Source organism: Micromonospora lupini (assembly GCF_026342015.1).
GTDB classification, from domain to species: domain Bacteria; phylum Actinomycetota; class Actinomycetes; order Mycobacteriales; family Micromonosporaceae; genus Micromonospora; species Micromonospora lupini_B.
This window is the reverse complement of record NZ_JAPENL010000003.1, coordinates 623,202-680,872: the sequence shown is the minus strand read 5'-3', so window position 1 is coordinate 680,872 and position 57,671 is coordinate 623,202. Positions and strand designations below refer to the sequence as shown.

Annotated in this window: 46 protein-coding genes (2 of these 46 cut by a window edge); 29 read left to right on the top strand and 17 right to left on the bottom strand. The window is 70.6% G+C overall.

All coding sequences use genetic code 11. The annotated features are described in order from the left end of the window. On the top strand, positions 1-907 hold the 3' portion of the coding sequence (locus OOJ91_RS31100) for a hypothetical protein (protein ID WP_266250637.1). 8 nt of this gene lie to the left of the window's left edge; only the last 907 of its 915 coding nucleotides appear in the window; its start codon lies beyond the left edge, outside the window; its stop codon occupies positions 905-907. 157 nt (positions 908-1,064) lie between these two features. Here the strand turns inward: OOJ91_RS31100 and OOJ91_RS31095 are convergent, their stop codons facing one another. The 4 genes from OOJ91_RS31095 to OOJ91_RS31080 all read right to left on the bottom strand — a co-directional run bounded on the left by OOJ91_RS31095 (position 1,065) and on the right by OOJ91_RS31080 (position 4,973). Continuing rightward, a complete protein-coding gene (locus tag OOJ91_RS31095) occupies positions 1,065-1,787 on the bottom strand; it encodes a zf-HC2 domain-containing protein (protein ID WP_266250635.1) in 723 nt (240 codons plus the stop codon). Then, positions 1,784-2,332: a sigma-70 family RNA polymerase sigma factor gene (locus OOJ91_RS31090; protein ID WP_266250633.1), complete on the bottom strand. Its 549-nt coding sequence runs from the start codon at positions 2,330-2,332 to the stop codon at positions 1,784-1,786. The genes OOJ91_RS31095 and OOJ91_RS31090 overlap by 4 nt, the downstream gene beginning before the upstream one ends. A 221-nt stretch (positions 2,333-2,553) precedes the next feature. Continuing rightward, on the bottom strand, positions 2,554-3,126 hold the full coding sequence (locus OOJ91_RS31085; protein ID WP_266250631.1) for a type VII secretion system-associated protein: 573 nt from the start codon (positions 3,124-3,126) through the stop codon (positions 2,554-2,556). Continuing rightward, complete coding sequence (locus OOJ91_RS31080) at positions 3,123-4,973, bottom strand: putative T7SS-secreted protein (RefSeq protein WP_266250629.1); 1,851 nt, start codon at positions 4,971-4,973, stop codon at positions 3,123-3,125. The genes OOJ91_RS31085 and OOJ91_RS31080 overlap by 4 nt, the downstream gene beginning before the upstream one ends. 199 nt (positions 4,974-5,172) lie before the next feature. Between OOJ91_RS31080 and OOJ91_RS31075 the strand changes: the two genes are divergently transcribed. Both OOJ91_RS31075 and OOJ91_RS31070 read left to right on the top strand, forming a co-directional pair. Beyond that, the gene (locus tag OOJ91_RS31075; protein ID WP_266250628.1) at positions 5,173-5,478 is read left to right on the top strand and encodes a hypothetical protein; all 306 of its coding nucleotides are present in this window, start codon (positions 5,173-5,175) and stop codon (positions 5,476-5,478) included. Then, the gene (locus OOJ91_RS31070) at positions 5,475-6,146 is read left to right on the top strand and encodes a hypothetical protein (protein WP_266250626.1); all 672 of its coding nucleotides are present in this window, start codon (positions 5,475-5,477) and stop codon (positions 6,144-6,146) included. Before OOJ91_RS31075 ends, OOJ91_RS31070 begins: the two co-directional genes overlap by 4 nt. A gap of 72 nt (positions 6,147-6,218) precedes the next feature. On the opposite strand, the gene OOJ91_RS31065 is transcribed toward OOJ91_RS31070, so the two are convergent. Beyond that, the gene (locus OOJ91_RS31065) at positions 6,219-10,616 is read right to left on the bottom strand and encodes an FtsK/SpoIIIE domain-containing protein (protein ID WP_266250624.1); all 4,398 of its coding nucleotides are present in this window, start codon (positions 10,614-10,616) and stop codon (positions 6,219-6,221) included. Between the two features lie 86 nt (positions 10,617-10,702). Then, entirely contained in the window at positions 10,703-10,999 is a 297-nt protein-coding gene (locus tag OOJ91_RS31060; protein WP_007457407.1) for a WXG100 family type VII secretion target, read from the bottom strand. Between the two features lie 229 nt (positions 11,000-11,228). Between OOJ91_RS31060 and OOJ91_RS31055 the strand changes: the two genes are divergently transcribed. From OOJ91_RS31055 to OOJ91_RS31045, 3 genes are all read left to right on the top strand, one after another. Then, positions 11,229-11,909, top strand: coding sequence for a hypothetical protein (locus tag OOJ91_RS31055; protein ID WP_266250620.1), 681 nt, complete (start codon positions 11,229-11,231; stop codon positions 11,907-11,909). Positions 11,910-11,925: 16 nt separating this feature from the next. After that, positions 11,926-12,378: a DUF4333 domain-containing protein gene (locus OOJ91_RS31050; RefSeq protein WP_266250618.1), complete on the top strand. Its 453-nt coding sequence runs from the start codon at positions 11,926-11,928 to the stop codon at positions 12,376-12,378. A gap of 180 nt (positions 12,379-12,558) precedes the next feature. Further along, the gene (locus tag OOJ91_RS31045) at positions 12,559-13,074 is read left to right on the top strand and encodes an RNA polymerase sigma factor (RefSeq protein WP_266250616.1); all 516 of its coding nucleotides are present in this window, start codon (positions 12,559-12,561) and stop codon (positions 13,072-13,074) included. A 17-nt stretch (positions 13,075-13,091) separates the two neighbouring features. Here the strand turns inward: OOJ91_RS31045 and OOJ91_RS31040 are convergent, their stop codons facing one another. Both OOJ91_RS31040 and OOJ91_RS31035 read right to left on the bottom strand, forming a co-directional pair. Then, positions 13,092-15,155: an amylo-alpha-1,6-glucosidase gene (locus OOJ91_RS31040; RefSeq protein WP_266251506.1), complete on the bottom strand. Its 2,064-nt coding sequence runs from the start codon at positions 15,153-15,155 to the stop codon at positions 13,092-13,094. Positions 15,156-15,333: 178 nt separating this feature from the next. Beyond that, complete coding sequence (locus OOJ91_RS31035) at positions 15,334-16,596, bottom strand: MFS transporter (protein WP_266250614.1); 1,263 nt, start codon at positions 16,594-16,596, stop codon at positions 15,334-15,336. A gap of 245 nt (positions 16,597-16,841) precedes the next feature. Here OOJ91_RS31035 and OOJ91_RS31030 point away from each other — a divergent pair, with 245 nt between their 5' ends. From OOJ91_RS31030 to OOJ91_RS30990, 9 genes are all read left to right on the top strand, one after another. Then, positions 16,842-19,826, top strand: a complete 2,985-nt coding sequence (locus tag OOJ91_RS31030) for an AfsR/SARP family transcriptional regulator (RefSeq protein ID WP_266250612.1) — start codon at positions 16,842-16,844, stop codon at positions 19,824-19,826. 490 nt (positions 19,827-20,316) lie between these two features. Beyond that, positions 20,317-21,648, top strand: coding sequence for a cellulose binding domain-containing protein (locus OOJ91_RS31025; RefSeq protein ID WP_266250610.1), 1,332 nt, complete (start codon positions 20,317-20,319; stop codon positions 21,646-21,648). A gap of 561 nt (positions 21,649-22,209) precedes the next feature. After that, on the top strand, positions 22,210-23,751 hold the full coding sequence (locus OOJ91_RS31020; RefSeq protein WP_266250608.1) for a non-reducing end alpha-L-arabinofuranosidase family hydrolase: 1,542 nt from the start codon (positions 22,210-22,212) through the stop codon (positions 23,749-23,751). A gap of 135 nt (positions 23,752-23,886) precedes the next feature. Beyond that, complete coding sequence (locus OOJ91_RS31015) at positions 23,887-24,246, top strand: VOC family protein (RefSeq protein ID WP_266250606.1); 360 nt, start codon at positions 23,887-23,889, stop codon at positions 24,244-24,246. 204 nt (positions 24,247-24,450) lie between these two features. Beyond that, positions 24,451-26,271, top strand: coding sequence for an ABC transporter ATP-binding protein (locus OOJ91_RS31010; protein ID WP_266250604.1), 1,821 nt, complete (start codon positions 24,451-24,453; stop codon positions 26,269-26,271). 5 nt (positions 26,272-26,276) lie between these two features. Beyond that, positions 26,277-28,049: an ABC transporter ATP-binding protein gene (locus OOJ91_RS31005; protein WP_266251505.1), complete on the top strand. Its 1,773-nt coding sequence runs from the start codon at positions 26,277-26,279 to the stop codon at positions 28,047-28,049. A 23-nt stretch (positions 28,050-28,072) separates the two neighbouring features. Next, positions 28,073-29,308, top strand: a complete 1,236-nt coding sequence (locus OOJ91_RS31000; RefSeq protein ID WP_266250602.1) for a glycosyltransferase — start codon at positions 28,073-28,075, stop codon at positions 29,306-29,308. Between the two features lie 48 nt (positions 29,309-29,356). Beyond that, positions 29,357-30,634 (top strand): glycosyltransferase, encoded by a 1,278-nt coding sequence (locus OOJ91_RS30995; RefSeq protein WP_266250600.1) that lies wholly within the window; start codon positions 29,357-29,359, stop codon positions 30,632-30,634. Continuing rightward, positions 30,631-31,452 carry a PIG-L deacetylase family protein gene (locus tag OOJ91_RS30990; protein ID WP_266250597.1) on the top strand — a complete coding sequence of 274 codons (822 nt, stop codon included), beginning with the start codon at positions 30,631-30,633 and terminating at the stop codon, positions 31,450-31,452. Before OOJ91_RS30995 ends, OOJ91_RS30990 begins: the two co-directional genes overlap by 4 nt. Here the strand turns inward: OOJ91_RS30990 and OOJ91_RS30985 are convergent. The 3 genes from OOJ91_RS30985 to OOJ91_RS30975 all read right to left on the bottom strand — a co-directional run bounded on the left by OOJ91_RS30985 (position 31,415) and on the right by OOJ91_RS30975 (position 33,925). Then, positions 31,415-32,590, bottom strand: coding sequence for an RNA polymerase sigma factor (locus OOJ91_RS30985; protein ID WP_439117157.1), 1,176 nt, complete (start codon positions 32,588-32,590; stop codon positions 31,415-31,417). The two genes, OOJ91_RS30990 and OOJ91_RS30985, sit on opposite strands and share 38 nt — an antisense overlap. A 73-nt stretch (positions 32,591-32,663) precedes the next feature. Then, positions 32,664-33,020 carry a YciI family protein gene (locus OOJ91_RS30980; RefSeq protein ID WP_266250591.1) on the bottom strand — a complete coding sequence of 119 codons (357 nt, stop codon included), beginning with the start codon at positions 33,018-33,020 and terminating at the stop codon, positions 32,664-32,666. Between the two features lie 146 nt (positions 33,021-33,166). Further along, the gene (locus OOJ91_RS30975) at positions 33,167-33,925 is read right to left on the bottom strand and encodes an LLM class F420-dependent oxidoreductase (protein ID WP_266250588.1); all 759 of its coding nucleotides are present in this window, start codon (positions 33,923-33,925) and stop codon (positions 33,167-33,169) included. Between the two features lie 235 nt (positions 33,926-34,160). Here OOJ91_RS30975 and OOJ91_RS30970 point away from each other — a divergent pair, with 235 nt between their 5' ends. Beyond that, positions 34,161-35,399, top strand: a complete 1,239-nt coding sequence (locus OOJ91_RS30970; RefSeq protein ID WP_266250586.1) for a cytochrome P450 family protein — start codon at positions 34,161-34,163, stop codon at positions 35,397-35,399. Between the two features lie 121 nt (positions 35,400-35,520). Here the strand turns inward: OOJ91_RS30970 and OOJ91_RS30965 are convergent, their stop codons facing one another. After that, a complete protein-coding gene (locus OOJ91_RS30965) occupies positions 35,521-36,261 on the bottom strand; it encodes an SDR family NAD(P)-dependent oxidoreductase (RefSeq protein ID WP_266250584.1) in 741 nt (246 codons plus the stop codon). Positions 36,262-36,509: 248 nt separating this feature from the next. On the opposite strand from OOJ91_RS30965, the gene OOJ91_RS30960 reads away from it, so the two are divergent. Together OOJ91_RS30960 and OOJ91_RS30955 are read left to right on the top strand one after the other, a co-directional pair. Continuing rightward, a complete protein-coding gene (locus OOJ91_RS30960) occupies positions 36,510-37,691 on the top strand; it encodes an acyl-CoA dehydrogenase (RefSeq protein WP_266250583.1) in 1,182 nt (393 codons plus the stop codon). A gap of 214 nt (positions 37,692-37,905) precedes the next feature. Beyond that, positions 37,906-38,328, top strand: coding sequence for an SgcJ/EcaC family oxidoreductase (locus tag OOJ91_RS30955; protein WP_266250582.1), 423 nt, complete (start codon positions 37,906-37,908; stop codon positions 38,326-38,328). Positions 38,329-38,897: 569 nt separating this feature from the next. Here OOJ91_RS30955 and OOJ91_RS30950 read toward each other — a convergent pair. Further along, entirely contained in the window at positions 38,898-39,563 is a 666-nt protein-coding gene (locus OOJ91_RS30950; protein WP_266250579.1) for a MerR family transcriptional regulator, read from the bottom strand. Between the two features lie 914 nt (positions 39,564-40,477). On the opposite strand from OOJ91_RS30950, the gene OOJ91_RS30945 reads away from it, so the two are divergent. The 4 genes from OOJ91_RS30945 to OOJ91_RS30930 all read left to right on the top strand — a co-directional run bounded on the left by OOJ91_RS30945 (position 40,478) and on the right by OOJ91_RS30930 (position 43,662). Next, entirely contained in the window at positions 40,478-41,275 is a 798-nt protein-coding gene (locus tag OOJ91_RS30945) for a helix-turn-helix domain-containing protein (RefSeq protein ID WP_266251504.1), read from the top strand. A gap of 129 nt (positions 41,276-41,404) precedes the next feature. Further along, positions 41,405-42,460, top strand: coding sequence for a carboxymuconolactone decarboxylase family protein (locus tag OOJ91_RS30940; RefSeq protein ID WP_266250576.1), 1,056 nt, complete (start codon positions 41,405-41,407; stop codon positions 42,458-42,460). A 108-nt stretch (positions 42,461-42,568) separates the two neighbouring features. Continuing rightward, positions 42,569-43,126, top strand: a complete 558-nt coding sequence (locus OOJ91_RS30935) for a hypothetical protein (RefSeq protein ID WP_266250575.1) — start codon at positions 42,569-42,571, stop codon at positions 43,124-43,126. A 2-nt stretch (positions 43,127-43,128) separates the two neighbouring features. Next, entirely contained in the window at positions 43,129-43,662 is a 534-nt protein-coding gene (locus OOJ91_RS30930) for a copper resistance CopC family protein (protein ID WP_266250573.1), read from the top strand. Between the two features lie 67 nt (positions 43,663-43,729). On the opposite strand, the gene OOJ91_RS30925 is transcribed toward OOJ91_RS30930, so the two are convergent. Beyond that, positions 43,730-44,890, bottom strand: a complete 1,161-nt coding sequence (locus tag OOJ91_RS30925) for an epoxide hydrolase family protein (protein WP_266250570.1) — start codon at positions 44,888-44,890, stop codon at positions 43,730-43,732. A gap of 219 nt (positions 44,891-45,109) precedes the next feature. Here OOJ91_RS30925 and OOJ91_RS30920 point away from each other — a divergent pair, with 219 nt between their 5' ends. From OOJ91_RS30920 to OOJ91_RS30900, 5 genes are all read left to right on the top strand, one after another. Further along, positions 45,110-46,435 carry an FAD-dependent oxidoreductase gene (locus OOJ91_RS30920; RefSeq protein WP_266250567.1) on the top strand — a complete coding sequence of 442 codons (1,326 nt, stop codon included), beginning with the start codon at positions 45,110-45,112 and terminating at the stop codon, positions 46,433-46,435. 32 nt (positions 46,436-46,467) lie between these two features. Continuing rightward, the gene (locus OOJ91_RS30915) at positions 46,468-47,904 is read left to right on the top strand and encodes an MFS transporter (RefSeq protein WP_266250565.1); all 1,437 of its coding nucleotides are present in this window, start codon (positions 46,468-46,470) and stop codon (positions 47,902-47,904) included. A 39-nt stretch (positions 47,905-47,943) separates the two neighbouring features. Further along, positions 47,944-48,753: a TIGR03084 family metal-binding protein gene (locus OOJ91_RS30910; protein ID WP_266250563.1), complete on the top strand. Its 810-nt coding sequence runs from the start codon at positions 47,944-47,946 to the stop codon at positions 48,751-48,753. A 279-nt stretch (positions 48,754-49,032) separates the two neighbouring features. Next, complete coding sequence (locus OOJ91_RS30905) at positions 49,033-50,016, top strand: DUF1702 family protein (protein WP_266250561.1); 984 nt, start codon at positions 49,033-49,035, stop codon at positions 50,014-50,016. Positions 50,017-50,057: 41 nt separating this feature from the next. Next, positions 50,058-50,507 (top strand): SCP2 sterol-binding domain-containing protein, encoded by a 450-nt coding sequence (locus OOJ91_RS30900; RefSeq protein WP_266250559.1) that lies wholly within the window; start codon positions 50,058-50,060, stop codon positions 50,505-50,507. A gap of 57 nt (positions 50,508-50,564) precedes the next feature. Here OOJ91_RS30900 and OOJ91_RS30895 read toward each other — a convergent pair whose 3' ends face one another. Genes OOJ91_RS30895 through OOJ91_RS30885 form a run of 3 tightly spaced genes read right to left on the bottom strand, consistent with a single transcriptional unit; the run spans position 50,565 to position 53,757 of the window. After that, entirely contained in the window at positions 50,565-51,557 is a 993-nt protein-coding gene (locus OOJ91_RS30895; protein WP_266250557.1) for a carboxymuconolactone decarboxylase family protein, read from the bottom strand. After that, a complete protein-coding gene (locus tag OOJ91_RS30890) occupies positions 51,554-53,191 on the bottom strand; it encodes a GMC family oxidoreductase N-terminal domain-containing protein (protein WP_266250555.1) in 1,638 nt (545 codons plus the stop codon). Before OOJ91_RS30890 ends, OOJ91_RS30895 begins: the two co-directional genes overlap by 4 nt. Then, positions 53,188-53,757 carry a DUF5987 family protein gene (locus tag OOJ91_RS30885; RefSeq protein WP_439117144.1) on the bottom strand — a complete coding sequence of 190 codons (570 nt, stop codon included), beginning with the start codon at positions 53,755-53,757 and terminating at the stop codon, positions 53,188-53,190. Before OOJ91_RS30885 ends, OOJ91_RS30890 begins: the two co-directional genes overlap by 4 nt. 285 nt (positions 53,758-54,042) lie before the next feature. On the opposite strand from OOJ91_RS30885, the gene OOJ91_RS30880 reads away from it, so the two are divergent. Both OOJ91_RS30880 and OOJ91_RS30875 read left to right on the top strand, forming a co-directional pair. After that, complete coding sequence (locus OOJ91_RS30880; protein ID WP_266250554.1) at positions 54,043-55,026, top strand: DUF1702 family protein; 984 nt, start codon at positions 54,043-54,045, stop codon at positions 55,024-55,026. Then, positions 55,023-57,671: the 5' portion of a type I polyketide synthase gene (locus tag OOJ91_RS30875; protein ID WP_266250552.1), read on the top strand. It continues 3,135 nt past the right edge of the window; the window shows 2,649 of its 5,784 coding nt (coding positions 1-2,649); it begins with the start codon at positions 55,023-55,025; the stop codon falls past the right edge of the window. The genes OOJ91_RS30880 and OOJ91_RS30875 overlap by 4 nt, the downstream gene beginning before the upstream one ends.

Genomic DNA, 57,671 nt, shown 5'->3' with positions numbered 1-57,671 from the left:
CAACCACGTGACTCCCCTCATCGCCGTGCTGGCCGTCGGCGCGACCCTTACGGCGTGCGGCTCGAACCAGGTGCCGCCAGGTCCGGCTCGGGCCGCTGACCTGAGCGGCAGCCCGGCCGCGTCGCCGACGGGCGGGGCCGGCGTCGCCCTCCTGCCCGGCACCGCGAAGTCCAACAACGCGGCGGCCGGCACCGGCGACTGGGCGACGCCAAACGGCGGGGTCGCCACCGCGGAGACGCGCGAATCCGCAGAGCGGTGGGTCCAGGTGACGGCGGGCAAGGCGGGCAAGCTCGACCCGGTCGTGGTCAACGGCGCCGGGCTGACCCTTTACCGCTTCGACAAGGACAGCAACAAGCCGCCGGTCTCGAACTGTGACGGCGACTGCGCCGCCACCTGGCCGCCGGTCACCGTCGCTCCCGCCGGCAAGGTCTTCGTCGCGGGAGTCAAGGCCGCGGACGTCGGCACGATCCCGCGCCCGGACGGCAGCCGGCAGGTCACCATCGGCGGCTGGCCGGTCTACCGGTTCGCCAAGGACACCAAGCCGGGTGACACGAACGGTCAGGGTGTCGGCACCACCTGGTTCGGCGTGACCCCGGCCGGCGGGAAGGCCGGCGCGTCCGGTGGCGAGCAGCCCGCGTCGGACGCCTCGCCGGCGCCGCCGGCCACGAGCGCGGTCTTGTTCGACGACCCCAACTTCGGTGACGGCGCCGGCTCGCAGGGCGTCGCCGGCGCCGGCTGCCGCAACCTGAGCCGGCCGGGCGTCTCCTCCTCCGTGGCGGCACCCGGCTCGCTGAAGCTCTGGGCCGGCCCGGACTGCACCGGCCGCTCGAAAGTGATCAACGGGGATGTCGCCGACCTGGGGACTGTCGGCTTCGACAACGCGGTCGTCTCGGTGCGCCTGGGCTGACCCCGGACGGTACGAACCTCGCGCCGGCTCGGCCACTGGCTGAGCCGGCGCTCGGCTGTCCGCTCGCCGCCCAGCCGAACGAGAACGCGGCCCGGGGGCCGCGTTCGTCGGCGTTCGGCTGTCCCGCTCGCCGGTCGGGCCGGCGTCGCGGGCCTCCCTAGAGCTTCGCGCTGACGTACGCCACGCCGTCGGTGGTCTCCACCCGGACACTGTCGATCTCGGCCACGTCGAGCAGGGCGCTGCCGTCGAGGGTGACGCCCTCGGCGGCCCCCCGCTCCGACACCTCCCAGCCGCCCGCCAGCACCGTGCCGCCGTCCCTGCCGACGACGAGGAGGCGGCAGCGACGGCCCTGCGGGATGCCGGAGACCGTGGCGCGGACGCGTACCCAGCCGGTGGCCGGCTGCACGGCCACGGCCAGGCGGGCACCGGTGACCGGGTCGGAGGCGCTCGCGGAACGGGCCGGACGGTCGGCCGCGACGCTCGGGGACGCCGGCTCGGGCTGCGCGGTCGCGTCCTTAGCGGGGTCGTTCGCGGGACCGAGGACGACACCGCCGAGGACGGCGGAGGCGACCACCGCCGCCGCCACGCCTGTCAGCGCGTGTCGGCGGCGTCGCTGGTCGGCGGCCTCGCCGCGGATCTGTCGCAGGGTGCGCTGCCACAGGAGATCGCCGTCTTCCGGCGGGCCGTCGAGCAGCATCACGTCGGGTACGTTCTCGATCGCGTCCGCCCACGTCCGCAGCGACTCGACCTCGGCCCGGCACTTGGCACAACCCGCGAGGTGCTCCTCGGCTCGGCGGGTTGCCTCCGGGTCGAGTGCCCCCAGCAGGTAGCCGCCGATGTCGAGCTGGTCGGCGTGCGGCGATGAGCTGTCGGATGTCATGAGGCAGGCCGTTCCACCCCGGCGGGACGCTCGGCGAGATCGCGGAGTGCCCGGAGTGCGTAGTAGGAGCGTGACTTCACGGTGCCAGGTGGGATTCCGAGTGCCTGGGCGGCTTCCGCGACTGTACTCCCGCGCTGGTACACCTGCTCAAGCACCTGACGGTGTTCCGAGGACAGGCGACTGAGCGCGTCCGTCACCACGATCGAGTTCACCACCTGGTCGGCGTGGTCACGTTCGACAGCCGTCTCGGTCGGGCTCTCCGGCACCTCGGGTGGCCGCGCGTTCCGGGCGCGTACGGTGTCGGTCACGATGTTGCGGACGACTGTCAACAGCCAGCCGCGCACCGAGCCCTTTCCGTTGACCAGGCTGTCGGGGTGACGCCACGCGCGCACCAGCGCCTCCTGGACGACGTCCTCCGCAGCCGCGCGGTCGCGGGTCAACTGTGTCGCGTAAGCGAGCATCGCGCGTCCGTGCTCCTCGAATATGGACCGGACCAGTGCCTCGCCCGCCACCTCGCGCCGACGAACAGGTCCCGATCCCGCCATAACTACCACCCTTTGCTGACCCTTGCGTCGCCGGCGTTGTCGCCGACTGCCCACGGGTTCTCAGGATGCACGCGCCGTTCTCCGCGCTTGTTGATCTACAGAGGATTTGTCTGTTGACCCACGTCGAGGCCGAATCGAGACGTTGACGGCTGCCACTGCGCGCTCTACGGCCGGTCGCCGCTGGGCTCGGACGACACGTCCGAGCCCAGCGCAGGGCAGCGCTACCGGGTCGACGGCCACGCTTCGCCGCCCTGCGGGTCGCCCTCGACGACGACCTCCCGCAGCGCGTCGGCGAACAGGCGCATGGCACGGTCACCGCCCGGATTCAGCAGCACGTCGACGCCGTCCGGAAGCAGCGTCAGCAACTCGTCCAGGTCGACCTGCCGCCAGCCGGCCGCATCCACCCGGGCCTGGTCCGCAGCGCCGCTGGTGACGAGCACACAGGGGGCGTCGTCGGGCGCCGCCGCCACGATGACGTCACCCGCGCTGTCCAGCGCGACGTCCACAAGGCTGTCCCGCAGCGCCAGCAGCACCGCGTCGACACCCGCGCGACCGGTGGCGACAAGCCTCGCCGTGGCGTCCACCGGACTCGTGGGCGCCTCCGGATCCTCCGGCCGATACAGGGGGTTGGGCGTGAACCGGCCGACGGCGCCGTCCGGCTCCACCAGCCAGCCACCGACGATGGCCTCCACCGGTGGCACCTGCGCCGCGTCCTCGTCGGCGGGCTCGGTCCACCCCGCGTCCGTCAACAGCATCCAGTTCCGCTGGCGTACGCCCTCGTCCTGCTCGCTCATGAACTCGCCCCCTCGGTGCTCGGAATGATGCGCTTGAACTTGCCGCCGTTCTCCACCGCCAACGTCGCGATGTCTCGGCCCGCGTCGGTCAACAGCCCGTCCACGTCCACGCCCTCGGTGGTCACCACCGTCTCGTTCGCCGCGAAGATCCGTCGCTGGCTACCGAGGTCGCGCATGGCGTTGGCGAAGTCCTGCCCCCCGGTGCCCGCGGTGTTGCCGAAGTTGCAGGAGATCAGGGCGATCGACTTCCCGGGATCCGAGGCGGAGTTGGAGGCCCGGAAGATCTCGTTGTGATGCACGACCTTCGCGAACTGCCCGCCCGGAACGTGCAGCACCGTGCCGTTCTTCAGCCGCACCGCGGCGCCGTCCGGGTTGCCGTGCGCGATGACCAGGGTCGGGTCGCTCTTGAGCCGCGCCCAGGGCGCGAGTTGGAACTCGTTGCCCGCGAAGCCGGGCTCCGTCCCGGGCAGGCGTCGGATCGCCTTGGTCCCGGGTTCGGCGATCGTCCCGCCGATGTTCCGGCCGAAGGCGAGGTTGGCGTCGGTCCGGGCCCAACTGGTGAAGCTCTCGTTGTCGGTGGCCCTGCTCGGGAAGAGCACACCGATCTGCCTGCCGTTGTTGTCCACAAGCGGGGTGGATTCGACGTCCGAGGCGTGGAACGTCTTCAGGTGGCCCTTGCTGTTCTGGCCGAGGATGACTGTCGGATCGTTCGCCTGCTTCTTCCGGGCGTTCTTGAGATCCCGGGCGAACCGCATGTCGAACAGCTTCTGGTCGACCCTGTTGAACACGCCCTTGATGGTCTTGCCGATGCCGACCTCGGTGACCTTCGCGTCGATCCCCCGCCCGACCGGGGCGTTGCCAACGACGTCCGCCACGCCCCGGCCTCCGGCACCTCCGGCGACCTCCTTGGTGCTGTTCTTGATGCCTGTCGCGACACTGCCCGGCAGGACCTTGCCCAGCTTGCTGGCGATCTTGATGACCCGGCTGACGAGTCGACCACCGGGGACCAGGCCGAGCGCCAGCCCGCCGGCGGCGAGCGCGATCTCGGCCGGGTCACCGCCGAGCGCGGCCGAGGCGAGGTCGATGGCGCCGGACAGGAAGCCGATCGCCGAACCCAGGGGCGGGAAGATGAAGGACGCGACCACCGAGAGGACATCGAGGATCGTGGTGATCCACTCGATCACCGTGCTTCGCAGGAAGTCGACGAACGCCTGGAACGCCTCGGCGATCTTGTCCCAGAGGGATCGTTGTGGCGCATCCTTCGCCAACTGGCGCAGCGACTCCGCGGCGGTCCGCGCGGCCTGGTCGCGCAGGGCGGTCGCCTGGCCGAGCAACGCCTTCGCCCCGTCCAACGCCTGTTGGGCGTCGGACGCCCGGCTCCGGGCGGCGTCGGCGTCGTCGGTGACCTGGTCCTTCGCGTCCGGGGTGGTCGCGGTGTCGGCGCTCAGCGCGACGAGAGCGGACACCGCGGAGGCGACCGCCGCCTGGGCGGCGCTCTGGTCCCCGGCCGCCTGCCGCGCCTGGTCGAGGGCGCGCAGCGACATCGTCTGCGCCTCCTCCAACGACGGCAGATAGCGGACGTACGCGTCGGCCGCCGCGGCGTAGGAGTTCGCCATCCCGTCCAGTCGGCCCGGCAGCTTGCCGATCAGATCCCGGAAGGCGTCCATCGCCCTGCCCTGGCCGACGTCGATCTGACTTCCGGACGCGAGCAGGTCGTGCGCCTCCTGGGTGGTTCTGGCCAGCTCCTGGTATGCCCTTGTGATCTCCTCGAAGGACTCGGGATCACCCGGCACGGGATCTGAGTCGAGCTGCAACACGGACCACTCGGCGTCGCCCGGACGCGTCATGACGAACCTCCCCATCGCATCGTCAGGCCGGCGCCCGAGCCATCCGCCGGGAGCCGACTCGCACACGTAGCTCGCCGGAGATCGGTTCACCCGCTGAACCGCACCGGCCGCCGATCCGTGTACGGCGAAGGTGCCGTGACGGTGTGGAGGGTGCGGAGATGAGCGAACGGAATGGCAGGCCGGCGGGGGAGTGGGCGCGATGAGCGTGATCCACGTTCCCGGCGCGGAGCTGGAGCGCGTACACGAGTTGCTGCGGCGCACGAAGGAGCTGATGGACGGCACGGCGGTCCGGTCGATGGGCTCGGTTGTCGACACGCTCGGGCAGCGCAATCTGGAGGATGCCGCCCACCAGTTCGAGAAGCGCTGGGGCGACGGCCGGCACGTCGTGGCCAAGGACCTCGAAGGGGTACGCGACGCCGCGAAGGCCGTCGCCGACGCCTTCCGGGAGACCGACACGCAGACGGTGAACGCGTTGACGGCGCCGGCCGAGGGGGCGGCGCCGTGAGCGCGACGGACACGCATGCTCCCGCTCCGACCCCGACCGGTTTCGAGCTGCGTACGCCGCAGGCGTGGGTCGACTTCTCGACTGCCGACGAGGCCAGTGAGAACCGGCTGGGCGACGAGGCACGGGGGCACGCCCTGGCCGGCGGCTTCACCGCGGATCAGGCGGGCCGGTACGCCGAGCAGGTGCGCCGGTCGGTACGCCAGGCCCGGCGCTCCGGCGCGGTCCACGCGGCGGGCGTCTTCCAGCTGTACGAGGACGGCCCGCTGACCGCGACGGTGCTGGTCGCGGTGGCGGCGCCGCCGGCCAACGGCGACATCCTCGGCGCGCTGACGGCGGTGGGGCAGCCCGCCCGGGCCGACGGGACCTGGCGGCGGGTGACCACGGCGGAGATCCCCGGGATCGGCACTGTGGGCCGGGTGTACGGCATCCAGAACGTCGCCCAGGACGGCGCGACGATGCGGTGCGCGGTGATGCACACGGTCGTGCCGATGCCCGGCTCGGCGGACGTCGTGGTGGTCACCGGTTCGAGCCCGAACCTCGCGGAGGCCGAGGAGATCTTCGAACTCTTCGGCACGATCACCGAGACGCTGACGTTCACCTGGGACGACGATCGTCCGGCGCTGACCGCCCGGCCGGAATCCACGGGGGAGACCGCCGACGACGCGTGATCCCGCGAGACAGGTCAGGGGGACACCGCGATCCGGTGTCCCCCTGACCGTTTCCGCTACGGCTCGCCTACCTCACCCCTCCGCCGCCGCAGCCTGGGGCTCGGCCCCACCGGGCGTCACCAACGCCCGCAGCGCTGCCGGATCGGTCCGGGGCACCTGCACCAGGCGGACGGTGCCGTCGCCCAGGTGCAGCAACGCCCGGCCCAGGCGTCCCACGCCGAGCTGGCCGCGCGTCAGTTTTGCGCCGATGAGCTCTCCGTCGCCGAGGCCCTGGGGACTGAGCAACGCGCCCTGCCGGTTGCGTCGGGCGTCGACGTGCCAGCCGCCGAAACCGCCGGACAGGCCGTCGATGGTGCCGGCCATGATGAGTCCGAGGCCCCGTTCCGTGCCGGCCCGCGCGATCTCCCCGAGGTCGCTTCCCGCATCGCACTTGAGCAGCAGCTCGGCGTCGTCCAGCACGACGACTGCCGGTCCGTTCCTGCCCGCGAGCGCCGTCGTCAGTCCGGCGGAGGTGAGGTTCTCGCTCGCGACGAGGTCGAGCACCCCCGGCAGACCGGCCAGCTCGCGCAGGGGTGATCTGCGGGGCGCCGCCACGACCACGGGCGTCCCCCTGCGCAGCAGGTCCGCGACCATCGTCAGCAGCGCGGTGCTCCGACCCGAGCGCGGCGGCCCGGCCAGCACCAGGCTCGGAATGATCGTCAGATCCGGCCCGAGTGCGGTCAGTTCGTCGCCGCCGACGCCCAGCATCGTCCACAGTGGCTCGACGGGTCGGGCGAGCGCCTCGGTGTCCGCCAGGGTCAGCTCATCCGGCAGCACGTCGATCCGGAACGGGCGACTGGAGGCCGCGAGGTCCGCGTCGCGCTGCCGGGCCGCCTCGGCGATCTCGACGAGTACGCGCGCCTGACCCTGACCGGACACGTCGTCGCCGAGCAGCGCGATCTGCGCCTCGGCGCCGTCGGAGGCCCGGATCGCGCGGCCCGCCTCGATCTCGTCCGGCAGTTGCCGGTGGTTGATGCCGACCATGCTGTAGTCACCGCGTTCGGTCAGCCGCAGCACCAGCTTGTCGTCGGTGGTCGACGAGATCCGGCTGGAGAACATCGCCCGGTCACCCGCGAGCACCACGTGGATGCCCGCCCCGGCGCCCTCGCGCAGCAGCGTCAGCAGACCGGCCATGATCGTGCCGTTGTCGTAGTCGGCGAAGGTCTTGTCGAAGACCTCGAACCGGTCCAGCAACAGCAGGAGGTGGGGCGGTCGCTCACCCGCGGCCACACCGGCCCGGTACTCCACCATGCTCGCCGAGCCACTGGCGGCGAGAAGTTGCTGCCGCCGGCCCAGCTCCGCGACGAGGCGGGCGAACAGCCGGCCGAGCCGTTCCGCCTCGGTGCGCTGCACCACGGCACCGCAGTGCGGCAGGCCACCGAGGGCGAGCAACGCGCCGTTGCCGCAGTCCACCCCGTAGAGGTGGACGTCCGCCGTCGAGTGGACGCGGGCGAGCGCCCCGCCGATGGTCCGCAGCGTCTGCGATCGCCCGCTACGCGAGGAGCCGATGATGTGCAGGTGCCCGAGCGTCCCGAGGTCCAGCGCCAACGGCACCTGGTCCTGCTGGGCAGGAAGATCCACAAGCCCGTACGCCACCGCCGGGAGGTGGTAGCCGCTGGCGCGGGCCGGCGGCAGCGCGTCCACGGACAGCTTCGCCGGCAGCGCGGGCAGCCAGGGGCTGTGCTGCGCAGGGATGGCGAGCCGTTCACTGGCGTCGCGGATCGCCGCCACGAGCACCGCGAGGTCGGTCAGTTCGGCCGACGGCTCGGCCTCTCCGCTGCGACGGCGCGGCGCCGGGCGGCCGAGATCCGGCCAGGAGAGCGGCGCCAGCCACGGTGCGGGCCGGGCGGTGGTGCGCGCGCCGGGGCGGAACCCGCCGACCCGTCCCGCCTGGAACGGCACCAGCGACGACTGGGCGAGACGGACGAAGGCCCGGCCCGGCGTCGACTTCGAGATCGAGGCCGCGTCCGGGGCGTTCAACACGTCCTGGCTCTCGCTGCTGTCGGTGACCCGCAGGGCGATGCGCAGGTTGGTGTTGGCCCGGATCTCCGGCGAGACCACGCCGCCCGGCCGCTGGGTCGCGAGCACCAGGTGGATGCCGAGCGACCGGCCCCGCTGCGCGATGTTGACCAGACCGGTCACGAAGTCGGGCAGATCACGCACCATCGACGCGAACTCGTCGATCACGATGAGCAGCCGCGGCATCGGGACACGGGACGGCTCACGGCGCAGCAACTCGACGTAGTCGTCGATGTCCTTCGCCCCGGCCTCGGCGAGGATGTGCTCGCGTCGCCGCAGCTCCGCCGAGAGGGACGTCAGCGCCCGGCTCACCAGGTGGGTGTCCAGGTCGGTGACCATGCCGACCGTGTGCGGCAGGAGGACGCAGTCCTTGAAGGCGCTACCGCCCTTGTAGTCGACAAGCACGAACGTCATCGCGTCCGGCCGGTTGGCCACGGCGAGCGAGGCGACCAGAGTCTGCAGCAGCTCCGACTTGCCGGAGCCGGTGGTGCCGGCGACGAGGCCGTGCGGCCCGTCCCGCTTCAGGTCGAGGGCGAACGGCCCGTCCAGCGACACCCCCAGCACGGCCTCGGTGGTCCGACCTCCGGACGTCCACCGGGCGGTCACCGCGTCCGGCTCCGGCGGCTCCATTCCGAGTACGTCGAGCAGCCGGCTCGCGCCCGGGAGGGCGCTCTCCTCGTCGGCGCCACCGATGTCCCGCAACGGAGCGAGCGCCCGCGCCACCCGGCTCAGCCACTCCGGCGAGACGACGTCCGGGTGGATGTCGTCGATCGGGGCGGCGAGGGTCTGGGTCACCAGCAGCGATCCGTCGGGCTGCTGGGCGATGACCGCCTGGCACTCCTCGGGCAGCAGCCGCTCCTCGGCGTCCACGCAGATGGCGTACACGCCGACCGACGGTCCCTCCCGCAGGATCTGCGTGACACCGGGCAGGGATCGCAGCTTCCGTGCCCCGTCGAGCACCACGAGGATGTCGCGAAACGCCCCGTCGGCCCGCTCGCCGGAGCGGGCCGAGATGATCGTCACCAGCTCGCCGACCCGGCGGGCCAGTGTCTGGGTGTCGGTGCCGACGGTGGCGAGGGTGTCCTGGCCGTCGCGGGGGCGCAGGTGGGGCAGCCAGCGGGCCCAGGCCCAGCCCTGCTCGTCGTCGGCGCCGCAGAGCAGGTAGATCTGCAGGTCCTCAGGGCTGTGCAGGGCGCTGGCCTGGGTCGTCATCCAGCGGGCCGTCGTCCGCGCGATGACGCCACCGGCCACCCCCACGACGCCGTGCTTGCGTACCGGCACGGTCGCCGGCACGTCGAGGGCGCTCCACCGGACCTCGCGCCGGTTCTCTTCCTGGCTCAGGTCCCGCAGCACCACCTCGGACGGCAGGTCCGCGCTGCCGACCCGCAGTTCGAGGAAGTCGGGGTCGGTGCGGCGTCGCTCCCAGAGCCGCCGTTGCGGCCCGACTGCGATCAGCGCCATCGCCGCCGGATCGGGGAAGTTGTCCCGGCGGGCCAGTCGTTCGGTGGTCAGCGCCTCCTGCGCCTCGCCGCTGATGCGCGCCTTCTTCTTCTCGTACTCGGCGAGCCGCGAGCGGTACGTGGCCCGGCCCTGCCGGCGGGCGCCGATCTGGCCCGCGATCAGCACCAGCGGCGACAGAATGGCGAACAGCAGCGTGAGTGGGTTGCGGGTGATGACGAACGCGGCACCGGAGAGCACGACAGGCGCCAGCACGGTGATCAACGTGAGCGGTCGCCGCTCCGGCGGCGCAGGCGGCCCGGGAAGGGTGAACTGGGTGGTCCGCGCCGCGGGCAGCAGCCGTGGCGGTCGGTTGTAGTCGAGGCCTGTGCGGTCCTCCGAGATCTGGAGCGCGGCCTCCTCCCGGACCGGGCGACGTAGCTCCAGCAGGGACGAACCCGCGGCGAGTTGCGCGCCGGGCGACCAGACCCGCTCGTCGTCGACCTCCACCCGGTCGAGCAGCAACCCGGGCTCGACCGGGTGCAGCAAGCACTCGCCGTCCTCGTCCACCCGGAGCCGCGCGAGCGCGGGAGCGAGCGGGTCGTCGTTGAGGCGTACGTGGTCGTCGTCGGCGACGCCGATGGCGTGCTCGCCCACGTCGAGCGGGAACAGGCTGCCGGCGCCCAGGCCGCTGACGACCCGGATCTCCAGTGGGCCCGGCGGCCGTGGGGGCGACACGGGTGCCGGGCGGTCCAGTTCGAGCACGCTGCCCTGCCACAGCGGCGCGTCGGCGAGGGTGAGCCCGGGATCCAGCGGAGCGCCGGCGACGAAGAGCGTCGGCGGTCGGCCGCCGGGTTCCGGGCGTCGCTCCGCCAGCACCTCGGCGAGCTCGGCGACTGTGGAGTCGAGGGCGGCCTCGACCTGGTAGTCGGTGGCGGGGGTGGACTGGTCCGTCACGGTGAGCAACAGGCGCACGGGTATCTCCTGGTCGGATGATCCGTCGGGAACACGGCTGGGGCCGCGTGGTGAGTGCGCACCACGCGGCCCCGACCATTCGTTCGTCAGCGGCTGAGGCTGGCGGCGGTCTGCGTGTCGGTCTCGGAGAAGGCGTCACTGACCTGCGTGAGGTACTGGCTGATGCCCTCCATGCCGTGCAGGGTCTGGTCGACGCTGCCCTTGTACTCCTCGAAGTACGGCCCGAACTGCTGCTGCGCGCCCGGGGTGTTGTAGCCACCCTGGATCAGAGTGTCGATCTTGCTCTTGGCCTGGGTCATCCCGTCCAGCAGCGTCTGCATGTTCTGCTGCAGCCAGCTCGCCGACTCCTGGATGTCCTCGCTGACGATGTGGTACGTGGCCATGTCGCCCTTCCTTCCCCTGGTCGGTGGCCCGGCGAGCCGTTCCCCTCGTGGACCGTCTTGCGCCGATGCCGCCACCCACACGGATGCGCGCGCCATCCGGTTCAGGGCGCGGTGGATTCGGTCGCGGGCCCGCTGCGGTGGCGGCGGTGAACCGTTTCGCTGGGTCGTCCGTGTGGGTGCCGGACCTGTGCAGCAGCCCGGTCCGCACCGAGCACGAGGTGGAGCGAACATGGTGGAGAGAGCGCGGATCGCGATAGCGGCGATCGGCCTGGTGGCGTTGGCGGCGTGCGGGGACACCACGGGCGCGGGCGCCACCGCGACAGCACCGTCCCCGGGGCCCACGCCGGCGACATCGGCCTCCGCGAGCAGCGACCCGACCCCGCAGGTGATCGAGGTCAGCCCCGTTCCGGCGCCGACGGTGGCGAAGACGCAACGGCGGGTCCAGATCTTCAGCGGGCCGCCCGACGTTCCCGTTCCGAGTGCTCCGGACCGCGGCCGCGGTGTCTCGGTGGTGCAGTTGCGGGCCACGAACCAGGCCGACATCGGGACGTACGTCGCGGACGGCCGGGGCATGACGCTCTACCGGTTCGACAAGGACTCGGCGAAGCCGTCGAAGGCGACCTGCGCGGGCGACTGCGCCAAGACCTGGCCCCCGGTGCTCATCTCGTCGCCCGGCCAGATCTACCCGGACGGCGTCGACCCGCAACTCGTCGGGTACCTCGAGCGGCCCGACGGCACCTGCCAGGTGACCATCGGGGGCTGGCCGGTCTACCGGTTCGCCAAGGACACCGCGCCCGGCGACATCCGGGGCCAGGGAGTCGGTGGTACCTGGTTCGCGGTCACCCCGACAGGTGACCGCACCAAGCCGCTACCCGAGGTGGTCACCGTGCCGACCCCCACCACCCGCTGAGCCGAAGGAGCCGACGATGAACCCAGACGGCACGCCCGACAGTTCCGCGCTCGTCGGCGCCGGCGGGGCGGCCCTGCTGGTGCCCCGCTGGACGCCGGCGCCTCCGCCACAGTGGGGGCCGGCCACGGCCGGGTCGACGGCGAGCCGATGGCGGCGTCCCTCCCGGAAACTCGTGGTCGCCATCGCGGTCCCGGTCGTCCTCCTGATCACCGCGGGGACGGTCCTGGCCGTGACCCGGCCCGACCTCCCGCAACGGAAGGTCCTCGACACCACAGTCCTGCAACGGCAGGTGCTCACAGTGCTTCGGGACGACTACCGGCTCGCTGCGGACACCGTTGCCTGTCCCGTCGACCAGCCCGTCATCGACGGACACCGGTTCACCTGCACGGCCGAGGTCGACGGGACGACTGTCACGACCTGGGTGACGGTCCGGGCGAGCGGGCAACTCGACATCGCACGCCCGAGGTAGTCCGCCGGGGGACTCCGCGTACGCCCGGGGCCTGGCGCGTGCCGGTAAGAGTTCGTCACGAGGCTGGTAAGTGGCGGGCCGTAGCGTCAGGACTCGGGCCGATCGCCAGTGCCGATCCCGAACGGTGTCGGTGGCGGGGCCACTCGCCCACCCCCTCTCGCGGAGGACCAGGCACCAGCAATGACGACCGCCGACCACACCTGTGCGGCGACCGGTAGGCGTCCCGCACTTGACCAGTTGATGTCCGAGCACGCCGGACCGCTGCTCACCTTCGTCCGGACGCTCGTGACGGATCACCACCTCGCCGAGGACATCGTGCAGGAGACCTTCATCCAGGCGTGGCAGAGCGGCAACCGCCTGCCCTTCGGCACGATTGCGATTCGTGACTGGTTGATGACGGCGGCGCGTGGCCTGGCCGTCACGTCACTGCGGGAGGTCGCCGTCGGGCGGGAGACGACCGAGCCGGAGGTCGACGTCGCCCAGCCGGATCACGCGGACGCCGCCGTCGCCACGGCCGAGGCGATCACGCTGCTGCGGCGGCTGCCCGACGAGCATCGGGCCGTGCTCCTGCACACCTACCTGGCGGGACGGACGACGTACCAGACGGCGCGGGTGCTCGGGGTCCCGGTCCGTACCGTCCGGTCCCGGCACCACGACGCGCTGTCCACCCTGCGGACGAGCGGCGCAAGACCCTGACCCGTGCCGTCCGCGGCTCAGGCCGAGGAGCGCAGGCGCGAGCCGGAGGCGTCGAGGGTTCGCCGGGCGCCGTGCACGGTGACGCCGGTGAGCCGGATGCTCCCCAACGACTCGGGGAGGTGCGGATCGGTGCGGAGATCGCCGCCTCGGACGTCGAGGCCGAGCATCGCCCGCAGCAGCAACAGCGGGGCGCCGCTGGCCCAGGCCTGGGGATTGCAGGCGGTGGGGTACGGCACGGGCCGGCGTCCGAGCGAGCGGTCGTACCCGGAGAACGCCTCGGGCAGCCGGTAGTCGAAGTGGGCTGCCGCTTCGAGCATCGCCATCGCGATGCGGTTGGCCGCGTCCCGGTGGCCGTACCGGGCGAGCCCGGCGGCGATTATCGAATTGTCGTGCGGCCACACGGTGCCGAGGTGGTAGCCGATGGGGTTGTACCCGACGTCCTCGGTGGACAGCGTCCGGACACCCCAGCCGGAGAACATGGCGTCGGACATCAACTGCCGCGCCACCACCGCCGCACGCTCCGGCGGGACGATTCCGCTCCACAACAGGTGGCCCATGTTCGAGGTCATCGAATCGATGGGTCGTTTGTGGGCGTCGAGGCCGATCGCGTAGTAACCGCCGCGCGTCGGCAGCCAGTAGTCACTGTTGAACCGCTCGCGCAGATCGGCGGCTTCGCCACGCAGGCGTCGGGCCAACGCGGCGTCGGCCCACGGCCCGTCGGCGAGTTCCGCGGCGCGGAGCTTGGCGTCGTAGGTGTAGCCCTGGATCTCGCAGGTGGCGACCGGCAGGTCGGGGAGCGTGCTGTCGGCGAACTGCACACCGTCCGGTGAGTCGCGCCAACACTGGCTGCGCATGCCGCCCGGGGAGCGCGTGGCGTACTCGACGTAACCGTCGCCGTCGCGGTCCCCGAATTCGTCGATCCACCGGAGAGCGGCCTCGGCGTTGGGCCGCAACTGCCGCACCAACGCGTCGTCGCCCGTCCACCGCCAGTACTCCGAGAGCAGGATGAGCCACAGCTGGGTGGTGTCGGCCGAGCCGAAGCAGGGACCGTACGGCACGACGCCGAGCTGAGTCAGCTCACCGGAGCGGAACTCGTGCAGGATCTTCCCAGGCTCCTCGTCGCTGAAGTCGTCCACGGCGTCGCCCTGGTGCGCGGCGAGCGTCACCAGCGCACCCCGCGCCACGTCCGGTCCACAGCTGATGCTCTGGTAGGCGGTGACGAGCGTGTCCCGCCCGAACACGGTCAGGAACCAGGGCATGCCGGCGGCCAGCAGGACGACCTTCTGGCCGTTGATCTCCTTGACGATGTGCATCGACATCAGGTCGGTGGCGGACTTGTGATAGACGTTGCGCAACAGTTCCGAATCCGCGCTGAGGTCCGGCTTGTTCGCCGCCCACCGCGACGTCACGTCGTCGCCGCCGGTGTCGTGTGCCTCGCCGAAGGTGCGGCTGGCCGGTTGGTAGTCCGCACCCTGACAGTTCAGCAGCACGCGCAGCTCGCAGCCCCAGGTGTCACCTCGCCCCAGGTGCACGTCCCAGATGAGCCCGTCGCCCTCGACCTGGTCGGCAGGCGGGTTGGCCTCGACCGTCGTGCCGGCCGACCAGTGCGAGTTCTGGTAGGAGAAGCGCAGGGCCGAGCCGTCCGACAGGTGGGTTCGCCGGATGTCTGCAAGCCTGCTCCGCCCCGCCTTCTTGATCTCGAAGAGGTCGGCGAAGTCCACACCGACGTCCAACCGCAGGCGTACGCGGACGGGTTCGGTGCCGAAGTACTGCACGGCGATCCGCTCGTACATGCCGTCTCCGACGAACCGCTCCCGGCGCACGCCGATACTGTTCGCCCGCAGGCCCCGCACCTCCGGATTGGCGAGGAAGAACGCCGCGGAGTAGGCGTCGACAGTGCCGGAGCTGAGCACGAGCGGGGCAAGCCCGTCGAGAGTCAACTGCCAACGGCTGAGATAGCGGGTGTCGTCGTGCACCAAGCCGGCGATGGAATCCGCCGGAACATCACCGACCGAATTGGACAACATGAAGGTCCGGCTCTCGAATATGCCGATGGAGTCCGAACCCAGTTCCGGGGGCATGTCGCGGTTGGCGCCGCCGTGAGCCTGATTCTGCTGTTGCGTCGGCCGAGAATTCATGGCACCCGCACCTCCCCCGTTTGGCAGGGGCGGCCCCGCCGTGCACGCTCGCAGTCTAGGACTCGAAAAGACGACCTCGCTGCGATATCGAAGGCTGTGCCGGCGGCGACGCGGGCACCGATCAGGCCGGTGCGTGTGCGGGCGTGACACCTGCCTTCTTCCGGCCCACGGTGGTGAGGAAGAGAACCAGGCCCGCGGTGGTGAGAACGAATCCCGCCCACACCGTGGAGAGGGTTCCCCAGCCGGCGCCGAGGGCGACGGCGCCGCCGATCGCGCCGAGCGAATTGGCGAGGTTGAGGGCGGCCAGGTTGAGGGCGCCCATGAGGGTGGGCGCCTCGGGCGCGAATTCGGTCAGTCGTACCTGAATGGTGGGAATGGCGAACATCATTGTCGCTCCGACGCCGAACAGCGCGGGCAGGAGGATCAGGATGTCGGCGCCGAAAAGGCCGATGGCCACCAGCAGCACCAGGACGTAGCCGAAGCCGTAGATCAGCGGGCGGTTGCCGTGGCGATCGGCGGCCCGGCCGCCGAAGGAGTTGCCGAACGCCATGCCGAGCCCGAAGACGGCGAGGGCGACGGGGATGAGCGACGGGCTCTCCCGCGCCGCGTCGGTGACGAACGGCCCGATGAAGGTGTAGACGGCGAAGATGCTGGAGATGCCGAGCGCCGCGACCGCGACCATGAGCCAGACGTCGAGTCGTCGGAGCGCGCCGAGCTCGTGTGCGACGGAGCCGCCGTGCAGGTCGTCGGTGCGGGGCAGCCACGCCAAAAGCGCCGCGCCGGCCAGCAGGCCCAGACCGATCACCGTCCAGTAGGTGGCACGCCACCCGGCGTGCTGTCCGACGAGGGTGCCGAGCGGTGACCCGAGGATGGTGGCCACGGTCAGGCCGCCCATCACCGTCGCGAAGGCCCGCCCACCCTTGCCGGGGCCGTAGACGTAGGCGGCCACGACCGCTCCGGCGCCGAAATAGGCGCCCTGCACGCTTCCGGTGATGAAGCGGAAGACGACGAGGGTCGCGATGTTCGGGGCCAGGGCCGAGAGGACGTTGCCGACCAGGAAGAGCGCGATCAGGCCCAGCAGGAGGGTACGGCGGTTGGCCCGGGCCGCGAGGAGCGTGATCGCCGGCGAACCGATCATGACCCCGAACGCGTACGCGCTGATCGCGTAGGTGGCGACCGGGATGGACGTCCCCAGGTCCGCGGCGAAGAGTTGGATGATCCCGTTGCTGCCGAACTCGCCGGTACCGATGGCGAACGTGCCCAGGGCCAGTGCGAACAGCGTCGGCCCTTTCCGGCTGCCCGGCCCTGCGGCGGCCGGCGGAGATTCGTACGCCGTGGTGGGGTGAGCCGGGCCGGGCCGGACGGTGCGTTCTGACGCGGTCATGGTGCCTTGCCTGTCCTCGTTGCGGGAGACCTTCCGCCCACATCCTGACGACGGGCAGTTGACAACTTCTGACTCCTGTTGCTGGAGCGAAAGGGAGGGCGAGCGCCGGAACGGACAACGGGTACCGGTTTCCACAGCCGAACCGGCGCCGTTTCCTCTCGTGTCCGTTTCACTCTGACCGTGGGCTTGTTTTCTCGAACCGGTCGTAGACTTGTCAGCTCGTCGAGATGTTCACGATCCGTCAAGTGAAACAGGAGATCGCATTGTCGAAATCGGCCGGTGTCCGTCGCGCCGACGACGGAGCACTGCCGGTCAGCGGCAGCGTGCACTTCCAGATCCTCGGTCCCCTGCGGTTCTGGCGCGACGGTGTGGAGGTGAACCCCGGCCCCCGGCAGCAGTGCTCCCTGCTGGCCCTGCTCCTGGCGCGAGCGGGACGACCGATAAGTGTGAGCAACCTGATCGGGCTCCTCTGGGGCGAGGACGCGCCCGCAAGCGCCACAAACGTCATCCACAAGTACGTCGGCACCCTGCGGCGGCTGATGGAACCCTCACTCCCACTGCGGGCGACTGGCTCGTACCTGCGGCGGCACGGTGACGGTTACCTGTTCGCGCCGGGCCCGGGCACGCTTGACCTGGTCACCTTCCGTGAGCTGACCGCCGCCGCCCGGGCGAGTCTCGCCGTTCGCGACCGCGATGAGGCGCTCGACAGTTACGTCGAGGCGCTGGAGCTGTGGCGCGGGCCGGCGGGTGATTCGTACGCCTCCGGGACGTCCGCAACGCCGATCTTCGCCGCGCTGGACCGTGAGTTCCTCGCCGCGTGCGTCTCCGCAGCCGAAGTCGCGGTGTCGCTCAGCCGTCCGGCGGTGGTCCTGCACCATCTGCGACTGGCCGCCTCGATGGCGCCGTTGAACGAACCCGTGCAGGCGAGTCTCATCGCCACCCTGGGCGCGGCCGGCCATCAGGCGGAGGCGCTGGAGACGTTCCGGACGGTGCGCTCCCGCCTCGCCGACGACCTGGGCATCGATCCCGGCAGTGCGCTGGAGGCCGCGCACCGGCGGGTGCTGACCCAGACGACGCCGACGGTTACCGGAAACGGCGGGGGCGGCGGCGGGCCGCGGCCGAGCGCGCGTCCGTCGCCGGTGCCGCTGGTACGACCGGCGCAGCTGCCACCCGACCTGCCCGCGTTCGTCGGCCGCACCGCTGAGCTGGCGACTCTCGCCGGTCTACGGGGTGCCCTGGCCGACGCGGAACGGACCGGCCCGCTGATCGTCGCGCTCGACGGCATGGGCGGGGTGGGGAAGTCCAGCCTGGCCGCGCACTTCGCCCACCTGGTCGCGCCGGAGTTCACCGACGGCCAGCTCTACCTCGACCTGCGGGGAGACCAGGCCGAGACCGACGGCGTGTCCGCCACCGACGCGCTGGGTTCCCTGCTGTCGTCGCAGGGCTTCCACATGGCAAGCGTTCCGGAGACGCTCGCCGCGCGCGTCGGCATCTACCGGAGCCTCACCGCCGGCAGGCGCATCCTGGTGCTCCTCGACAACGCGCGGGACTCCGCGCAGGTGCGCGCGTTGCTGCCGAACTCCCCGGCGTGCCTGGTTCTCGTGACGAGCCGTAAGCCGCTCGTCGAGCTTGCCGCGCTCGACGGCGCCCATCTGTTGCATCTCGACCCTCCGGACATGCCGAGCGCCCGGGAGCTGGTCCTGCGCCGTCTTCAGCACGCGCCGAACCGGTCCGTGGGGGCCGGTGCGTCGTCGGACGACGTTCTCGACGAGATCATCGAGTTGTGCGGCCGCCTACCGCTGGCGTTGGCGATCCTGGCGGGACGGCTGAGTGCTCGTCCGCGACTCGCTCTGGCGGACGTCGCCGCCGAACTCCGTGACGGCACACGCCGGCTCGCCGCGTTCGCCAGCAGCCACGGCGTGGGCGACCCCCGCGCCGCGTTCGCCTGGTCGTATCGTCAGCTCAGCCCGGAGGCTGCCCGCCTCTTCCGGCTGTCCTCCGCCGCCATGGCGCCCGGCATCTCGGCCGAGGCCCTCGCCAGCATGTCCGGGACGTCGCCGCGGTTCGCGCGGGCGATGCTGCGGGAGCTCGCCGACGCGGCGATGCTCGACGAGGACGACAGGGGTCGGTTCACGTCGCACGTCCTGATCAAGGCGTACGCGCAGGAGCTGTTCCTGGCCGAGGAGCCGGATCGGGACGCGGCGGTCCGCCGGCTGTTGCAGCACTATCTGCAGAGCAGCCACCACGCCGCGACCGTGTTGGCGCCGATGAGCCCGACGGCCGTGCCGGCCCCCGCGCCCGACGGCGTGGTTGCCGAGCGGCCCCGTACGTACGACGAGGCGATGCGCTGGTTCGATGATCACCGGGAGGTCCTGCCCGAGGCGGTGCGGCGCGCGGCTGAGGGCGCCTTCGGCGTCGCGCCGTGGCAACTGGCCCTCACCGTCGAGCCGTGGTTGCAGCTCACCGGGCGGTTCCACGACTGGCAGGACATGATGCGTGTGGCGCTGAGGTCCGCCCGGGACACGGGGGACGAGGTCGGCGCGGCACACGCCATGCGGGGCCTCGCGGACTGCTGCTACCACTTCGCCACCTACGACGAGGCGATCGACCTGCTGTCGCGTGCGCGGAAGACCTTCGCGGAGCACGGCATGATCCCCGAGCTGGGCACCGTCCACGCAGCCCTGCAACGGGTCCACAGCCAGCTCGGTCGGCACGAGCGTGCCCTTGAGGAGTACGAGAGAGCGCTGTCCCTGTACCGTGCCGTCGGCATGGAGCACGGCGAGATCCGGGCGGCCGTGACCCGGGGGCGGTCACTCGTCCGGTTGGGCGCCCTCGACGAGGCCATGTCGTGCCTCACGGAGGCGCTCGCTCGCAGCGAGAAGTCCGAACGGAGGACGGACGAGCCCGCCGTCCGCATCGTGATCGCCGAGTGCCTCGCTGCGCTGGGCCGCCAGCGCCAGGCGCGGGATCAGCTTGAGCTGGCGGTCGACGCGGCCGTCGAGTCGCAGAGCCGGATCGGCGTCTTCGAGGCGTCGGCCCTGCTCTGCGCGGCGTTCCTGGACCTTGATGACGTGCCTGCCGCCTGCCGGGCGTGGCGGCACGCGTGTGACGCCATGCACGCCATGCAGAACGGAGGGACCCGGGCCATGCGGGACGAGGTCTGCGACCTGGGGGACAGGCTGACCCAGGTCACCGAGTTCGCGCCGCGGTCGCGGGACAGGCAGAGGTGAGCCTCGTTCCCGGTGGCGTTCGCCCTGGTCGCGTGCCGCAAGGCAAGCGGACTCCGGTCGGCGGGCCCGCGGCCTGACCGGCGCGCTCGGTGCCGGGTCGGTCCGTCCGCTGTGGCCCGTTCCGCGGCACTCGGCCGGTTGAGCGTGATATCGATAACATGCTATCTTTCGGCGCGGGAGCGAAGGGCACGCTCCCCGTCACCTCAGTCAATCGGCGCAGGCACGCCGAGGGCTCGTCCCTCCCGCCGCCTCGCCGGTCGGTGATCAGTCCGGGCCGCTCCGCCACTGCCAGGCGACCGCAGGCGGTCGTCGGACGACCCTGGTCCGGCTGCATGCCCCGCTCTCCCTGCCCCGTCACGGACAACCCGGCAGCGACGGTACGGCCCGTATGCCACCCGCGTACGGCGCGCCGGCCCGCATGTCGGCGCGAACCGACTCGTTGACGTCGAGGTGCCTGTCGTATCGACGATCAACGGCAAGGAGTCGAGCAATGGTTGAACGGAGACAATTCCTCTCGTACCTCGCGGCCGCGGCGGTTCTCGTCGCGGCGACAGGCGGTGCGCTGCGCGTCGGTTTCGGCGCCGAGGCGGCGGCCGCCACCAACGGCACCCTCGCGGCGACGGCGGGCTGCGGCAAGGCGCCCACCCTCACCAGCGGCACGCGCACGATTTCCAGCAGCGGCCAGAATCGCACCTACATCCTCCAGATCCCGGGCGGTTACGACAGGAACCGGCCGTACCGACTGGTCTTCGGCTTCCACTGGCTGAACGGCTCGGCCAACAACGTCGCCTCGGCCGGCTACTACGGGCTGGCCCCGCTGTCGAACAACAGCACGATCTTCGTCGCGCCCCAGGGCATCGACGCCGGTTGGGCCAACACGAACGGTCGGGACCTGACCCTGTTCGACGACATCTCCCGGCAGGTCGAGAACGACCTCTGCGTCGACACGACCCAGCGTTTCGCCCTGGGCTGGAGCTACGGCGGGGCCATGAGCTACGCGGTGGCCTGCGCCCGACCGACAGTCATCCGCGCGGTCACCGTGCTCTCCGGCGCCAACCTCAGCGGTTGCAACGGCGGTACCCAGCCCGTGGCGTACTTCGGCATCCACGGCATCTACGACAGCGTGCTGAACATCTCCCAGGGCCGGGCGCTGCGCGACACGTTCGTCAGGAACAACGGCTGCACCGCGCAGAGCCCGCGCGAGCCCAGCCGGGGCAGCCTCACCCACATCACCACCACCTACTCCGGCTGCCGCTCGGATTACCCCGTGCAGTGGGCCGCGTTCGACGGCGACCACACCCCGAGCCCGGTCGACGGGTCGTCCAGCCCCAACGACTCCAGGACGTGGACCTCGGCGGAGATCTGGCGATTCTTCACCCAGTTCCAGTCCACCACGCCTCCGACGACGGCCCCACCCACGACGGCCCCACCCACGACGGCCCCGCCGACGACGGCCCCACCGACCACGGCGCCGCCCACGACCGCCCCGCCCACGACGCCGCCGCCGACAGGTGAGCCGGGCAGCTGCGTCGCCACCTACCGGGCGGTCAACAGCTGGCCGGGCGGCTTCCAGGGTGAGGTCACCGTCGCCAACAACACCGCCACCACGATCAGCGGTTGGACCGTACGTCTGACCCTGGGCAGCGGCCAGGCCATCAGCAGCCTCTGGAGTGGCACCAACACGGGCACCACAGGCAACGTCACCGTCCGCAACGCCGCGTACAACGGCACGCTGGGGCCGAACGCCTCGACCACCTTCGGGTTCACCGCCACCGGCAACGGTGACACCCCACCCGGCAACCTCACCTGCACGAGTCCCTGACCATCGGAGCCCGGGTCCGGAGCCACCAGCTCCGGGCCCCGGCTCGGGATTCCGCACCGCGGTGACCGCCACGGCGGCCTGCAGCGCCCGCACCGGGAGGCCGTACGCCGGGTGACCCGGTCTTCCGCGCCGCGCCTGCCCGACGTCGGGCGTCGGTGCCCGAGGGGTCACCACCAGGTCATGTGCGGGCGTCGATGTTAGCGTCGACCATTTCCGATCGCCGGGTGGGCGTTCTCCGGGTCGATGATCGTGTACGGCGTGGTGACTGGGCATGACCGGTGTCGATCCGTCGCGTCGTGCTCGGGCGCGAGCAGACGGCCCCATGTGCCGACGATGTTACGACTTGACGAACAGCATGTTATCGCTCACAGTCGATGGTCAAGGACGGCGGCGGCTACGGCTTACGGGGCGGGCCTGCTCCGCCGACCTTGATTCAGACGTGCGTCCACAGCATGCAGGGGATCTTGTTAGCGCGAACATTCCCGACGCATGCACCCGGTCGCGTGTCGCGGTGCGCCCAGCTTCGGGTGACCGTTCGGCTTTTGGTGATTGAGGAGGATCATGTCTGCCTTTGGTAGGTCTCCGTCGACAGCACCGCCCGCGCGGCGGCGAGCGTGGTTGGTGCGAGCGGTCTCCGCGGGCGTGGCAGCGGTGGTGGTCGCCGGCGCCGCCGCGATGGCGGTGTCGTCACCCGCGGCCGCGGCGACAGTCGACACGAGTGCCTGGTACGTGTTGGTGAACCGCAACAGTGGCAAGGCCGTGGACGTGTACAACCTGGCCACGAACGACGGTGCGCGGATCACGCAGTGGACGCGTAACAACGGTAACCAGCAGCAGTGGCAGTTCGTGGACTCCGGGAGCGGTTACTACCGGATCAAGTCGAGGTTGTCGGGCAAGGTGCTGGATGTGTCCGGCCGTTCGACGGCCAACGGCGGGGCGATCGTGCAGTGGTCGGACAACAACGGCACGAACCAGCAGTTCCGGTTGACCGACTCGGACAGCGGGTACGTGCGGTTGATCAACCGCAACAGCAACAAGGCGATGGAGGTGCAGGGCGCCTCGACCGCCGATGGTGGCAACATCGTGCAGTACGACGACTGGAACGGCACCAACCAGCAGTGGCAACTCGTCCGCGTCGACGGCGGGGGCAACCCCACCACGCCACCGCCCACCACGCCACCCCCGGGCGGCACGTGTGATCTGCCGTCGTCGTACCGGTGGTCGTCGACAGGCGCGTTGGCGCAGCCGAAGTCCGGTTGGGTGTCGCTGAAGGACTTCACAGTCGCGCCGTACAACGGCCGGCAGCTGGTCTACGCCACCACCCACGACTTCGGCTCGTCGTGGGGCTCGATGAACTTCGGCCTGTTCACCAACTGGTCGGACATGGCCTCGGCCAGCCAGAACACGATGAACAGCGGCACCGTCGCACCCACCCTGTTCTACTTCGCCCCCCGCAACATCTGGGTCCTGGCCTACCAGTGGGGCGGCGCGGCGTTCTCCTACCGCACCTCCACCGACCCCACCAACCCCAACGGCTGGTCCGCCGCGCAGACCCTGTTCACCGGCAGCATCTCCGGCTCCGGCACCGGCCCCATCGACCAGACCCTCATCGCCGACAGCACCACCATGTACCTCTTCTTCGCCGGCGACAACGGCAAGATCTACCGCGCCAGCATGCCGATCGGGAACTTCCCCGGCAACTTCGGCAGCAGCTACACCACGGTCATGAGCGACTCCACGAACAACCTGTTCGAAGCCGTGCAGGTCTACAAGCTCCAGAACCAGAACCGCTACCTCATGCTCGTCGAGGCCATCGGCTCCCAGGGCCGCTACTTCCGCTCCTTCACCGCCACCAGCCTCGGCGGCACCTGGACCCCCCAGGCCGCCACCGAGAGCAACCCCTTCGCCGGCAAGGCCAACAGCGGCGCCACCTGGACCAACGACATCAGCCACGGCGAGCTGATCCGCACCAGCGCCGACCAGACCTTCACCGTCGACCCCTGCAACCTGCAACTGCTCTACCAGGGCCGATCCCCCTCCTCCAACGGCGTCGACTACGGCCTGCTGCCGTACCGCCCCGGCCTGCTCACCCTGCAACGCTGACGCTCCACCACCCCACGACCCGGGGCGGGCTCGGCACCACGCCGAACCCGCCCCGCGTCACGTACCGGGGCCGCCCGTTCTGTGCCAGGGTGGGTGATGCCATTGAACGCGCACCGCCTGAGACCATCCGTCGCCGTGTCCGACATCGCGCGGGCCGTCGCCTTCTACGAGGGCAGGCTGGGCCTGGTGGCGCTGCGGACCGCGCCGAGCGCCACCATCGCCGACGGCAGCCGCATCTACGCCTCAGGTGGAGGCCCGGCCCTCAACGTGTACCAGTCGGTCACCGCCGGGAAGACCCCGGCGACGCTTGCGACGTGGTACGTCGACGACATCGACGCGATCGTCGACGAGTTGTCCTCGGCCGGCATCGAGTTCGTCCGCTACGAGCAGATCGACCACGACCCGAAGGGGATCACCGAACGGGCCGGCGGTGGTCGTATCGCGTGGTTCCAGGACCCCGACGGCAACACCTTCGCCGTCGAGGCAGACGTCTGAGCTGCCTTCTTCCACCGTGCGGCGTTGCTCCGCCGCGCGTCCGCTCGCACCATGTTCCTCGATTGATTTCGGCCCTCGTGTCGATCTCGACCGCTCGACGTTCGTCGGAGAGGTGACAGCACCGGCGGTCGAGTAGGGAGATCGATGACCATGCGCAGCAGGCTGTGGGGACTGATATCCGCGCGTGCGAGCATCCTCCGCCTGATGCCCCGAGGGGGTTTCGGCCTCCTCGGCGCGCTCCTGCTGCTCAACCTGCTCCTCGCCGCGCTGCCCATCGCGTTCGTCATCACGTCCAGCCTGGTGCTGGGCAAGGTGCCGGGGGCCGTCGACGGTGGCCTCGGCTCGACGGCGTGGCAGGAGCTGGTGCCTGTCTTCGCGGTGGCGGCCGGCATCTTCGTGTTGCAGCAGGTGTTGGCCCCGGCCCAGCTCTCGCTGGGTGAGCTGCTGGCGCGGCGGATCGACGGCACAGTGGTGGACGACGTGATGCGGGCGTCGACGCGCAGCACCGGCGTCGCCCCGATGGAGGACCAGGCAGTCCTCGCCGACCTGCGCTACGCCGCCCGCGAGCTGGAGCACGGCCTCCAGATGTGGGGGCCGGGCAGCGCCTGCGCCGGCACCCTGGCGCTGATCGCGCGGTACGGCCAACTGGTCGGCTTCACGGCCATCATCGGTGTCGTCTACTCCTGGTGGGCGGCCCTGGCGGTGGCCGTGACCGTGCTGTGGTTCCGTAACGTGCAGCGCGGCGGTCTGCGTCGCTACGCCCACGCCCGGTTCAGCCTCATGCCTCAGCAGAACAAGGTGGAGTACGTCCGCAACCTTGCCGTGCAGGCGCCGGCCGGCAAGGAGATCCGGGTCTTCGGTCTGGCGAACTGGATGGACGGCGAGATGCAGTCGTCCTACCGCTCGTGGTTCGCGCCGCTGTGGGCGGCGCGGCGGCGCGTCTACCTGTGGCCCGGTGTGTGGTCAACCGGGTTCAGCCTGATCGCCTGCGGGGCGATCTTCGCGACGATCGGGGCCACCGCGATCAGCACGCTGACGCTCACCGAGTTCGTCCTGATCATGCAGGCGGCGTTGGGCGCCATCCGGCTGTCGGTGTTCTACCCGGAGGCCGACCTGGAGACCGCGATCGGCACCGAGACCCACCGGGCGGTTCGACGGTTCTCCGAGCACATCGACAGGTACACCGTGTTGGAGCCGGCCGGCTCCGGCGACCCGGCGCCGGCGCCGGTCAGTGAGATCCACTTCGATGACGTGTCGTTCCACTACCCCGGTCAGGATCGGCCGGTGCTCGACGGCCTGGACCTGCGAATCCCGGTGGGCAGTTGCACAGCGATCGTCGGGCTCAACGGCGCGGGCAAGACGACAGTGGTGAAGCTGCTCGCGCGGCTCTACGAGCCGGACAGCGGCGCCGTACGTCTCGACGGCGTCGACATCCGCACCTTCGAGCTGTCGGAGTGGCGGGCCCGGCTCGCCGTGATCTTTCAGGACTACCTGCGTTACGAGTTCTCCGCCGCGGACAACGTGGCATTCGGGGCGGTGGGCTCGGCGGACGATCGGGACGGGGTCCGCGAGGCCGTGGCCGCCATGGGCCTGACCGAGGTGCTGACCTCGCTGCCCCGCGGCCTGGACACGCCGCTGGCCGCGCACGTCACCGGCGGCGCCGAGCTGTCCGGCGGCCAGTGGCAGCGGTTGGCGCTGGCGCGGGCCCTGTTCGCGCTGCGGCACGGCGCGTCGGTCGTCGTGCTCGACGAACCGACAGCGAGCCTCGACGTACGCGCCGAGGCGCAGTTCTTCGACCAGTTCGCGGCGCTCACGCAGGGCGCGACCACGTTGCTCATCTCCCACCGTTTCTCGACGGTCCGCCACGCCGACAAGATCGTGGTGCTACACGACGGCCGGGTCAGCGAGGAGGGCTCCCACGACGAGCTGCTGGCGCGCAACGGGCGCTACGCCGAGCTGTTCAGGTTGCAGGCCAACCGTTTCGCCGACAACACCGATTCGGACCGGGACGAGGTGCTGCTGTGAGGGTCATGTTCTCCGGCGTCGGAAAGCTGCTGTCCGCGGCATGGCGGATCGACGCGCGCAAGACTGTGGTCGCCACCTTCCTCATGCTGGCCCTGGCCGCGTCGGCAGCCCTGCTCGCCGTCGCGCTCGGAATGATGACTGACGCGGTCATCGGCGGGCGCGCGACGGAGGCCGGTGTGCTGGGCGCGGTGGTGGCCCTGCTCGCCATCCTGGCGCAGTCCTCCGGCCAGTTCGCCATGGTCGCGTACTTCGAGCTGTCCGAACTGATCGAACTGGACCTGCACCGGGAGCTGCTGGCAGTCTCCAACGGCTCGGAGGGGATCGGCCACCACGAGCGCCCCGAGCAGGCCGACGAGCTCACCGTCCTGGTCCAGGACAGCGGGCAGTTCCGCAGCAGCATGGAGTCGCTGTTCCAGGCGGCGACGATGGTGCTGGCGGTCGTCCTGGGCGCGGCGATCCTGGCGTGGCAGAGCCCGTTGCTGTTGTTGCTCCCGGTGGCGGCGGCCGTGCCGTTGTTCACCGGCAGGCTGGCGGAGAGCGCCCTGGAGCGGGCCAAGACGGCTGTCGCCGAGCCGACCCGCGTGGCGCTCAACCTCTTCCAGGCCACGACCACCGCCCGCTACGCCGGCGAGCTGCGGGTGTTCGGCGTGGAGAAGGAGCTACGGCAGCGGTACGCGAGCCTGTGGCGGAGCGCCACCCGTGGCCTCTACGGCGCGCACCTCAAGGCGATGGCGCTCCGTGCGGCGGGTCAGGTCGTCTTCGGTCTCGCGTACGTCGGAGCGGTGTTGCTCGTCGTGCGCAACGCGATAGCCGGGCAGCAGAGCGTCGGCGAGGTGGTCCTGGTCATCGTGCTGGCCACCCAGGTCAACCAGCAGGTGACCGGCGCCGTGACACAGTTGCAGCAACTGCAACGCCTCGCCAACACCTATCTGCGGCTGGGGCGGCTGCGCGACGCGGTCGCCGGTGCCGGGTCCTCCGCCGACCAGCCCGTCCCGGACCGGCTGGTCACCGGGATCACCTTCGAGAACGTGAGCTTCAACTACCCGAGCGCCGATCGGCCGACGCTGCGCGATGTCAACCTGAACCTGGCCGCGGGCAGCACGGTGGCGATCGTCGGTGAGAACGGCGCCGGCAAGACGACACTGGTCAAGCTGCTGTGCGGCTTCTACCAGCCCACTGCCGGCCGGATCCTCGTCGACGGTGTCGACCTGCGACGGCTGCCCGTCGAGCGGTGGCGCGAGCGGATGGCCGCCGGCTTCCAGGACTTCGTGCGGTACGAGATCCGGGCGCTCGAAGCCGTAGGTGTCGGTGACGTGGCGCGGGTGTCGGACGAGGCCGCGGTCCACGAGGCGTTGGTGAAGGCGCACTCCACAGACGTTCTGCGTGCCCTGCCGGACGGCTTGTCCACCCAGCTCGGCACGTCGTACGCCGATGGCGCCGAGTTGTCCGGCGGGCAGTGGCAGAAGCTCGCCCTGGGGCGGGCGCTCATGCGCGACGACCCGATGCTGCTGCTGCTCGACGAACCCACGTCGGCCCTCGATCCGCAGGCCGAACACGAGCTGTTCGAGCGCTACGCCGAACACGCGAGACGCACCAGCGCGCAGACCGGGGCGGTCACGGTGTTGATCTCGCATCGCTTCTCCACGGCACGGATGGCAGACAAGATCATCGTGGTCGGCGACGGGCAACTGCTCGAGGTCGGCGACCACGACACCCTGATGCGCGCCGGCGGCTCCTACGCCGAGATGTTCGCCATCCAGGCCAAGGCGTACAGCTGACCGACCACACGAGGGAGAGAGACATGGGCCACCGGATCCGCGTGTCCGTCATCATCGCGACCTACAACCAGGCCGACCTGCTGGCCGACACACTGCGCTACCTCGTCCGGCAGACGATTCCCACCACCGAGTTCGAGGTGATCGTCGGCGATGACGGGTCGACCGATCACACCGCCGAGGTGGCGCGGTCCTTCGCCGACACCCTCCAGGTCAAGTACGTCTTCCAGGAGGACAGGGGGTTCCGCGCCGCCGCCGCGCGCAACGCCGCGGCCCGGCTCGCCGCCGGCGCGCTGCTGATCACTCTCGACACCGGGTCGATGGTCGGTCCGGACTTCCTCGCCGCGCACCTGGCCGCCCACGAGAGCGGCGAGTCCCGACGGGCGGTGATCGGCCTCAGTTACGGCTACAACCCCGAGGTGCCGACGGCGCGGGTGGACGAGCTGCTCGCGCAGATGCTCCCGGAGACCGCGGTGCAGCGGTTCCGCGACCTGCCCGAATTCCAGGACGTCCGCCAGTCCTACTTCGCCGACTGCGAGATGGACCTGAGCAGGAGGTTGGTGGCCTGGCAGGCATTCTGGACGCTCAACGCGTCGGTGCGGACCGACGACTTTCGCCGGGTCGGCGGCTTCGAGGAGAAGTTCGAGGGCTGGGGCGGCGAGGACATGGAGCTGGCGCTTCGGCTACAGCGCGCCGGCCTGACGATCGAGGTCGCCCCGGACGCATGGGTTCTGGTGGCGCCGCACGAGCGCGACCACAAGGCCAACTTCGACGCGCTCTTCGTGAACATGCGGATGTTCCTGAGCAAGTTCCCGGAACCGGTGGTCGAGCTGGGGCTGGGCGTGATGCTCGACAAGGGGGAGTTCTGGGCCTGGGAGCAGTCGTACCGGGAGCTTCTCGACTGGCGGAAGCAGGCCGGCGACCTGAGCGTCTCCGACGAGATCGCCAAGGCCCTGGCGGACGTGCCGGCCGACGAGTCGGTCGCCGTCATCGGATGCGGCGCCGAGCTGCCCGAGTCGGTGACCGGCGCGATCCTCGTCGACTTCGACGACCAGCTCCTCGACCGTGCCGTGCGCTCTGGCGACCACAGCGGCTACCACGCCGTCGGGGTGCACACGCTGCTGGCCGACGACAGTGTCGACACGGTGGTCATCACCTCCCGGATGGCCGGCCTGTGGGGCACCTGGAGCGCGGAGGTCCTGGCCGAGGCCGACCGGATCGGCCGTCGGACCATCTCGTACGCCGGCCCGGCCGCCTCGTGAACCCGTAGGCCAGTTCGGAGGGCTGAACCGACCATGCGAAGGAGAACCATGCGCCACCGGCGGCGGGCATCCGTCATCATCGCGACCTACAACCAGGCCGACCTGCTGTCGGAGACCCTTCGGCAGCTCACCCGTCAGACGATTCCCACCGATGACTTCGAGGTGGTCGTCGGCGACGACGGATCGACCGACCACACCGCCGACGTCGTGGGCTCCTACGCCGACCTGTTGCACATCACGTACTTCCGTCAGGAGGACCGCGGGTTCCGGGTCGCGTCCGCGCGCAACGGCGCGGCCCGGTTGGCGGTCGGCGCGCTGCTTGTCATTCTCGACACCGGGTCGATGGTCGGTCCGGATTTCCTCGCCGCGCACCTGGCCGCCCACGAGGGCGGCGAGTCGCGGCGGGCGGTGGTGGGGCCCAGCTACGGGTACAACCCCGACGTGCCGATGGCGGGGGTCGACGAGCTCCTCGCGCAGCTACCTCCCGAGTTGGTGGTGCAGCGCTACCGCCACCTGCCGGAGTTCCAGGACGTGCGTCAGCCCTACTTCGTCGGCTGCGGGATGGATCTGACGAGGCGGTCGATCCCCTGGAAGGCGTTCTGGACCGGAAACTGTTCGATCCGGATGGACGACTTCCGCCTGGTCGGCGCCTTCGAGGAGCGGTTCCAGGGCTGGGGTGGCGAGGACATGGAGCTGGGGTTCCGGCTGCACCGCGCCGGCCTGACGATCGAACTCGCGGCCCAGGCGTGGGCTGTCGTCGCGCCGCACGACCGTGACCACAAGGCCAATTTCGACGAGCTGTTCGCGAACATGCGGGTGTTCCTCGACAAGTACCCCGAGCCCGCGGTCGAGATGGGTCTGGCCGTGATGGTGGACAAGGGGGAGTTCTGGCAGTGGGAGCCGATGTACGTGGAGCTCCTCGACTGGCAGCAGCGGGCGCGGGGCCTGAGCGTCGCAGACGAGATCGCCCGCGCCCTGGTGGACGTTCCCGACGACGAGGCGGTCACCATCATCGGGTGCGGCGGTGAGCTGCCCGCGTCGGTGACCGGCGCGACACTCGTCGACTTCGATCACGAACTCCTCGACCGTGCCGTGCGTTCGGGGGACCACAGCGGCTACCACGCCCTCGGGCTGTACACGCCGCTGAGCGACGACAGTGCCGGCACGGTAGTCGTCACCTCCCGGATGGCAGGCATCTGGGACACCTGGGGGATGCAGATCCTCGCGGAGGCCAGCCGGGTCGGCCGCCGGACGATCTCGTACGCCGACCCGGTGGTGCCTACCGCACATTCGCAGGAAACCCCATTCGAAGGGAGAGCCGCATGACAACCCTTGTGGTGTCGCCGCATCTCGATGACGCGGTGCTGTCTTACGGCGGCCACCTCGTCCAGTTGGTCGACGCTGGCGAACACGTCGTCGTCTACACGGTGTTCGCCGGGAGCCCCGAGCCGCCGTACTCGCCGATCGCGACCACCTTCCACGACCAGTGGGCGATCGTCGGTGATCCCGTGGTGGCGCGACGCGAGGAGAACGTCGCGGCCCTCGCCGCGCTCGGCATCGACCCGCCGTACCTGTGCGGTCCGTTCCTCGACGCGATCTACCGCAGGTACGCGCAGGGCGGCTGGGTGATCGACGACGAGAACCCGATGGACCACCACGCCGACGACGAGGACGATCTGGTCGCGACCATAGCCGCCGACATCGAGCGGGTGATCGGTGAGTTCTCCGCCGACCGGGTCGTCACGTGCGCGGCGGTCGGCAATCACGTCGACCACCGCCGCACCCGTGACGCAGTCCTCGCCGCGGTCGCCAGGACCGATTCGCCGCTGTCACTCTGGGACGACTTCCCCTACCTCGCGTGGCCCGGAGTCAACGTCATGCCGGCGCTGCCGCCGGGCGTACGCGTGTCGGAGCCGGTGGCCGTCGCCATGAGTGACAGCGACTGGGCCCGCAAACTTCGCGCGGTCGGCGCATACGCCAGCCAGATCGCGATGCTGGAGAGTGGTGGCCAGACCATGAGCGAGCAGTACGCCGACGACTGCGCGAACCGCCGCGGCCACCACGGCGTCGACGGTTTCTACGAGACCGTCCGTGCGGTGCTGACACTCACAGATTCCGCTCCACTTCGGTCAAGCGCTCGCTGAGGAACGCGCGCTCGACGTCGTTGTCGGTCAGGGTCAGCGCCTCCTCGTAGGCCGTCCGGGCCTGCGACCACTGCCCCAACTGGCGCAGGAAGTCGGCCCGGGCGGCACTGAGGTATCCGTAGGTGGCCAGGGCCGGATCGGCGAGCAGGGGATTCAGCGCGTCGAGGCCGGCCCGAGGGCCGTCGCGGAGCCCGATCGCGACGGCCCGGTTGAGATCCACCACGGGCGAGGGCCAGAGCCGGAACAGGGCGTCGTAGAGGGCGACGATCTGGGCCCAGTCGGTGTCCCGCCAGCTCGGCGCCTCGGCGTGCAGGGCGGCTATCGCGGCCTCCAGGGCGTACCGCGTCGGTGGCCGCCGGCGCAGCGCGTCGGTCACCAACGACCGGCCCTCGGCGATGAGCTGCCGGTCCCAGCGCGAGCGATCCTGCTCGGACAGCAGCACCAGGCGTCCATCGGCGGACCTGCGGGTGTCCTGGCGCGAGGCGTTGAGCAGCAGCAGCGCGAGAAGCGCGCTGATCTCGGCGTTCGTCGGCATGAGCAGATGCAGCATGCGGGCCAGGCTGATCGCGCTGTCCACCAGATCCTGGCGGACCAACTGCGCGCCGAGCGGCGCCGTGTGGCCGGTGGTGAAGATCAGATGGACGACCTCCAGGACGGCGCTCACCCGCTCCTCGAGCTGGTCCGGGCCCGGCACCCGATACGGGATGCGGGCCGCGGCGATCTTCTTCTTGGCCCGGGTGATCCGGGCCGCCATGGTGGCCGGCTGCACGAGGAACGCGCGGGCCACCTCGGGCGTGGACAGCCCGCAGACCAGGCGCAGCGTCAGGGCGACCTGCGCCTCCCGGGCCAGTGCGGGGTGCGAGCAGGTGAAGATGAGGCGCAGTCGGTCGTCGACCAGGCCGTCCTCGGGCCCTGGCGTGGTCTCGTCGGCGACGAGCAGCGGCATCTTGCGACGGAACACCGACTCGCGGCGCAGGACGTCGCGGGCCCGGTTGCGGGCGATGGTGGTCAACCAGGCACCCGGTCGATCGGGGACGCCGGTCTCCGTCCAGGTCTCCAGGGCCTGTGCGAACGCGTCCTGCGTGCACTCCTCGGCGAGGTCGAGGTCCCGGGTCAGATGGGCCGTGGTGCTGAACACCTGGGCCCAGTCGCGGCGGTGCGCCTGGGCGACCGCCGCGACCACCTCGTCCTTCATCCGTGGGTCGGCCACGTCAGCCGTGGTCGACCACCGGGCGGATCTCCACACCGCTGTGCGAAGCGTGCACCTCGGGAAGCAGCGTCGCCATCGACAGGACCTCGTCCAGGTCGGTCGCCTCGATCAGGTAGTAGCCGCCGAGCGCCTCCTTGGTCTCCAGGAACGGGCCGTCGGTCGTCTGGATCTGGCCGGCCGAGTCCGAGCGCAGCGTGGTGGCCGTGGGCGCCATCTCCAGCTGCTGGCCGTCGATGATCTGCGTGCCGGCCTTGGCGACGAACGACTCGTGTGCCGCGTCGTGCGCCTTCCACTGCTCGTCGGTCATCGCGTCCCACTGCTGGGCGTCGCCGTAGATGAGGATCATGTACTTGGCCATGTCTCATGTCCTGTCGTGTGCCGGCCCCCTGGGTGGTGGCCTCTACATTACGACGGGTCGCGCGGGCGGTAGATCGACAGCGGCGACGAAAATCTGGGCCCGGGCGGCTCGGCACGTGTCCTTCGGCGACCTGCCGGCTGACCGGTTCAGTCGCTGGCGTGTGCGAGCAGGCGGTCAAGGGGTTCCAGGTCGAACGGGGTGTCCAGGCCCAGGATGATGTGGGTGGCACCGGCCTTGAGGTAGGCGTCGACATCGTCCACCTCCGCCGTCTCGATCATCGTGGTGCGCTCGATCTCGGCGGGATCACGGCCCTGCTCGGCGCACCAGCGGTCGAGGACGGCGCTCTTGTGGGCGAAGCGCTCCGCCGAACCGAAGTCGTTCCACATGTCCGCGTACCGGGCGACGATGCGCAGGGTCACCTTCTCGCCGCCGCCGCCGACCAGCAGGGGCACCCGCGATGCCGACGGGACCAGCGCGGCCAGGCGGGAGCGTACGGTCCGCACGCCGTCCTCAAGCGCCCGCAGCCGCTCCGGGGCGCTGTCGAACCGGTAGCCGAACTCGGTGTAGTCCCGCTCGAACCAACCGGCGCCAAGCCCCAGGATCAGCCGACCGTCGCTGATCTGGTCGACAGTGCCCGCCATGGCCGCGAGCAGGTTGGGGTTGCGGTAGCTGTTGCACGTCACGAGCGAGCCGAACCGGGCGCGGCGGGTGTCGGCGGCGAGCGCCGCCAGGGTGGTCCAGCACTCGTAGTGCGCGCCGTCCGGGTCGCCGTACAGCGGATAGAAGTGGTCCCAGGTCCAGACGGTGTCCACACCGAGCTCGTCCGCCGCACGCCAACTCTCGCGTAGCTGGGCCATCTCACAGTGCTGCGGCTTGAAGAGCACCCCGACCTTGAATCGAGCCATGACCGTCTCCTCTGGGTTTACGCGTTATCGAGTCGAGGATGCCCGGGACAGCTCCGCAAAACCTCTTCAGAATTGCTGTTCCGCTGCCAGAAAGGCACGTGTGGAGTGGATTTACGCGCTCGGCAATCGAGAAGAAAAATGGAACCCGAGAGGTCATTAGGTTCAGCGGCAGATACCGCTCTTCGCACCACCGGATCCCTGCCCGGTGCCGTGCACCGAACCATGGAGGCCCGCGATGGGTAAATGCCCGATCATGCTCGACCCTGAGGGACGTGACATTCATGCCGAAGCCGCTCGGATCCGCGCCGAGGGTCCGGTCACCCTCGTCGAGGTTCCCGGTGGCTACCGCGCCTGGTGCGTCACGACGTACGACGTTGGCAAGAAGCTCCTGTCCGGCGACCAGCTCTCCAAGAACGCCAAGGAGGACTGGCCCCCGTTCGTCCGTGGCGAGGTGCCACACGACTGGGAGCTGATCACCTGGGTGGCGATGGACAACCTGACCGTCCGCGACGGCACCGACCACGACCGCCTACGCAGGCTCGTGTCGCACGCCTTCGCGCCGCGCGAGGTCGAGCAGGCCCGCCCGCGCGTCGCGTCGATCGTGCAGCGGCTGCTGGACGACATGGAGGCCAACACCCGGCCGGGCGAGACGGTCGACATCAAGGGCCAGTTCACGTACGCGCTCACCGCCACGCTCATCTGCGACCTCTTCGGTGTGCCGGAGGAGGTGCGAGAGGAGGCCCTCAAGGGCACCAAGCAGAACAGCCTGACCAACCACACAGGCGAGATGGCGGCGGCGAACCTCGACCAGTGGCACGACGCCATGTCCAAGCTCGCCGCGCGCCGCCGTCAGGACCCGGGAGACGACCTCACAAGCGTCCTGATCGCCGCGAACGAGGACGGCGAGACGCTCTCCAACGAGGAGCTGATCGGCAGCCTGCACGTCCTGCTCGGCGCGGGCTCGGAGACGTTGAGCAACGTGTTGGCCCACTGCATCATCGACCTGAGCACCCACCGGGACCAGTTGGAGCTGATCCGCTCCGGGCAGTACACCTGGATGGACGCCTTCGACGAGGCGGTCCGCAAGGACGCCGCTGTCGCCCAACTGCCCTTCCGCTACGCGAAGGAGGACATCGACATCGCCGGCGTCCACATCACCAAGGGCGACCTGGTCCTGATCGCGTACGCCGGGATCGGCCGGGACCCGGCGCTGCACGGCGACACCGCCAACGACTTCGACATCACCCGCCCGGACAAGACCAACCTGTCGTTCGGCCACGGCGAGCACTACTGCCTCGGCCGGCCGCTGGCCACGATGCAGTCGATGGTGGCCCTGCCGGCCCTCTTCGAGCGCTTCCCCGACCTGACCCTGGCCGTGCCGCGCGAGGAGCTGCCCCCGCAGGGCTCGTTCATCATGAACGGCTACGACCGGGTGCCGATGTACCTCACCGCAGCGGTCCCCGCGGTCGCCTGAGCCCCGTGCCGACAGTCATGGCGGTGGCCACCACGATGGGGGCCACCGCCATGCGTACGTCGTGCTGCTCCGCTGGCGACGACCGGTCCGGCGGCCGGCGGAGCTTCTCCTCTGCGCGGGCTCAGGGCAGGCGCGTCAGGCCGGCGCCGGACAGCAGGTGCACGGCGCCGGGCGGATTCGCTTCGCCGCCGAGCCGCAGGAAGGCCGCGCCCGCCGCCTCCGGCGTCAGCACCGGGCGCATGGGCTCGACGAACGTCTCGGGCGTGACGCCGGCGCGCTCGGCGTACGCGTCGACCGCCGCCCGGCCGAGGCCGGTTTCCGGTGTGAGCTGCGGCAGCACCGTGTGGAACGTGATGCCCAGCCCGGCACGCGCGGCCTCCTGTGCCGCGTAGTCGGCGAGGAAGCGTACGGTCGCCTTGCCTCCGGCGTAGCCGCCGCTGAGCACGGACCCCTTCAGCGCGGCGCCGCTGCTTGTCACGATGACCCGGCTGCCGGGTGCCAGGGGCTGCCGCAGCACCTCGCGCAGCCAGAGGAACGCGATGCGCACGTCGGTGTTCCAGGGGGTGGAGAACGTCTCCCAGGTCTGCTCGCTCAGCGGACGCAGCTCGGGTGACGCGCCGGCCACCAGGGCGAGGACGTCAGGGGGGTTCCGACGGAGCACGTCGAGGCTGGCCGGGTCGGTGGCGTCCGCGTCGACCAGATTCAGGGTGCCGTGCCCCTCGGCCAGGGCGGTCAGCGGCGCGGTGTCCCGCGACAGCGCCGTCACCGTCGCGCCGGCCCCCAGGAACGCCTCGGTCACCCCTCGGCCGAGGCCACGGCTCGCGCCGACGACGAGTACCTTCCGATCGGACCAGAAACTCATGTCGTCCACCATTCATGATGCCGTTGGTCAATTGGTCTCCGTAAAGTTACGATCCCGGCCGAGCCCGATCTTCTTTCAGAATGCGCGGTTGTGTGCGTCGCCCCGGAATGCCTTTTCCGGCCGACGCCCAGGGGTTAACGTGACTTCCTGAATTCCCGGCAACGACCTTCAGCGCTTCATGCAGCCGCCCGTTTGCGCCATCCGCTTCCCGGCGGGGGCACGATGGGGCCGTACCAGGAGGAGACCCCGTGCAGACAACCGAGACGTCACACCGAACCGATCTGACGAAGAGGGCCGCCGACATTGTCCCGGTGCTCCGGAAGAACTCGTTGTGGCAGGAGGAGAACCGCCGGCTCGCCGACGAGAGTGTCGAGGCGATGACGGCTGCCGGAATCTTCCGCATGCGCACAGCGGCGCGCTTCGGCGGGTACGAGGCGGACGCCCACACACTGCTGGACGTCGGGATCGAGCTGGGGCGCGGCGACGGCGCCGCGGCGTTCGACGTCGCCGCCTGGTGGATCACCTCGTGGAACGTCGGCCTGTTCCCGGACGAGGTGCAGGACGAGATCTTCGCCGATCCGGACGCCCGCATCAGTGGGACGCTGGCGCTCAACGGCACCGGAGTCCCCAAGGACGGCGGCATCGTCGTCAACGGTCAGTGGGCGTTCAACAGCGGCGCCGCGCACAGCGGGTGGAAGCTGCTCTCCACCCTGCTCATCCCGTCCGACGGCGAGCCCGAGCCGGTGATGGCCGTGGTGCCGATGAGCGCGCTGCGCATCGTGGACGACTGGCACGTGTCCGCGCTCTCCGGCACCGGCAGCGTCACGGCCGTCGCGGAGGACGTCTTCGTGCCCGGGGCCAACGTCATGCGGATCGCCGCGTTCACCGCCGGTGAGTACGCGTCCGTGCGCAACGCCGATCTGCCGATCTTCCAGTCGCCACTTGTCGCGGCTGTCGCGGCGTCGACTTCCGGCAAGATGATCGGCATGGCGCGTGCCGCCGAGGAGCAGTTCTACGCCCGCATCAACGAACGGCCCATCTCCAACACCAACTACGAGCGCCAGGCGGACGCGCCGATCACGCACCTGCAGGCGGCCGACGCCGCCCTCAAGATCGACGAGGCCGAGGGGCACGCGCGCAGGCTCGCCACGCTCGTGGACGAGCGCGGACTGACACGGGAGCCGTGGACGATCCGCGATCGGGCGTACGCCAGGGCTGTGGCCGGTCGTGTGCCGCAGTTGACCGCCGAGGCGGTCGACATCCTGGCCGGCGCCTGTGGCGCGTCGTCGATCTACACGCGGGAGCCGATCCAGCGGATCCGGCGCGACGTCCGCGCGGTCACCCTGCACGCCCTGCACCTGCCGACGACCACGATGGAGCTCTACGGCCGGGTGCTGTGCGGCTTGGAGCCCAACACGTTCTTCATCTGAACGGTCCACCCGCGCGCGGATGTCCACCGAGGTCCGGTGGGCATCCGCGCGTACGTGCACGGATGTTCCCGGCGGCCCGGTCCGGGCCGCCGGCACTTCTCGGACGTTGCGCCCCACCGACCCGGCGCACGCTGGAAGACGCCAGGACAGGGCGGATCCGGCCACGATTGTCATCAGTTGCCATCGATTGACGACCGACGGAAGTGGGTAGCAGATGACCACCAACACCGAAGCTCCGGTCCTGGACGGATCGGACCAGGCCGCGATCGGCGGGGTGTCCGCCCGGATGGTGAAGGCCTGGGCGGCACACGACGCGGACGCCTTCGCCGACCTGTTCGCCGAGGACGGCACGCTCATCCTGCCGGGCGTGTACGTGAAGGGCCGTACGGCCATTCGCGACTACATGGCGGACGCCTACCAGGGCGTCTACGCAGGCACGACCGTCACCGGGAAGCCGATCGACGTCAAGCCCCTCGGGTCCGGTGCGGTCGCGTTGTTGACTGTCGGCGGCGTGATCGCCGCCGGGAGCAGCGAGCTGGCCTCCGCGGACGCCATCCGGGCCTCCTGGATCCTCGTGAAGCGGGACGACGCCTGGGTGCTCGCGGTCTACCAGAACTGCCCGCGTGACCCAGCCTGAGCAGTAGTCAGTTCTGAGGGCCGGCCAGGTGGCCGGCCCTCACGCGTCAGCGTCACCGGCGCCGCGGTCACCGCGCACTGCCAGGGACGACCACACCGAAACCTCGTGCGCGCCTCCACGCTCGCGGTGACCGGCTCCGGGCTCGCGTTTGGTGGTTCGCGGGTGCGGCTCGTGTCCTGCGACCCGTGGGCCCGGCGACCGGCCCGGGGCCTGTGGCTCGCGGGCGCCTCCCGGCTCATGGCTGAATGTCCACTGCGGTGGCCGCAGCCAGCGCGCGTGGCGCCCGGACCAGCGCTCGTGGCCCGCGGCGACCGGTTCAGGGCCCATGCTCGCGCCTCGCGCCTCGCGCCTCGCGCCTCGCGCCTCGCGCCTCGCGCCTCGCGCCTCGCGCCTCGGGCCTCGGGCCTCGCGGCTCGCGGCTCAGGGCTTGCGGCTCAGGGCTTGCGGCTTGGGGCTTGCGGCTTGGGGCTTGGGGCTTGGGGCTTACGGCTCGGGGCTTGCGGCTCGGGGCTTGCGGCTTGGGGCTTGCGGCGAGCGGGCAGGCGGGCGGCGCCTCGGCTCCGGCGGTGTCAGGAGCGGTCGCTGTCGTCCGCCGTCCCCTGGCTCGCTGGCACGAGGCCGAATCGGCGGGACAGGTGATGCTGCTGCCCAAGCTGGCGCATCGCCGCGAAGGCCTGGTGTAGCAGGACGTTGCGTGCGAGTGCCTCGATGCGCGCGGTGCGGTCGTTCGCGATCCGACTGACCTCGTGCCGGGCGAGCCGGTCGGCCGCCTCCCGGTAGACGTCGAGGAAGTCCGGATCGCAGTCGCAGCCCAGACGCCGCATCGCGGCGAGTGCGAGGGTCAGGTGTGACCGGGCGGCGGCGTCAGGATTGACCTCCCAGCCGGACGCATCGATGATGCGGTTCGCGTCGGCACGGGCCAGCTCAAGGCTCTCGTCCTCCTCGACGGGGGTGTCCTTGCTCGCCATGGACACCTCGTTGAGCACCTCGAACAGCTCGATCGACGACAGGTGTTCCTCCTCGGCGGCGATCAGGAGCCGCCGTACCGACGTGAGATCGAGTTCGCCGATGGAGGTGAATATCTTGATCAGCCGAAGACGTCGCAGGTGATTTTTATTGTAAAGCGCCTGGTTGCGTCCTGTGGGTTCGCCGGGTGGGAGTAGTCGTTCGCGCAGGTAGAACTTGATCGTCCCGACCGGCACACCGGATTGCCGGCTCAGGTCAGATATTCGCATCGTGGCTCCCCGTGATCAACGTTTCAGGCCCATGGATCGCGACCGCTCGTGCTAGCTGCGGCTGCGCCGCGGAAATGACGCGGTGGTTGCGGCGTCGCTGCCGGCGGAGGTCGTCGTGGCTGCCCTGGGCTGGTGTGGATCGAGAAGCACGGGTGATCGGCTCCTTCCGAGCGTGGTGCCGGATGCGCAATCGAGGGGCTGATGGTTGCGCCGTCCGATAGGAGACTAGGAGACTCGGACATACTTCGGCAACCCTCAATTACCACACAAGCACTGTTAGTAACCAGAGCTGGTCACCCAATCACGTCCGTCAGTGGCCGGTGAACGGATGACGGTGACCTCGCCCGCGAGCCGCCGCCGTTGTCGCGGTTGATCGCACAAATAGAAGTGTCCGCCGCGAAAGCCCTGGCTGAGACACGTATCGGGGACCGCGACGCCATGCTGATCACGTATCTGGCCGGCGTCGTCGACGGGTAACGCCGGGGGGGATCGATGACGGCCAAGGGGCCCGGCCGACCTGCTGGCAGGTCACCGACGTTCGTCGCCGGCAACTCTCGCGGAACTGGATCCGTACGCTCCGAACAGCGCGAACGATGATCAATTCTAGGTGCGTGCCGACGGTTTGAGGCCGCCCTGGCGGGCCTGGACCCGTCGACCACAAGGTGTGCATATACCGGTGATACACGCTATCCATATCCAGTAGCGCCAATACCCGCTGCTTCTCCACGATTGCGTCGCGCGCTCACGCAGGGTTGATTGCCGACGGGCCGTCCGATAGTGTTGCCATAAGTCGGGAGATCATCCGACGTAAATAACCGCACTGTTCCGGCTTATATATCCATTTGTCAGATGGGTGCGCGTATCTGACTGCCACGAGTTGGATAATTCAGCGGAACAGCACCTGGGGGAGTGTCATGAAAGACGTTTCCGAGCAAGCGGTGCTGCGCGCAGTCGCAGCGATGCACGACCGCATGGGCGAGCAGTTGACTGTCGATGACATGGCCCGTGCCGCAATGTTCAGCAAATTTCACTTCACTCGGATCTTTCGACGGGTGACAGGTGTGTCACCAGCCCGCTTCCTTTCGGCGCTGCGCCTGCAGCGGGCGAAGGACCTGCTCATCACCACGTCGATGAACGTCGCGGACATCAGCGTCCGCGTGGGCTACAACAGCGTCGGTACGTTCAGTTGGCGGTTCAGTCGCAGCGTCGGCATGTCACCGACCGCGTTCCGTCGACACGCCGGCTACACACAGTCTATCCATCCGCACTTCGAGTGGCGTCCCGGGCGATCGCCGAGCGGCCAGGTGTCGTGCCAGGTTCGTCTCGCCGAAGACGACGACCATCAGCTTATTTTCGTCGGTCTGTTCAGCGGTCGCATCCCGGAGGGACGCCCGGCGCGGTGCGCAGTTCTGCAGCAACCGGGCTGGGTCCATTTCGACGCGGTTCCCCTGGGCTCCTGGTACCTGTTGGCCCAGTCGGTGTCGGCCGAGTCGGACGGTGCCGACGTTGCCGATCGCGCCGTGTCGGTGGCGACGTACGGCCCGCTCACCGTCCGCGCCGACTCGAAGGTCACCGCGGACATGGTGCTGCGGCGCAGCAGCGCACTGGATCCGCCGGTGCTGCTCGCCCTGCTCGACGCCCGAAAGTACGCGCTGAGCCGGGACCAGCACGGAGGGACCGCGGTGCGGGACCGGGTGGCCGCGGCCGCCTGAGTGAGTCGCCCCGGCCCGCAGCCCGGACACAGCGAGAGCAGTCGGCGAATCTGACGCGGGAGGGTTCTGATGGTCGCGAGAAGGGTTGCTTCCTCGGTCGCTCGGAAGCACGTGAATTTTCTGACCGTCGTGCCTGCCACGACGGCGCGTGGACTCGTGGCGGCGGTGTATCGCCAGGTCGCCGAGGAATATCAGATCGTGGTGCCTCCTGCGTTGTTGCACTCGCCGTCCGACGACGTCCTGGCCGCGTACTGGGCCATCACCCGGGAGCCGCTGTTGCCGGCCGGTGCGGTGGACCGCGCCGTGAAGGAAGCGGTCGCGGCAACGGTGTCGGTGGCCAACACCTGTCCCTACTGCGCCGATCTGCACGTGGCGGGCCTCTTCGAACTCTCCGGTGAGCGCGACGCGGAGGCGATCGCCGCGGACCGGCCTGACGAGATCGCCGACGTCCGAACGCGCCGCTTCGTGGAGTGGGCCCGCGGCGCACACCGTGCCGACGGGCCGCCGCTGCCACCCGAGGTGTCCGAAGTGGAACGCGCGGAGCTGGTCGGGGTCGTGGTGGGCTTCCATTACCTGAGCCGCGTGGTCAACGTCTTCCTCGCCAGCTCGCTGCTGCCGCAGGGCGTTGGCCCGCGCGCGCGGCGCCGGCTCAATCAAGGGCTGGGCCGGGTGCTCCGGCCCACCCTACGAGGCCAGCACGTCGCCGGCCGGGCCACCCGCCTCCTCGACGCCGCGCCACCGACCTCGGACGTCAGCTGGGCCTCGGGCAGCCCACGGATCGCGGACGCGATGGCACGCTCCTACCGCGTCTTCGAGGCTGCCGGGCAGCGCTCGCTCGACCCCGCGGTCCGCCGCCTCGTACTGACCCGGCTCGACGGGTGGGCCGGGGAGGACGCCGGTCTCAGCACCCGCTGGTGCGAGGAGCTGATCGAGCCGCTGCCCGCACCGCAGCGGGTGGCGGCACGCCTCGCGCTGCTCACCGCGTTCGCCTCCTATCGGGTCGGCCCCGAGGTCGTCGAGGATTTCCGCCGCCACCACCCGGCGGACGCCACGCTTGTCGACGTGGCCGCCTGGGCCAGCTTCGCCGCGGCCCGTCGGGTCGGTGTCCGGCAGAGCGCACACGAGGAGAAGAACGACGGACGTCTCTGGCGTGACAATGGCGCTGTCGTGCCTCGCGAGTCCTGAAGGCGCGAGCGAGGTGCCAACGTCGGTGGGAACCAGTGTCGTTTCTCGTCGGCCCCGTGCTGCGGCGATGTGGCGCGTGAATCGAACCCCGCGGAATAGGAGAACCGAATGGTGGTCGCACCGGTTCGCACCCTCAACCACGCCTATCACCGGGCAGCGCTCGGTGGCTTCCTGGCAATCACGCTCGCGCACTGGGCCGAACACCTGGTCCAGGCGTACCAGATCTGGGTGCTCGGCTGGGCCCGCCCGCAGGCGCGGGGCGTGCTCGGGCAGTTCTTTCCGTGGCTGGTGACCTCGGAATGGATGCACTACGGGTACGCCCTGGTCATGTTGGTCGGTCTGTTCCTGCTCCGCCCCGGCTTCGTCGGCCGGGCCCGGACCTGGTGGACGGTCGCCCTGGTGATCCAGTTCTGGCACCACATCGAGCACTTCCTGCTGCTGTTGCAGGCGCAACTGCACAGCAACTTCTTCGGCGCGGCGGTGCCGACAAGCGTCCTGCAACTGATCTATCCGCGAGTCGAACTGCACCTGTTCTACAACTCGGTGGTGTTCCTGCCGATGATCATCGGGATGTATCTGCACCTGCGCCCGAACGATCGGGAGCTGGAGCAGACGCACTGCAACTGCGTGCAGACGCAGTCGCATCCCAGCGTCGTACCGGCCTGACCGTGTCTCGTCGGACCCGCCTGCTCATCGCCGCCGTGCTGGTCCTGCTGCCGCTGGGTTGGCTCGTCGCGGTCACCGGCCGCGCGCCGGCGGTACGCCTCATGGGCAGCTCGCCCGCCGACGCGCAGAGCCTGACGACCGCACCTGGCGAGGCACGACTGACCCTGTCGGCGGCCGCCGACCCCGCGCTGTCGCACCTCTCGGTCGTCGACAGCGCGGGGCGGCGGGTGGACTCCGGTGCCGTGACCGCCGGGCCTGGCGACATCCTGCGCGTGCCCGTGCGCATCGACGCCACCGGCACGTACACGGTCGTCTACCACGTCATCGGCGTCTCCGGCGGGCAGACCAGCGGCGTCATCCGCTTCGCCGTCGGCACGCGGGCGTCCGGCGCCGCGGACGTGGACGCCGGGCACGAGCACGAGCACGGCGTCGACGGGCTCAGCGCGGTACTGCTCCTGATCAATCTCGTCACGGTGGTCGTCCTGGCGATCCTGCTTGTCCGCCGACCAGCGCCCCGCCGCGCACCTCCGCGCTAGCGCCTGCCGACAAGCCGCACGACGAGGGCCCCGGATGCCGAGACATCCGGGGCCCTCGTCGTGCGGTTCAGCTCCGCAGGGTCGCGATGAACGAGCGCAGGTCACCGACCAGTAGGTCGGGCTGCTCCATGGCGGCGAAGTGGCCACCCCGCTCGAACTCGGTCCACTGCACGATGTTCGGGAAGCCGCGCTCGGCGAAGCGCCGGACCGGCTGCCCGGGGTCGCGGGGGAAGATCGCCACGCCCAGGGGCACCGGCAGGGGCGGCGGGGGCGGTGGGGGAGTCTTGGCGATGGGTAGCAGCTCGGCGTTGTCGTAGTAGAAGTGGGCCGACGACGCGCCGGCGCCGGTCAGCCAGTACAGCATCACGTTGGTGAGGATCCGGTCACGGTCGATCGCCTCCTCGGGGACCTTTGTCGAGTCGCTCCACTCGTGCAGCTTCTCGACGATCCAGGCGAGCTGACCCACTGGCGAGTCGTTCAGGGCGTACGCCAGGGTCTGCGGCCGGGTGGCCTGGATCTTCATGTACCCGGACTGGTCGTCGACGTAGTTCATCAGCAGTCCCAGTCGGCCTCCCTCGACCTCGGTCAGTCCGGCCAGGTCGGCGGGGTCGCCGGAGGGCGGCGTCGGCAGGAAGTTCACGTGCGCGCCGATGACGTGCTCGTGGTCGAGGCCCGCCAGCACCAGGCTGATCCAGGCGCCGAAGTCGCCGCCCTGGACGACGTACCGCTGGTAGCCCAGGCCGGCCATCAGCTCCGCCCAGGCGGCGGCGACCCGCGGCATGGTCCAGCCCGGACCGCTTGGCGCCCCGGAGAACCCGAAGCCGGGAATGGTGGGGATGACCAGGTGGCAGGCCGTCGCCGGGTCGCCACCGTGTGCGCGCGGGTCGGTGAGCGGGCCGATGATGTCGACGAACTCGGCGAAGGAACCGGGCCAGCCGTGCGTGATGATCACGGGGGTGGCGTCCGGCTCGGGGGAGCGGACGTGCAGGAAGTGCACGTTGGTGCCGCCGACCTCGGTGGTGAACTGCGAGAAGGAGTTGAGCCGGCGCTCGGCGGCACGCCAGTCGTAACCGGTTCGCCAGTACTCCACCAGCTCGCGCAGGTAGCTCGCCGGCACGCCCCGGCTCCAGTCCTCAGTGGGCGAGTCGGCAGGCCAGCGCGTGTCGGCGAGACGGCGGCGCAGATCGTCCACGTCGGCCTGCGGAATGTCGATCCGGAACGGTTTCATGCGGCAATCCTCACTCGATGAGGGAACGGAACGCTATTCCTCGCGACAGGGGACATCGCGGCGGCGTCCGCAGACCATGCTAGCGATGCGGAGATGGGCCGGAAAGACTTGCGGAATCCCTTTTCGCACAGAGCATTCTGGAAGAAGAATTGACTCTTCCGGTCGATACCATAACTGGCAACAATTGATTTCTTGTCCCAATCCAGGAGGCTGACGATAATGGGCGTTCCGCTGATTGAGCATGCGGTGGTCCTCGGCGGCAGCGTCGCCGGATCACTGGCGGCCCGGGTCTTGTCTCCGGCCTGCGAGAGGGTCACCGTCGTCGATCGCGACGACCTCTTCGGGCCGGTCGAGCCCCGCCAGGCGGCACCGCAGGGTCACCACATCCACGCTCTGCTCGCCCGCGGCCAGCAGATCCTGGAGGAGCTGTTCCCGGGTTTCACCGACGAGCTGGTGGCCGGCGGGGTGCCGATCGGCGACTTCGGCACCAGCCTCAGTTGGTACTTCAACGGCCAGATGATCCGTAAGGCCGAGACCGGATTGGTGTGTGTCGCCAGTGGACGCCCGCTGCTCGAATCGCGTGTACGCGCCCGCGTTCGGGCTCTCGGCAACGTCACCTATCGGGAGCGCACCGACATCGTGGGCCTGGTCGCGTCGCCGGACCGGCAGCGGATAGCCGGTGTCCGCGTGCAGGGGCGTGCGCCGGGCGCACCCGAGGAGGTCCTCGACGCCGATCTGGTCGTCGACACCACAGGGCGTGGCTCGCGGACCCCGCTCTGGCTGGAGGAGCTGGGCTACCAGCGGGTGCCCGAGGAGCGGGTCAAGATGGACCTGACGTACACCACTATGGACTTTCACGGTCCGCTGTCGTTCGACCCGATCGGCGAGGACATCGCGCTGCTCCCGGTCGCCACCCCGGCGCAGCCGCGCGGCGCCATCTTCGCCCGGATGCCCGACCGGTACGCCGTCTCGCTTACCGGCATCCTGGGCGACCGGCCGCCGACCGACCACGATGGATTCCTGGCGTACGTGCAGTCCCTGCCCGTACCGGAGATCTACAAGGCGGTCCGCGACGCCGAGCCGATGGGGAAGGCGGCTTCTTTCCGGTTCCCGGCGAGCATCCGTCGGCGCTACGATCGGCTGGCGCGGACGCCGGATGGGCTGATCGTCCTCGGTGACGCCGCGTGTGTCTTCAATCCCGTCTACGGCCAGGGCATGACGGTGGCGGCGATGTCCGCCCGATTGCTTGGCGAGCACGTGCGTTCCGGTCCGCCGACGCCGCGGGCCTTCTTCCGCGACCTGTCTCGGCTCATCGACGCGCCGTGGGACATGTCAGCCGGAGCCGATCTCGGCTTCCCCGGTGTGGTGGGCCGACGGACGGCGAAGGTGCGGATGGGCAATGTCTACATCCCCCGCCTGCAGGCGGCAGCGGCCCACGACGGCGTGCTGACGACTGCCTTCCTGCGCTCCGCGGGCCTGGTCGATCCGCCGCAGGCGCTCATGCGCCCCGCAATCATCTCCCGCGTGCTGCGCTCGCGGCGCTGACCCCTCCAGCTATCGAGACGAAGGACAGCGACATGGACACAGCTCAGCTCGCCGGCACCGTAGCGCCGCCGGACTCGCGCCGATGGTGGGCGCTCGTCCTGCTGTGCACCGCGAACTTCATGGTCATTCTCGACACGCAGATCGTCATCCTGGCGCTGCCGACGATCGGCACCGAGCTCCAGTTGACCCCCAGCGCGGCCCAGTGGGTGCTCAGCGCCAACCTCGTCACCTTCGGTGGCCTGCTGCTGCTCGGTGGCCGAGCCGCCGACCTGCTCGGGCGTCGCCGGATGTTCTTCGTCGGCACGGTGCTGTTCCTGCTGGTCTCGCTGGCCTCGGGCTTCGCGTGGAACGGTGAGGTGCTAATCACCGCCCGGGCCGTGCACGGCCTCTCGGCGGCCCTGATGGCGCCGACCGCGCTCTCGATCCTCACCAGCATGTTCCCCGAGGGCCGCGAGCGGCATCTCGCCCTGGCCGGCTGGGCCGGCATCGCCGGTGTCGGCGCGACAGTGGGTCTGCTCATCGGCGGCTGGCTCACCAGCAGCTTCGGCTGGCCCGCCGTCTTCTTCGTCAACGTGCCGGTGGCGCTTCTGATGCTGGCCCTCATCCCGGTTCTGCTGCGCGAGAGCCGGGACCTGAACGCCAGGCGCACGTACGATGTCGCGGGCGCCGTGACGAGCACCGCGGCGCTGGTTCTCGTGATCTACGCCCTCGTGAGCGCGCCGTCGGAGGGCTGGCTCAGCGTCCAGACCCTGGGCACCGCCGCCGCGGCGATCGTGCTGGCCGGAGTGTTCGTCGCCATCGAGGCGCGGTCCAGCGAGCCCCTGCTGCCGCTGCGGCTGCTGCGCTCGCCGACGCTTGTCGGCGGCAACCTGGTCATGGTCACCATGATCATGTGTGCCTTCGGGATGTCGGTGACCATCGCCCAGTACACCCAGGGCCCGCTCGGGGACACCGCTCTGGAATCCGGCATCCGGCAGTCGATCATGCCACTGATGGCGTTGGTCGGCTCGTACGCCGGGCAGTCGTTCATCACGCGGTACGGCTTCCGGCCGGTGGCGGCGATCTGCCTCGTCCTGCTCGGGGCCGGCAGCCTGCTGCTGGCGCAGGCCGTGGCGTCCGGTGGGTCGTCCGTCGGGCTGTTCATTGGCCTGTTCGTCTTCGGCACCGGCCTGGGACTCGGCACGGTCGCGGCCTCGGCGGCCGCTCTCGCCGGTGTCGCCGAAACCGATCTCGGCCTCGCGTCGGGGATGAACACCGCCTCCCAGCAGATCGGCGGCGGTCTGGGGATCGCCATCGTGTCGACGGTGCTCGTCTCCTTCTCGACCGACGCCGCGCCGGCGGCGGGCTTCCGCCCCGCGTTCATCACCTGCGCGATCTTCACAGCCGTCGGGCTCGTCATCGCCATCGCCCTGCTGGGCGGACGCCGGCAGGCGGCTCCCGTCGATCTCGCGACCGTCCCTCGGCACTGACCGAGCCGTCCGGACGCCATCGAACTGAGAGGCAGAACCGTGACCGAACAACAGCATCCCAGGGTGATCGCCGATCTGGCCGCCGACGGCGACGATCTCGACCGTCTGGTCGGCGACCTCGACGTGGCCGCGTGGGCGTTGCCGACCCCCGCGCCCGGCTGGACCGTCGCCCACCAGATCGCCCACCTGGCGGCCACCTTCCGGATGGCCGGGCTGGCGGCAGCCGACCCCGAACAGTTCGTCGCCATGACGGGACGGCTGGGCGCCGACTTCAACGCCAACGTCACCGCGGCACTGTCCGGCTACCTCGCCGAGGAGCCCGCCGAGTTGTTGCGGCGCTGGCGTGACGAGCGGGCGTGGGCCGAGAAATCGCTGGGCGCCCTGCCGATGAACCAGCTCGTCCCATGGTTGGTACGCCCGCTGCCGGCGGCGGTGCTGGCCATGGCCGGGATGATGGAACTCTTCGCCCATGGCCAGGACATCGCCGACGCCCTCGGCGTCCGGCGCACGTTCACCGACCGGATCGGCCAGATCGTGGGTTTCGCGGTCCGAACCTGGGACTTCGGTTACCAGGCGCGCGGCCTCGAAACCCCGGACGTCGAGTTCCGCTTCGAGATCACCGCCCCGTCGGGCGCGCTGTGGGAGTTCGGCCCCGAAGACTCGCCGGAGCGCGTCACCGGGCCCGCGGAGGACTTCTGTCTCCTGGTCACCCGCCGCCGACACCGCGACGATCTCGCGGTCCGTGCCCAGGGGGAGATCGCCACGCACTGGTTGGAGATCGCCCAGGCATATCGGGGCCCCGCCGGCCCCGGCCGGGAGTCGGGTCAGTTCGCGGATCGGGCCAACTGATCCGGGTGTCGTCGCCGGGTGGACCCCACCCGGCGGCGACACCCGTCAGGTGCCGATGATCCCGCTCCGCGCCGATCGCACTGTCGACGCGGAGCGGGATTTCACGCCTGCGGCCACCACTGCGAAGTGCCCTCTCCGACCGTCCGCTTCCACGTCGAAAGCCCAGCGCAGGGCCGGGATCCGACCGGGCACGCTCGGAGACGCGCGGCTCCCCGAACCCGGCGAGGATGAAATCGCCGCGGTGACCGCCTCCGCGGCACCGAACGAAGGGTGGCCGGTATGTCGAGAGTGTTCGGGTCGATGCGCCGCATGGTTCTCGCGCCTTCGCTGGAGCAGGTCTCCTTCGCCGCGCTCGGATTCCCGGTCACGGCGTCCGCGACCACTGTGCACCTGGAGGCGATTCCGCAGGCGGTGGTCTGCGGCTTCGAGTGGGCGATCGAGGGTCCGCGCGTCGCCGAGCTGGAACGCCGGCTCGCTCTCGTGGACCCGGAACGCCGTGGCTTCGCGTACGAGGGCGCGACGATGGCCTACACGGTGCTCGATGCCACGGCAGGCGGCTCCCGTACCCGTGAGCTGCTGGAAGGGCCGGGGCGCCCGCACTACTTCCTCGCCTGCATCGGCATCGGCTTCGCGATGGCCCGGCTGCCGCGCGTGTTGTGGCGCAAGGTGCTGCCGGACCTCACCGGGATCCCGTACCACCCGACGATGAGCTGGCTGGCCGTCGACGGCTACGGCTTCGACAAGGCGTACTTCGACCAGAAGACCTGGATCGTCGGGCAGCGGAGGCCGCAGTCGTACCCCTGGCAGGGGCACGCCGACTACTTCCCGCGGGCGTTCGACCAGGGAGTCGGCCGGGCGCTGTGGTTCCGGCACGCGGCGGACCCGGCGGCGGTGGCGGCGACCGTCGACGGCTTCGCGGCCCCGCGCCGCGCGGACCTGTGGAGCGGTGTGGGGCTGGCTGCGACGTTCGCCGGCGGGTGCGACACCGCGGGCTTCGAGTCGTTGCGGGCGCTGGCCGGCGAGCACGGCCGGCACCTCGCCCAGGGCGCGGTCTTCGCGGCCAAGGCGCGGACGTGGGCGGGCTACTGCCCGGAGCACACCGAGACGGCGGTGCGGGCGCTGACCGGCCTGTCGTCGGAGGCCGCCGCCGAACTGGCCGACGCCGCGGCGGTCGACGGGCACGGCGACGGGCCGGCCTACGAGCAGTGGCGGCGGGTGATCCGCGAGCGGATCGCCCAGCCCGCCGGCATCAGCGACAGCTAGGTCCCGACCCGCGTACAGACGACGACCGAAGGAGCCTGGAGATGACCACAGACAACGCCGATCCGGCGGCGCTGGCGCCCCGTGATCTCGCCATCCTCGTCAAGCGCACCCCGCTGCCGGAGGTCCGCGCGCTGATGAGTGGGGAACGCCGGGACGCCCTGCTGCGGGAGGTCTTCCGGCGGATGCCGGACGTGTTCCGGGCCGACCGGGCGGCCGGTCTCGACGCGGTCATCCACTGGGTGATCGGTGACCGGCCCGACGGCGGTGTCGACCGCTACCAACTGGAGATCGCGGACGGGGTGTGCCGGGTGTCGCCCGTCGCCGATCGGGAGCCGAATCTGACGTTGACGATCGGCGGCGCCGATTTCCTGCTGGTGGTGACCGGCAACGCGCATCCGGTCGTGCTCACGATGAAGGGCCGGCTGCGTACCCGGGGCGACCTCGCGCTTATCGCGAAGTTCCCCTCCCTGTTCGACGTGCCGAAGGTCTGACCGCGCAGCGAGGCCGGCCCCGACCGTTTCCGGTCGGGGCCGGCCGACGTTCGTCGGTCAACAGTTCGCTTCGTACGCCGTGGCGAGCGCGTCGCCGTGCCGGCGCGCCGCCGTCAGGGCGGCCCAGGCCGCCAGGCCGAGCAGCGCCGCGTCGTCGTGGCCCTCGGCACGGACGGCGGCCACCGCCGAGTCGGGCACCCGGTACGAGGTGAAGGCGACAAGCATCGCCAGTCGCCCGGTCGCCAGGTCCGCCGAGGACAGACCGACAAGCCGCGAGTCGAGCCAGTCCGTGGCCCCCGCGAGGTCGCCCGGGGCGACGGTGCCGTCGACCAGGCTCTCGCGCACGAGCTGCCGCACGGCGGGCGGCACCGACCGCTGCCCGGCGTCCTCGACCACCGCCGCCGCTCCCGTCATGGCCGCCGCCACGTGGGGCAGCTCCGCCGCCCACCGGAGGTCGTCCGGCAGGCGCCGCACCGTGCCGGCCGTTCCGGGCAGCAGTGGCAGGGACTGCCCGGCCACCGCCTCCCGGCCGGCCAGCCGACCCATCACCCGCGCCGCGGCGCTGCGGGCGCCACCGAGCAGGGGAGCGGGAACCGCCGCCAGCGGCGAGTCCCGCAGGAAGACGTTCACCATGCGGTTGAGGTAGTGGAAGTCGACTGCCACGCCGATCAGCTCCGGCGACAGGACCGCCGGTAGCGGCGGCGGCGAGGCACGTCGGCCCCCGAGCCCGCGTACGGCCGCCTGGTGGACGTCCACGCAGTAGGGACAGTCGTTGGCGGCCGACACCGCTGCCGCCACCACCTCGCGCTCGCGACGGCTCGTCGTGCCCGAGACGAGCAGGGTCTCGCGCAGGATGCACCAGGCCGCGGCGAGCAGTTCCGGCGCGGCGGCGTGCAGGGCGATGGGCGGTGCGAGCAGGCCGAAGTCGCGTTCGACCTGCTCGTACACCTGGCGGACCTGGACCGGCGCGGTCTCCGGAGGCACCGGGGAGACGTGCCGCAGGTGCGCGAAGGTGGCCCGCCGGGTGAGCCCGGCGACCGTGAGACTCATGACCGTAGGTGGGCGACCGCACGCCGTCCCGCGGTCTCGCCGTCCGGCGACGGCGCCCCGTAGGTCACCGCGACGCCCCGGTCCCGCGCGGCCCGCACGATGCCCGGCATGGCCCGTTCGGCGAGGGCGGCGATCGTCGAGGCCGGGTTGACGGTCAACGCGCCGGGCACCGCCGATCCGTCGGTCACGAAGATGCCCGGGTGCCCGCGCAGCTCGTGGCGGTCGTCCAGGGCCGAGGTCGCCGGGTCGTCGCCGATGCGGCACGAGGCGAGGGGATGCACGGTGTAGGCGCCCACCAGGTCATTCGTCCACGGCATCACGCGGGACAGCCCGTCGCGCTCAAGGATGTCCTTGACGTCGGCGTCGGCAAGCGACCAACCGCGCCGGGTGTTCTCCGTGGGCCGGTACCGCAGCGGGCCGTGGCCCAGCATCTGCTGGGAGAAGCGGTGGGCGTTGCCGGTCTCCGGCGGCGGCCCGAAGACGCCCTCGTTGTCGTCCTCCGACATGGTGAAGATCGTCAGCCACGACTGCCAGCGGCGCAGCATCTCCTTCTTCTCCCGGCCGAACCAGCTGGGGCTCGCGTCGGGCACCTGCGCCAGGATCGTGCCCAGCGCGGGCGGGAAGTAGAGCTGTTCGAGCGAGTAGCGCTCGAACTCGGGCAGGGCGCCGTCGAGCCGGTCCCAGCTGGCGACCGTCGGGCCCCGCCCGATCTGGTACGCCTCGTAGGCCCGCCCGTCGGGCCGGGACAGCTTCAGCACCTCGCGGACCCGATCCTCGTCGAACACTGCCGTGTTGAGGCGCTCGCCGTTGCCGGAGAAGTACCGCCCGACCGCGTGCGGCATCCGGCCCAGATGGGGCTCCGACCGTTGCAGGATCACAGGTGTGGCGCCCGCGCCCGCGGCGAGTACGACGATCTTCGCGTCGATCGTCCCCTCGCCGTGCAGGATCCGGTAGTCCTCCTCGTCGACCACCCGATAGTGGACCCGGTAGCTGCCGTCGGCGTTACGGACCAGGTGCTGCACCTCGTGCAGCGGCCGGATCTCGGCGCCGTGCGCCAGGGCGGCCGGCAGGTAGTTGAGCAGCAGCGACCGCTTGGCGTCGAAGCGGCACCCGGCCATCATCCAGTTGCAGTTCGTACACATGTCCACGTCGATTGCCGACGGCGCCGGGTTGGCGGTACGACCGGCGTGGTGGCAGGCGGCGGCGAACAGGCCACCGGCGTACGGGACCCGGTCCCAGGTCTGCTGGGTCACCGGCAGCGCCTCGGCCACCCGGTCGTACCAGGGCTCGAGGGTGTCCCGGCTGATTGCGGCGGGCCACATGCGTCGCCCGATGCTGCCGTGGCGTTCGAAGACGAACCGTGGCGCCCGCGGCATCGTGGCGAAGTAGACCACGCTGCCGCCGCCCACGCAGTTGCCGCCCAGCACGCTCATGCCGTCACCGATGACGAAGTCGAAGACCCGGGTGTACGACGCGCCCAGCTTGAAGTCGTGCTCGAAGTCGTCGGCCTTCAGCCACGGGCCACGCTCGAAGACCTTGACCTGGGCCCCTCCCGCGGCGAGGTGGTACGCGGCGATGGCGCCGCCGAAGCCGCTGCCGATGACCAGGACGTCTGTGGACTCGGTGGTCGTCATGCCGGGCTCCCCGTGGCGGTGGTGGACGGGTGTGGGTCGGCGAGCTGCCGGCCGTACGAGAAGGTGGGGAACCGCCAGAGCCCGTCCGGCTCGGGCGACTCGTACCCCATCGCCAGCAGGCCCGGATGCCCGGATGCCAACGCGTCCACGGTGTGCATGTGCGGCGCGCTGTCGAAGGCCATGTTGCAGAAGAGCGCCAGCCCGACCCACATCTGCTTGTCCGGGTGATCGGGGCTGGTCAGCTTCTCGACAAGCGCGGTCCGGGCCTCGAACGGCAGGCCCACGAAGGGCGGCAGGTCCGGGTCCAGGTCGAGGCCCGTGGCGGCGGCGTGCTCCCGGGCGTACTCGTCGAGTTCCACGCAGATCGTGTCGAGCGCCGGCGCCAGCCCACCGGCGGGGTCTTCGAGCAGTTCGATCGCGCCGCCCGCGACGGCGCCGCCGCCGACGTCGACGCCGGCGATCGCCGCATCGTCAGGACCGCGTTTCTCACCCGGGATGATGGTGTCGGCGAATGCCTCCAAAACCATCGTACGCACCCGGTGTTCGGCCGCTTCGTCGGATTCCACGGCACGCTCCTTCGAGGAAGTCCGGATGTCAATTCCGGAGGTGTCGTTCGGATGCCAGTCATCGTGGTATCGGGCCACCCCCCGAGTCCATCTCCTGTGTTGCGGTAACCGAACCGTAATGGTCATTCCCGCTGTCCACTATCCACCCGATCGTTGGCAAAGGCCGATGAGCTGCGGAAACCGGCTGTCCTTCACGCGCCGCAGGCAACCGCCGCAATGCAGGAGAAGTTCCACCGCGGATAGTCGCGTAACAATGAGGTCTCAGCGGGAAGGCCGGAGCATACGATGAGTTCATTGACCAGACTTCGACGCCGTATTCTGACCCCCGACGTGGGGCAGACCAAAATCAGCACGCGCGGATTCCACTTCAAGGACGAGCAGGCACGCGAGCGCCTCGAAACAGTCGGTAGCTCGTTCCTGCACGGATACGGGGCAGCCGCGGAGGCGAACAGCCCGGCAGGAGCGGCGCCCTCGGTCGAGGCCACGCCTGCCGCGTACCGGGGCTTCGCGTACGAGGGCGCGGCGATGGCATTCGCCATCCGCGACGCCCTGCCCGGGCGTCCGCGGCACGTCGCGCGGTTCCTCGCCGACCACGACGAGCACGTCTACATGGCGTACGTCGGAGTGGGCTGGGCGATGGCCCGCCTGCCGCGTCTGCTGTGGCACCGCCTGTACGCCCCGGACCCGCTGCTGCGCTGGCTCGTCCTCGACGGGTACGGGTTCCACGAGGCGTACTTCAAGACCGACAGGTACGTGCGCCAGCGGCGCCGGCCGTCCACCTTCGCGTGGCCGGCCGACGGCCCCCGGGACTACTCGGTGCGCGCCATCGACCAGGGCATCGGTCGGGCCTGCTGGTTCGTGGCCGGAACGGACCCCGAGCAACTCGTCCGCCTCCTCGACGCGTTCCCCGTCGACCGCCGCCGCGACCTGTACGCCGGTGCCGGCCTCGCCGTCTGCTACGCGGGCGGCGCGAGTGAGCGGGAACTGAACTGGCTCGCCGAGTGCGCGGGGACGTACCGGCCGGACCTCGCGCAGGGCGCGTCGTTCGGCGCCGCGGCCCGGCAGCGGGCCGGTCTGGTGCTGCCGCACAACGAACTGGCGACCCGTGTCCTCTGTGGAATGACTGTGAGCGACGCGACGCGGGTGACTGACGAGGTGCGGGTCGGGCTGCCCCAGGACGACGTCCTGCCCGCCTACGAGGTGTGGCGCCAGCGCATCAGGAATGCCTTCGACCCGTCGCCAGCGACACGAAAGCTGAGTGAGCAATGACAAGTATCGCCGTGGTGGGGATGGCGTGCCGCTACCCCGACGCCCGTTCACCGCAGGAGCTGTGGGAGAACGCGGTCGCAGGTCGCCGGGCGTTCCGGCGGCTCCCCGACGTCCGCATGAACGCCGACGACTACTTCGACGCCGACCCGGCGGCCCCGGACCGCTTCTACGCGCGCAACGCCGCAGTCATCGAGGGCTACGAGTTCGACCGGGTCGGCTACAAGGTCGCCGGGAGCACGTACCGGTCGACCGACCTGGCCCACTGGCTGGCCCTGGAGACCGCCGCGACGGCACTTGCCGACGCGGGTTTCCCGGCCGGGGAGGGGCTGCCCCAGGAGCGCACGGGCGTCATCGTGGGCAACACGCTCACAGGTGAGTTCTCCCGCGCCAACCAGATGCGGCTGCGCTGGCCGTACGTGCGGCGGACCGTGGCGGCGGCTCTGCGGGCGGAGGGCTGGGACGACGAGAAGCTGTCCGCCTTCCTCGCCACCTACGAGGAGGCGTACAAGAGCCCGTTCCCGCCGGTGAACGAGGACACGCTCGCCGGCGCCCTGTCGAACACGATCGCCGGACGCATCTGCAACCACTTCGACCTCAAGGGTGGCGGCTACACAGTCGACGGCGCCTGCTCGTCGTCACTGCTGTCCGTGGTGACCGCGTGCCGGGCACTGCTCGACGGGGACCTGGACGTCGCTATCGCCGGCGGCGTCGACCTGTCCATCGACCCGTTCGAGGTCATCGGCTTCGCGAAGACCGGCGCCCTGGCCACCGGTGAGATGCGGGTCTACGACCGCGGCTCCAACGGGTTCTGGCCCGGTGAGGGCTGCGGCATGTTGGTCCTGATGCGCGCCGACCAGGCCGCCGAGGCAGGCCACCGGATCTACGCCTCGGTGGCCGGGTGGGGCGTCTCCTCCGACGGCCGTGGTGGCATCACCCGACCCGAGGTCGAGGGCTACCAGCTCGCCCTGCACCGCGCGTACGACCGGGCCGGTTTCGGCATCGACACCGTCGGGCTGTTCGAGGGGCACGGCACCGGCACGAAGGTCGGGGACACCACCGAGCTCACGGCGCTGTCCAGCGCGCGCGAGACGGCGAATCCCGACGCGCCGCCGGCGGTCATCGGCTCGGTCAAGGGGATGATCGGTCACACCAAGGCCGCGGCCGGCGTGGCCGGTTTCATCCGCGCCGCCATGGCCGTGCACCACGAGGTGCTTCCCCCGAGCGTCGGCTCCGTCGACCCCCACGAGCTTCTCACCGCCGACGGCGCCCGGCTGCGCACCCTGCGCAAGGCCGAAGCGTGGCCGAGCGCGGTCCCGGTGCGGGCCGGCATCACCGCCATGGGCTTCGGCGGCATCAACACGCACGTCGTGCTCGAACGCCACGGCCCGCGCCGACAAGTGCCGGATCGTCGCGTCCGTACCCTGGCCGCCTCCGCCCAGGACGCGGAGCTGCTGCTGGTGGACGCGGCCTCCGCGCAGGAGCTCGCCGTCCGGCTCGCCGAGCTGGGCACCTTCGTGTCCACGATCTCGTACGCGGAGCTGAGCGACCTGGCGGCGACGCTCCACCGCGACCTGCAGGACCGGCCGTTCCGGGCCGCGGTCGTGGCCTCGTCACCCGAGGAGGCGCAGCGGCTGCTGACCGCGGCCCGCGAGGCAGTCGAGTCCGGCGAGACGACACTGATCCGCCCGGACGGCCGGTTCCTGCTCGGGCACGTCAGCGGCCCGGCCCGGATCAGCTTCCTCTTCCCGGGGCAGGGTTCCGGACGCGGCGTCAGCGGTGGCGCGCTGCGGCGACGGTTCGCCGAGGTCGAGGACGTCTACCTGCGCGCCGCGCTGCCCACCGGCAGCGACGTCGTCGCGACCGAGGTCGCCCAGCCGCGCATCGTCACCGGATCACTTGCCGGGCAGCACGCCCTGTCGCTGCTCGGCATCGAGGCGTCCACGGCGATCGGGCACAGCCTCGGCGAGATCGTGGCCCTGCAGTGGGCAGGCGTCATGGACTCCGACACGCTCCTGCGTGTCGCGGGCGTCCGGGGCCGGACCATGGCCGGGCACAGCCAGGCCGGCACGATGGCCGACATCGGGGCGCCCCCCGAGACTGTCGACGGGATCATCGCGGGGCTTCCGGTGGTCGTGGCCGCCTACAACGGGCCCGAGCACACGGTCGTCTCGGGGTCTGTCGACGCGATCGAGGCGGTCTGCCACAAGGCGCGGTCCGCCGGTCTGAGCGCGACGCGGCTGCGGGTCTCGCACGCCTTCCACTCCCCGCTGGTCGCCCCGGCCGCGGACACGTTCGCCGACGCCCTCGCGGGCGAGACCTTCCACCAGGTCGGCGCCCGCGTCGTCTCCACAGTCACAGGTGAGGTGCTGCCCGCCGGCACCGACGTGCGCGGCCTCCTGCGCCGCCAGATCACCGACCCGGTCCTGTTCCACCAGGCCGTCGCGTTCGCCGCGAAGAACACCGACCTGTTCGTCGAGGTCGGACCCGGTCGGGTGCTCACGGGACTCGCCACGACTGTCACGGACGTCCCGGCGGTCGCCGTGGACACCGACAACGACTCGCTCGCGAGTCTGCTGCAGGTCGCCGGCGCCGCGTACGTCGTCGGCGCGTCGCCCGCCCCGGCGGCGCTCTTCGACGGGCGGTTC

Coding starts and splice junctions, on each gene's coding strand:
- OOJ91_RS31010 (WP_266250604.1), top strand. CDS start 24,451: ATGCCCCGAGGGGGTTTCGGCCTCCTCGGCGCGCTCCTGCTGCTCAAC.
- OOJ91_RS31020 (WP_266250608.1), top strand. CDS start 22,210: ATGTCTGCCTTTGGTAGGTCTCCGTCGACAGCACCGCCCGCGCGGCGG.
- OOJ91_RS30895 (WP_266250557.1), bottom strand. CDS start 51,557: ATGAGTCTCACGGTCGCCGGGCTCACCCGGCGGGCCACCTTCGCGCAC.
- OOJ91_RS31095 (WP_266250635.1), bottom strand. CDS start 1,787: ATGACATCCGACAGCTCATCGCCGCACGCCGACCAGCTCGACATCGGC.
- OOJ91_RS31025 (WP_266250610.1), top strand. CDS start 20,317: ATGGTTGAACGGAGACAATTCCTCTCGTACCTCGCGGCCGCGGCGGTT.
- OOJ91_RS30990 (WP_266250597.1), top strand. CDS start 30,631: ATGACAACCCTTGTGGTGTCGCCGCATCTCGATGACGCGGTGCTGTCT.
- OOJ91_RS31040 (WP_266251506.1), bottom strand. CDS start 15,155: ATGCCCCCGGAACTGGGTTCGGACTCCATCGGCATATTCGAGAGCCGG.
- OOJ91_RS31085 (WP_266250631.1), bottom strand. CDS start 3,126: ATGAGCGAGCAGGACGAGGGCGTACGCCAGCGGAACTGGATGCTGTTG.
- OOJ91_RS31035 (WP_266250614.1), bottom strand. CDS start 16,596: ATGACCGCGTCAGAACGCACCGTCCGGCCCGGCCCGGCTCACCCCACC.
- OOJ91_RS30890 (WP_266250555.1), bottom strand. CDS start 53,191: ATGACGACCACCGAGTCCACAGACGTCCTGGTCATCGGCAGCGGCTTC.
- OOJ91_RS31090 (WP_266250633.1), bottom strand. CDS start 2,332: ATGGCGGGATCGGGACCTGTTCGTCGGCGCGAGGTGGCGGGCGAGGCA.
- OOJ91_RS30980 (WP_266250591.1), bottom strand. CDS start 33,020: ATGGCCAAGTACATGATCCTCATCTACGGCGACGCCCAGCAGTGGGAC.
- OOJ91_RS30880 (WP_266250554.1), top strand. CDS start 54,043: ATGAGTTCATTGACCAGACTTCGACGCCGTATTCTGACCCCCGACGTG.
- OOJ91_RS31000 (WP_266250602.1), top strand. CDS start 28,073: ATGGGCCACCGGATCCGCGTGTCCGTCATCATCGCGACCTACAACCAG.
- OOJ91_RS30905 (WP_266250561.1), top strand. CDS start 49,033: ATGTCGAGAGTGTTCGGGTCGATGCGCCGCATGGTTCTCGCGCCTTCG.
- OOJ91_RS30900 (WP_266250559.1), top strand. CDS start 50,058: ATGACCACAGACAACGCCGATCCGGCGGCGCTGGCGCCCCGTGATCTC.
- OOJ91_RS30955 (WP_266250582.1), top strand. CDS start 37,906: ATGACCACCAACACCGAAGCTCCGGTCCTGGACGGATCGGACCAGGCC.
- OOJ91_RS30995 (WP_266250600.1), top strand. CDS start 29,357: ATGCGCCACCGGCGGCGGGCATCCGTCATCATCGCGACCTACAACCAG.
- OOJ91_RS31005 (WP_266251505.1), top strand. CDS start 26,277: ATGTTCTCCGGCGTCGGAAAGCTGCTGTCCGCGGCATGGCGGATCGAC.
- OOJ91_RS31055 (WP_266250620.1), top strand. CDS start 11,229: ATGGTGGAGAGAGCGCGGATCGCGATAGCGGCGATCGGCCTGGTGGCG.
- OOJ91_RS30970 (WP_266250586.1), top strand. CDS start 34,161: ATGGGTAAATGCCCGATCATGCTCGACCCTGAGGGACGTGACATTCAT.
- OOJ91_RS30915 (WP_266250565.1), top strand. CDS start 46,468: ATGGACACAGCTCAGCTCGCCGGCACCGTAGCGCCGCCGGACTCGCGC.
- OOJ91_RS31075 (WP_266250628.1), top strand. CDS start 5,173: ATGAGCGTGATCCACGTTCCCGGCGCGGAGCTGGAGCGCGTACACGAG.
- OOJ91_RS30925 (WP_266250570.1), bottom strand. CDS start 44,890: ATGAAACCGTTCCGGATCGACATTCCGCAGGCCGACGTGGACGATCTG.
- OOJ91_RS30935 (WP_266250575.1), top strand. CDS start 42,569: ATGGTGGTCGCACCGGTTCGCACCCTCAACCACGCCTATCACCGGGCA.
- OOJ91_RS31045 (WP_266250616.1), top strand. CDS start 12,559: ATGACGACCGCCGACCACACCTGTGCGGCGACCGGTAGGCGTCCCGCA.
- OOJ91_RS30965 (WP_266250584.1), bottom strand. CDS start 36,261: ATGAGTTTCTGGTCCGATCGGAAGGTACTCGTCGTCGGCGCGAGCCGT.
- OOJ91_RS30950 (WP_266250579.1), bottom strand. CDS start 39,563: ATGCGAATATCTGACCTGAGCCGGCAATCCGGTGTGCCGGTCGGGACG.
- OOJ91_RS30975 (WP_266250588.1), bottom strand. CDS start 33,925: ATGGCTCGATTCAAGGTCGGGGTGCTCTTCAAGCCGCAGCACTGTGAG.
- OOJ91_RS31060 (WP_007457407.1), bottom strand. CDS start 10,999: ATGGCCACGTACCACATCGTCAGCGAGGACATCCAGGAGTCGGCGAGC.
- OOJ91_RS31050 (WP_266250618.1), top strand. CDS start 11,926: ATGAACCCAGACGGCACGCCCGACAGTTCCGCGCTCGTCGGCGCCGGC.
- OOJ91_RS31080 (WP_266250629.1), bottom strand. CDS start 4,973: ATGACGCGTCCGGGCGACGCCGAGTGGTCCGTGTTGCAGCTCGACTCA.
- OOJ91_RS30945 (WP_266251504.1), top strand. CDS start 40,478: ATGAAAGACGTTTCCGAGCAAGCGGTGCTGCGCGCAGTCGCAGCGATG.
- OOJ91_RS30920 (WP_266250567.1), top strand. CDS start 45,110: ATGGGCGTTCCGCTGATTGAGCATGCGGTGGTCCTCGGCGGCAGCGTC.